Genomic DNA, 57,494 nt, shown 5'->3' on the forward strand with positions numbered 1-57,494 from the left:
GATCCAGCGCATCCACGCCGCGGGGCTCGACTCCTTCGCCGGCGCCGGTGCCGAGTTGCTGCCGGCGCGTCCCCGTAAGGCCATCGCCCCGCTGAAGGAGTCCGGCGAGCGCTGGCTGGAGATCATGGAGGCGGCCCACCAGCTGGGTGTCGAGTCCACCTCCACCATGCTCATGGGCACCGGCGAGACCAACGCCGAGCGGATCGAGCATCTGCGGATGATCCGTGACGTCCAGGACCGTACGGGCGGCTTCCGCGCCTTCATCCCGTACACCTACCAGCCGGAGAACAACCACCTGAAGGGCCAGACGCAGGCCACCCTCTTCGAGTACCTGCGCATGATCGCCCTCGCCCGGCTCTTCTTCGACAATGTCGCGCACATCCAGGGCTCGTGGCTGACCACCGGTAAGGAGATCGGCCAGCTGTCGCTGCACTACGGCGCGGACGACCTCGGCTCGATCATGCTGGAGGAGAACGTGGTCTCCTCGGCCGGCGCCAAGCACCGCTCCAACCGCATGGAGATCATCGACCTGATCCGCAAGGCGGGCCGGGTCCCGGCGCAGCGCGCGACGACGTACGAGCACCTGCTGGTGCACGACGACCCGGCCAACGACCCGGTCGACGACAAGGTCGTCTCGCATCTGTCGTCGACCGCGATCGAGGGCGGCACGGCCCATCCGGAACTGAAGCTGGTCGACGCCAACTGAGCCGCGGATGCTGACACTTCACCGGGTCCGGGGCGTCCGGCCCGGTCATGACGGGGAGCCGATCGCGGGGTACACGGTCCTCGTCGAGGGTGCCCGGCTCGCCGCTCTCGGGCCGTACGAGGAGCTGTCGGCGGCCTACGGCAGCGCGCGGGTCCGGGAGTGGGACGGCGTGCTGACCCCCGGCCGGTACGAGCCCGGGGGCGCCGCGCTGCTGGAGGCCGCCTACCACCCCGACCCGCGCGAGGCCGACGAGCTCGGCAGTGAGCCGCTCACCGGTGAGGCGCTCGCTGCCCTCGACATGACCGAGACCCGCTGGGGCGCCAGTGCCCGCCGGGGCCTTCAGCGTCTGCTGGCCGCCGGGACGACGTCGCTGACCGGGCCGTTCACCCGGCCCGCGGTCCGTACGGCCGTCCAGCGGTCCGGGCTCGCGGAGCCGCCCGGCGGCCGCCCCCGTGCGCTGACCGTCGGCGGCGCGGCCGATTTCGCGGTCTTCGCCGAGGACGGCAGCTGTCTGGCCACCGTCCTCGCCGGCCGTCTGGTGTACCGCCGCCGCTGACGGCGGGCGTGCCGGGCCGTGCCCGGTGCGGCCCCCGGCCCCGGCACGGTGGACAATGGCCGGGTGACCCGAGCATCCCTGGACAAGCAGCCGCACGAAGTCGCCGCGATGTTCGACGACGTGGCGGCGCGGTACGACCTCACCAACGACGTGCTCTCCCTGGGGCAGGCGCGGCTGTGGCGCAAGGAGGTGGAGCGTGCGGTGGCCGCACGGCCCGCCGAGCGGGTGCTCGACCTCGCGGCCGGTACCGGCACCTCCTCGCTGCCGTTCGCCCGGACCGGTGCGTATGTGGTGCCGTGCGACTTCTCCGTCGGCATGCTGGGGGAGGGCAAGAAGCGGCACCCGTGGCTGCCGTTCACGGCCGGTGACGGTACCCGGCTGCCGTTCGCGGACGCGGTGTTCGACGCCGTCACCATCTCCTTCGGGCTGCGCAACATCCAGGACACCGATGCCGCGCTGGCGGAGCTGTACCGGGTCACCAAGCCCGGTGGCCGGGTCGTGATCTGTGAGTTCAGCGAGCCGACCTGGGCGCCGTTCCGGACGGTCTACACCGAGTACCTGATGCGGGCCCTGCCGCCGGTCGCCCGCGCGGTCAGCAGCAACCCGGACGCCTATGTCTATCTCGCCGAGTCCATCCGCACCTGGCCCAACCAGCCCGAACTCGCCGCCCGGCTCCAGGGCGTGGGCTGGACCGAGGTGGCCTGGCGCAATCTGACCGGCGGCGTCGTGGCGCTGCACCGGGGGCGCCGGCCGGCCGAGGGCTGACACCGGCCGCCGACGGCACCGAGTGCAGAGTGCAGAACGGGCGCTGCGGAGCAATTCCGCAGCGCCCTTTCCCATTTGGCAGGGCCTCACAGATCCAGCCGGTGGCAGTACGCCGTGCGCTGCCCGTTCGGCGTGATGACCGTCTCCGCGCGCCGCATCCCCAGCCGCCGGGTCACCGCGAGCGACCGCTCGTTCGCGGCGGCCACCATCGCCACCACGTGCCGGACCCCGGCCGCCCGTACGGACTCCAGCGCGGCCTGCGCGGCAGTGGTGGCGTAGCCCTTGCCCCAGTACGCGCGGCCGAGCCGCCAGCCGATCTCGATCTCGCCGGCCGGGCCCCAGTCGTGCGGCCAGGGCTGGGCGCCGGTGAAGCCGATGACCGCGCCGTCCGCCGGGTCCACCAGGGTGTACAGGCAGAAGCCCAGCTCCGCGTGGTGCCGGCGCTGACGGGCGGTGAGCTCGTCGTACTCCGAGAGCTCGGCGGGGGCGCCGCCATGGAACTCCATGACGTCGGGGTGGTGGAAGGCCTGGTGCCAGTGTCTGGCGTCCTCCTCGGTGGGCACGCGCAGTTCGACGGCGGGCAGCGGTGTGTGCGCAGACTTCATGGGACAACCCTTCAGGTTCTGATCACCAAGGCCCCCATAGACTGCACATGCCCAGTGCCGGTCGGCACCCAGATATCCAGATATCGACTTCCGGGAGACAGCGCCGTGACCGAGTCCGCGTCCGTGACCGATTCCGTGACCCCCGCCCGATCGGAGCACAGCGCGGATGTGATCGTCGTCGGTGCCGGGCCGGCCGGCTCGGCCACCGCCTATCACCTCGCCAAGTCCGGCCTGGATGTGCTCCTTTTGGAGAAGACCGCCTTCCCGCGCGAGAAGGTCTGCGGCGACGGGCTGACCCCGCGCGCCACCAAGCAGCTGGTCGCGATGGGCATCGACATCTCCGAGGAAGCGGGCTGGCTGCGCAACAAGGGCCTGCGGATCATCGGCGGCGGCTCCCGGCTCCAGCTCGACTGGCCGGAGCTGGCCTCGTACCCGGACTACGGCCTGGTCCGTAAGCGCGACGACTTCGACGAGCAGCTGGCCCGTCAGGCGCAGAAGGCCGGGGCGCGGCTGTACGAGCGCTGCAACGTGGGCGCGCCGATCGTCAACGAGCTGACCGGCCACATCACCGGCGTGCACGCCAAGCTCGGCGAGGCCGGGTCTGATTCCAAAGACACGACCCCCGTCACCTTCCACGCCCCGCTCGTGGTCGCCGCCGACGGCAACTCCACCCGGCTCTCGCTGGCCATGGGCCTGCACCGGCGCGAGGACCGCCCCATGGGCGTGGCCGTCCGTACGTACTTCACCTCGCCCCGCCATGACGACGACTACCTGGAGTCCTGGCTGGAGCTGTGGGACCGCCGCGGCGCCCAGGACCGGCTGCTGCCGGGCTACGGCTGGATCTTCGGCATGGGCGACGGGACGAGCAACGTCGGCCTCGGCATCCTCAACTCCAGCTCCGCGTTCAAGGAGCTGGACTGGCGCGAGATCCTCAAGGCGTGGTGCGCCTCGATGCCCGCCGACTGGGGCTACACGCCGGAGAACATGACCGGCCCGATCCGCGGCGCCGCGCTCCCCATGGCCTTCAACCGCCAGCCGCACTACACCAGGGGCCTGCTGCTGGTCGGTGACGCGGGCGGGCTGGTCAACCCGTTCAACGGCGAGGGCATCGCCTACGCCATGGAGTCCGGTGCGATCGCCGCCGAGGTCATCGTGCAGGCGCACGCCCGTGCCACGTACGCGCAGCGCGAACTGGCCCTCGCGCGCTACCCGAAGATCCTCAAGGACACCTACGGCGGCTACTACTCGCTGGGCCGCGCCTTCGTGAAGCTCATCGGCAACCCCAAGGTCATGAAGATCGCCACCCAGCGCGGTCTGACCCACCCGCTGCTGATGCGCTTCACCCTCAAGATGCTCGCCAACCTCACCGACCCCACGGGCGGCGACGCGATGGACCGCATCATCAACGGGCTGAGCAAGGTCGCCCCGAAGGCCTGACACCGGGGGCCGGCCACCGGACGGGAGGTCCGGGGCCGGCCCGGCCGAACGCGCCTGGCGGCCCGTCGGTGCATCCGGCGGGCCGCCGCTGGCGAGCCGTGATGCCGGGGCCCGGTGACCGGTCCGTCAGCCGGCGGGGGCGTGGGCCGGTGCGGGGAGGCGGCGGGCCGGGTCCGGGGACGGCAGGTGGCGGGCCGGGGCAGTCAGCCGCTCGGCGCCCGGTGGGACGGGTACCGCCGCGAAGATCGCGTTCTGCTGCTCCTGGAGCTCCCGCACCCTGGCGGGCGGGGTGCCCGGCAGCCGCTGCTCCTCGTACAGCTTGTGCGTCTCCAGCTGCGCCGCCTTGCTCTCGGGGGTGTGGAACTGGACCTCGAAGAGCTGGCCGGAGCGGGGCGCGCGCCAGACGGAGTTGATCGCCTTGTAGCCGGCGGGCCGGTTCCACGTGTTGGCCCAGCGGGTGGAGTCGTTGCCCCAGGTGGACAGTAGCCCGGCCGCGGTGTGAACACCCTGGCTGTAGGTGCCGGCCGGCCACTGGAGGGTGAAGCGGACCGCGTCATTAATCGTGCGCAGCGCCGCGTCCACGGTCTGCCCCGGTGTCTCCCGCAGCCGGGTGGCGACCTTGCGCTTGAGCGAGTCCGGCGACTTCAGCCGCTGGTCGAAGCCGACCAGCTCGGCATGGCTGATCCGGGCAGCCGCCCGGACCTCGGGGCTGATGGTGCGCTCGGCCCGCCGGGCGCGGGCGACGAAGCCGTCCACCTTCTTGTTCTCGGCGGCCGTCAGATGCAGCCCGTCCCGGTGCCAGCCGCCGTCCAGGACGGCGGGGCCGGCGGGCCCGGCAACGAGCGGTGCGGCGGACGGGGCGGCGGTCGCGGTGTGGACGGCGCCCAGGCCGAGCGCGGTCGCCAGGGCGGCGGCCGTCGCGGCCCGGCTGACAAAGCGGCGGGGGTGGGTGCGATGCGTGTTCATCGAAGCGCGGTTCCCTCTCTCTGCGGATGCCGGACGACGCATAAGCGGCATCCACGGCATATGGCGAGAGGTGCAACGGCGCGCACCGCGCATCGGTGGCTCCACGGGGCGGCCTTCGGCCCGTACCTGGCTTGATCACGGCGCCGGGCGGCGCGAATCATCCGTCGGACGACGGGTGGCGGGACGGCCCGGCGACTGCGCGCACGCACAAGGACCGCCCCTCCCGAGCGGCGGGAGGGACGGTCCTTGTGGGGTGATCGCGCGCGCGGTGGTCCTAGAGGACGCGCACCGCACCGGTCGGCATGTCGTAGTCGAGCGGGCGCTCGACGATGCCGGTGCTCGGGTTCTGGGCGCCGATGAACTTGCCGCCGCCGACGTAGACGCCGACGTGGTAGGCGCTGCCCGCGCTGCCCCAATACAGGATGTCGCCGACCTGGAGGTTGTCCAGGCCGACCTGGGTGCCCTGGGTGGACTGGTCCTGCGAGACCCGCGGCAGGTCGATGCCGATCTGGTTGAACGCGGCCTGCGTCAGACCGGAGCAGTCGTACGACGAGGGGCCGCTGGAGCCCAGCACGTAGGCCTTGCCGAGCTGCGCCTTCAGGAAGGAGACGAGGGTGGCCGTGCTGCCGGTGGCGCTGGACGACGACGGGGCGGACAGCGTCGAACGCTCGGAGGAGCGCGAGGCACGGGCCTCGGCGGCCTCCTTGGCCTTGCGGGCCTCCTCGGCCTTCTTCTTCGCCGCGGCCTTGGCCTTCTTCACGGCCTCGGCCTTGTGCTTCTCCGCGGCCTTGGCGGCGTGCGAGAAGGCGCTGTCCTGGAGCGCCTGACGCTCGTAGTTGAACGCGACCTGCTCGGCCGTGTCGGCGCTCCTGGCGGCGCTGGTGGCCAGCGCCGTCGTGATCGTCGGCATCTCCTGGGTTTCGGAGACGGGCTTCTCGGCGGCGTTGGCCGGCACGGTGGCGCCGGTCACCGCGAGGGTGAGGAAGCCACCGGTCACGCCCGCGCGCAGCGCCCGCGAGGGTGCGGAAGGACGGCGGGGCTTCCGGTGGCTGGGTATGAGTGCGTTCGGGGACATGGCAACAACGGCTATCAGGCGTCGCAGGTTGCTGCCAAGAAAGGTGCAGTGCGCCACACTTGACGCGTACGCGACGAACAAAACGGACTTTTGTCCGCCCCTCGCCTCCGCGACGGGATGTCCGAATTTCGCGATCATGTTCCTACGCATGGCATTTGCTGCTCCACGCGGGCTCGGCGGGCGCCTACCACTTCCGCATCCGCCACGCCAAGGCTTCCCGGGCGTCAAGCACTTAGTGCTGGAAATAGCGTGGGATAGGTCACTCTTGAGTGTCCGTTATGTTCCCGTGATCTGTCGTCGGCCGGTCGCTCGTGAACGGAAGCACGTACCGACGATCACGACCGGGTCACGAACGGGCCGGATCTCCGGGCCTGCCGCATATAGCAGTTGGCCGCGTCCAGCACCAATTTGCTTGCGGCGGCAACCACTTGATATTGGCAACCCCGCACTGACCAGCGGTAACACCAAGGAATGTCACCTCTCGTGATCACTCGCGCGCTTCGCGTATGAAGATCACCGCTCATCCGACTTCATGATCCTTCGCCGGGTGGTGGAGATCACAAAGGCGTTGTTCATCCCCGTGTCGCAGATCACAGACCAGCGGGCATAAGATGCAGGCGGCTCGGGCTTGTGAACTGCCTCACATAGGCACGATCTCCATGGGGCAGCCGGAGGGCCCGGGCGGACCGCCATCCAGTCATCGTCGACTGAAGGGAGCGAGGACGGTGAACGCTTACGCGCCCATCCTCGTACTGGGAGCCCTCGGGGCAGGCTTTGCGATCTTCTCCGTCGTGATGGCCACCCTCATCGGGCCCAGGCGTTACAACCGGGCCAAGCTCGAGGCCTACGAGTGCGGCATCGAGCCGACGCCGCAGCCGTCCGGCGGTGGTCGCTTCCCGATCAAGTACTACCTGACGGCGATGCTCTTCATCGTCTTCGACATCGAGATCGTCTTCCTCTATCCCTGGGCCGTCACCTTCGACGCCCTGGGGCTTTTCGGGCTCGTCGAGATGCTCCTCTTCGCGCTCACCGTCTTCGTCGCCTACGCCTATGTCTGGCGTCGTGGCGGCCTGGAATGGGACTAGGGGTCACACATGGGACTTGAAGAGAAGCTGCCGAGCGGCTTTTTGCTGACCACTGTCGAGCAGGCCGCGGGCTGGGTGCGGAAATCCTCGGTCTTCCCCGCGACCTTCGGGCTGGCCTGCTGCGCCATCGAGATGATGACCACCGGCGCCGGGCGCTACGACCTCGCCCGCTTCGGCATGGAGGTCTTCCGCGGCTCGCCGCGACAGGCGGATCTGATGATCGTGGCCGGCCGGGTCAGCCAGAAGATGGCGCCCGTGCTGCGGCAGGTCTATGACCAGATGCCGAACCCGAAGTGGGTGATTTCCATGGGGGTTTGCGCCTCGTCAGGCGGAATGTTCAATAACTACGCGATTGTGCAGGGCGTCGACCACATTGTTCCCGTTGACATTTATCTGCCGGGTTGCCCGCCGCGTCCCGAGATGCTGATGGACGCCATTCTCAAGCTCCACCAGAAGATCCAGGACACCAAGCTCGGGGTCCATCAGGAGCAGGCCGCCCGTGAGGCGGAGGAAGCGGCACTCAAGGCGCTGCCGCTGATCGAGATGAAGGGGCTGCTGCGGTGAGTGAGCAGACGAACCCCGAGCGTTCCGGCGACGGACCGGACGAGGCGGTGCCCGCGCAGCGCGAGGACACCGGTGAGGCGATCGCCACCCGCCGCGGGATGTTCGGCGCCAACAACGGCGGGGACACCACCGGCTACGGCGGCCTCGTCCGCACGGTCCGGCTGCCCGGCGCGGCCCAGCGGCCGTACGGCGGACCGCGTGGGGCGGGTGGGGGCACCTCCCGCTCGAGCGGAGCCGAGAGTGGGGGAGGCTACGGGGAGTTCGACGAGATCGCCGACGAGCTGGAGGGCGCCCTCGACGAGCAGGGGCTGGTCCCCGAGAACGTCATCGAGAAGACCGTCGTGGACCGCGACGAGCTGACCTTCCACATCGAGCGCGGCCGGCTGCCGGCCGTCGCCAGGATCCTGCGGGACGACCCGGCGCTGCGCTTCGAGCTGTGCACGGGGGTGAGCGGAGTGCACTTCCCTGGCGACAAGGGCCGTGAGCTGCACGCCGTCTACCACCTGCGCTCGATCACCCACAACCGGCTGATCCGGCTGGAGGTCTCCGCCCCGGACGCCGACCCGCATGTGCCCTCGCTCGTGGAGGTCTATCCGACCAACGACTGGCACGAGCGGGAGACCTACGACTTCTTCGGAATCGTCTTCGACGGCCACCCGGCGCTGACCCGGATCATGATGCCGGACGACTGGCAGGGCTTCCCGCAGCGCAAGGACTACCCGCTCGGCGGCATCCCCGTCGAGTACAAGGGCGCCCAGATTCCGGCTCCCGACCAGCGGAGGTCGTACAGCTGATGACTACTGCACCGCACTCCCACTCCTCGTCCGGCCACCGCACCGCGAGCGACTTCGACACCGAGGAGTCGCTGGGCCGCGAGACCACCGAGGGGACCGTCTACAACGTCTCCGGCGGCGACTGGGACGAGATCGCCGCGGCCGCCGTGAAGGCCGACGACGAGCGGATCATCGTCAACATGGGGCCGCAGCACCCGTCCACCCACGGGGTGCTCCGGCTGATCCTGGAGATCGACGGCGAGACCGTCACCGAGGCCCGCTGCGGGATCGGCTATCTGCACACCGGGATCGAGAAGAACCTCGAATTCCGGACCTGGACGCAGGGCACCACCTTCGTGACGCGGATGGACTACCTGACGCCCTTCTTCAACGAGACGGCCTACTGCCTGGCCGTGGAGAAGCTGCTCGGCATCACCGGCGACATCCCCGACCGGGCCTCGGTGATCCGCGTCCTGCTGATGGAGCTCAACCGGATGTCCTCCCACCTCGTGGCCATCGCCACCGGCGGGATGGAACTGGGCGCCACCACGATCATGATCTACGGCTTCCGCGACCGTGAGCTGATCCTCGACCTCTACGAGCTGATCACCGGCCTGCGGATGAACCACGCCTACATCCGGCCCGGCGGCCTCGCCCAGGACCTGCCGCCGGGCGCGGTCGACCAGGTGCGTGAGTTCGTCAAGAAGATGCGGAAGAACATCGGCGAGTACGACAAGCTCGCCACCGGCAACCCGGTCTTCAAGGGCCGGATGGAGGGCATCGGCTATCTCGACCTGGCCGGCTGTATGGCCACCGGCGCCACCGGGCCCATCGTGCGCGCCGCCGGGCTGCCGCACGATCTGCGCAAGACCCAGCCGTACTGCGGCTACGAGGACTACGACTTCGAGGTGCCTACCGCCGACACCTGCGACTCCTACGGCCGGTTCCTGATCCGGCTGGAGGAGATGCGCCAGTCGCTGCGGATCGTCGAGCAGTGCCTGGACCGGCTGGCACCCGGCCCGGTGATGGTCGCGGACAAGAAGATCGCCTGGCCCGCCCAACTGGCCCTCGGCCCGGACGGTCTGGGCAACTCCCTCGACCACATCAAGAAGATCATGGGCACCTCGATGGAGGCCCTGATCCACCACTTCAAGCTGGTGACCGAGGGCTTCCGGGTCCCGCCGGGCCAGACCTACGCGGCCGTCGAGTCACCCAAGGGCGAGCTGGGCGTGCATGCCGTCAGCGACGGCGGCACCCGCCCCTACCGGGTGCACTTCCGCGACCCCTCCTTCACCAACCTTCAGGCCATGGCGGCGATGTGCGAGGGCGGCCAGGTCGCCGACGTCATCGTCGCCGTCGCGTCCATCGACCCCGTGATGGGAGGCGTCGACCGGTGAACGCCACTCCGGCAAACCAGGACGTGCAGCTGGGGATGCCCGCGCTCCCCGCCCCCGATTTCCCGGCGGACGTACGGGCCCGGCTGGAGACGGATGCCAAGGAGGTGATCGCCCGCTACCCCGGCTCGCGGTCGGCGCTGCTGCCGCTGCTGCACCTCGTACAGGCCGAGGAAGGGCACGTCACCCGTACCGGCATCCGCTTCTGTGCCGAGATGCTCGATCTCACCACCGCCGAGGTCACCGCCGTCTCGACCTTCTACTCCATGTACCGCCGCAAGGCGAGCGGGGACTACCAGGTCGGGGTCTGCACCAACACGCTGTGCGCGGTGATGGGCGGCGACGCCATCTTCGAGGAGCTCAAGGAGCACCTCGGCGTCGGCAACGGCGAGACCACCGAGGACGGCGCGGTCACCCTCGAACACATCGAGTGCAACGCGGCCTGCGACTTCGCGCCGGTCGTGATGGTCAACTGGGAGTTCTTCGACAACCAGACGCCGGAGACCGCCCGGCGGCTGGTCGACGACCTGCGGGCCGGCCGGACCGTCGAGCCCACCCGTGGTGCGCCGCTGTGCTCGTTCAAGGAGACGGCGCGGATGCTCGCCGGCTTCCCGGACGAGCGGCCGGGCGCCGTGGAGGCCACCGGCGGCGCGGGCCCCGCCTCGCTGATCGGGCTGCGGCTGGCCAAGGGCGAGGCCGCTCCGGGCCGCGGCGCCGACCATGTCGTCGCCCCGCGGACCACCACCGACGGCGCGCCCTCCGACGAACCGCCGTCCGGCCACCCCGCGGACGAGGCGCCCTCGGGCCACCCCAGCTCCCACGACGCACCGCAGCAGACGTCGGCCTCCGATGAGCAGCACCCGGCCGGCCCCACAGCAGAGGAGGGGGAGTGATGACGGTGGCTGCCGAACACGGCGGTGCCTCCCGGCGCGAGACCGGCGGGGACCACCCCGAGAAGCTTCTGACGCCCGTCCTGTCCGCCTTCTGGGACCAGTCCGCGTCCTGGACGCTGGAGACCTACCGCCGGCACGAGGGCTACGAGGGCCTGCGCAAGGCGCTGGCGATGCCCCCGGACGACGTCATCGCCTACGTCAAGGACTCCGGGCTGCGCGGCCGCGGCGGCGCGGGCTTCCCGACCGGGATGAAGTGGCAGTTCATCCCGCAGGGCGACGGCAAGCCGCACTATCTCGTGGTTAACGCCGATGAGTCCGAGCCCGGGACCTGCAAGGACATCCCGCTGCTCTTCGCCAACCCGCACTCCCTCATCGAGGGGATCGTGATCGCCTGTCATGCGATCCGGTCGAACCACGCGTTCATCTATCTGCGCGGCGAGGTCGTGCCCGTCCTGCGGCGGCTGCACGAGGCGGTGCGCGAGGCCTATGCGGCGGGCTACCTCGGGAAGAACATCCTGGGCTCGGGCCTCGACCTGGACGTGATCGTGCACGCGGGCGCGGGCGCGTACATCTGCGGTGAGGAGACCGCGCTGCTGGACTCCCTGGAGGGCCGTCGCGGACAGCCCCGGCTGCGTCCTCCCTTCCCGGCGGTGGCGGGCCTGTACGCCTGCCCCACTGTCGTGAACAACGTCGAGTCGATCGCCTCGGTTCCCGCGATCATGAACCGGGGCAAGGACTGGTTCCGGTCGATGGGCAGCGAGAAGTCCCCGGGCTTCACGCTCTACTCGCTCAGCGGCCATGTGGCCAACCCGGGCCAGTACGAGGCCCCGTTGGGCATCACCCTGCGCCAGCTGCTGGACATGAGCGGCGGGATGCGCCGCGGCCACCGGCTGAAGTTCCGGACGCCGGGCGGCTCGTCGACGCCGATGTTCACCGACGAGCACCTCGATGTCCCCCTCGACTACGAGGGCGTCGGCGCGGCCGGCTCGATGCTCGGCACCAAGGCGCTCCAGTGCTTCGACGAGACCACCTGTGTGGTCCGGGCGGTCACCCGCTGGACCGAGTTCTACGCGCACGAGTCCTGCGGCAAGTGCACGCCCTGCCGTGAAGGGACCTACTGGCTGGTGCAGTTGCTGCGCGACATCGAGGCGGGCAAGGGGCGGCCCGGCGACCTCGACAAGATCGACGACATCGCCGACAACATCAACGGCAAGTCGTTCTGCGCCCTCGGCGACGGCGCCGCCTCGCCGATCTTCTCCTCGCTCAAGTACTTCCGCGAGGAGTACGAGCAGCACCTCAACGGCAACGGCTGCCCCTTCGACCCGGCCAGGTCGACGCTCTGGGCCGACAACGACGCTCACCTGGGGGTGAAGGCATGACCGTCACGACCACGGGGTCGGACAGCGGCTCCGCCGCCCGTCCCTCGGGGGGCGGCGAGGCAGCGATCCCGCCGGAGGACCTCGTCACCCTGACGATCGACGGCATCGAGATCTCCGTCCCCAAGGGGACGCTGGTCATCCGCGCCGCCGAGCTCCTCGGCATCGAGATCCCGCGCTTCTGCGACCATCCGCTGCTGGACCCGGCGGGCGCCTGCCGGCAGTGCATCGTGGAGGTCGAGGGCCAGCGCAAGCCGATGGCCTCCTGCACCATCACCTGCACCGACGGCATGGTGGTCAAGTCGCAGCTCACCTCCCCGGTGGCCGAGAAGGCCCAGCGCGGGGTGATGGAGCTGCTGCTGATCAACCACCCGCTGGACTGCCCGGTCTGCGACAAGGGCGGCGAGTGCCCGCTCCAGAACCAGGCGATGCAGGTCGGCGACCCGGAGTCGCGCTTCGAGGGCAGGAAGCGCACCTTCCAGAAGCCGGTGCCGATCTCCACGCAGGTGCTGCTGGACCGTGAGCGCTGTGTGCTGTGCGCGCGCTGTACCCGCTTCAGCAACCAGATCGCCGGCGACCCGATGATCGAACTCGTCGAGCGCGGCGCCCTCCAGCAGGTCGGCACCGGAGAGGGCGACCCCTTCCAGTCGTACTTCTCCGGCAACACCATCCAGATCTGCCCGGTCGGCGCGCTCACCTCCGCCGCGTACCGCTTCCGCTCCCGCCCGTTCGACCTGGTCTCCTCGCCGTCGGTGTGCGAGCACTGCGCGGGCGGCTGCGCGACGCGTACGGACCACCGGCGCGGCAAGGTCATGCGGCGGCTGGCGGCCGACGACCCCGAGGTCAACGAGGAGTGGATCTGCGACAAGGGGCGGTTCGCCTTCCGGTACGCGCAGCAGCGCGACCGGCTGGAGCACCCCCTCGTGCGCAACCCGGAGTCCGGCGAGCTGGAGCCGGCGAGCTGGCCCGCGGCACTGGAGGCGGCGGCCCGCGGGCTGGCCGCGGCCAAGGGGCGCACCGGCGTACTGACCGGCGGCCGGCTGACCGTCGAGGACGCCTACGCCTACGCCAAGTTCGCCCGGATCGCGCTGGGCACCAACGACATCGATTTCCGGGCCCGGGTGCACAGCGCCGAGGAGGCCGACTTCCTGGCGTCCCGGGTCGCGGGCCGCGGCCGTGACCTGGATGGCGGGGGCGTCACGTACACCGCGCTGGAGAAGGCACCGGCCGTGCTGCTGGCCGGTATCGAGACCGAGGAGGAGGCCCCGGGTGTCTTCCTGCGGCTGCGCAAGGCGCACCGCAGGAGCGGACAGCGCACCTACGGGCTGGCCTCCTACGCCTCGCGCGGGCTGATCAAGGCCGGTGGCACGCTGCTGCCGTCCGCACCCGGTACCGAGACCGAGTGGCTGGACGCGCTCGCGGGCGGGGTCGGCCTGGAGGGCGAGGGCCGTACCGCGGCCGAGGCGCTGCGGGCCGAGGGGTCGGTGATCGTCGTCGGTGAGCGGCTGGCGGCGGCGCCCGGCGCGCTGACCGCCGCGCTCCGCGTGGCGTCGGCCACCGGGGCCCGCCTGGTGTGGATCCCGCGGCGGGCCGGTGAGCGCGGCGCCGTTGAGGCGGGGGCGCTGCCCGGGCTGCTGCCGGGTGGCCGGCCGGCCACCGATCCGCGGGCCCGCGACGAGGTCGCCGCCGCCTGGGGCGTGGCCGCGCTGCCGCACCGGCACGGCCGGGACACCGGCCAGATCATCGAGGCCGCGGCGACCGGCGAGCTCAGTGCGCTGCTGGTGGCCGGCGTCGAGGTCGCCGACCTGCCGGACCCCGCCCGCGCGCTGGCCGCGCTGGACGAGGTCGGCTTCCTGGTCAGTCTGGAGCTGCGGCCCTCGCGGGTCACCGAACGGGCGGACGTGGTCTTCCCGGTCGCCGCCGTGGTGGAGAAGGCCGGCACCTTCCTCAACTGGGAGGGCCGGGCCCGGCTGTTCGAGGCCGCGCTCAAACCGGACCAGATGACCCGTCGGCATCTGCTGCCGGACTCCCGGGTGCTGCACATGCTCGCCGACGCCCTCGATGTGCATCTGGCGCTGCCGGACATCCGTTCCGTACGCCGCGAACTGGACCGGCTCGGCGGCTGGGACGGGCCGTACGCGGGTGAGCCCGCGGAGACCGGGCAGCCGCTGCCCCGCCCCGACAGCGGGGAGGCCGTCCTCGCCGGCCACCGGCTCCTGCTGGACCAGGGGCGGCTCCAGGAAGGCGACCCGGCGCTGGCCGGCACCCGGCACGCCCCGGTCGCCCGGCTGTCGGAGACCACCGCCCAGGAGACCGGCGTCAAGGACGGGGATCTGCTGGCGGTCACCGGGCCGGCCGGCGCGGTCCGGCTGCCGCTCCAGGTCACGCCGATGCCCGACCGGGTGGTGTGGCTGCCGCTCAACTCCACGGGCGGTGGGGTCGCCGCCGATACCGGGGCCCGCCCCGGTGACCTGGTGAAGATCTCCGCCGCCCCGGGCACCCCGGAGCCGGCCGAGGAGGTGGACGCATGATCCAGCAGTTCGGTCAACTGGCCGCCGGGGGCACTGCGCTGGCCCAGGAAGACCTGTCGATGTTCGGCCACGATCCGTGGTGGCTGGTGCTCATCAAGGCGGTCTTCTGCTTCGCGTTCCTGATGCTGACGGTGCTGTTCTCGATCGTCTGGGAACGCAAGGTCGTCGCCTGGATGCAGCTGCGTATCGGCCCCAACCGGCACGGCCCCTGGGGGATGCTCCAGTCCCTCGCCGACGGCATCAAGCTGATGCTGAAGGAGGACCTGGTCGTCAAGCGGGCCGACAAGGTGGTCTATCTCCTCGCGCCGGTCGTGGCGGCCATCCCGGCCTTCATGGCGATCGCGGTGATCCCCTTCGGGCCCGCGGGCAACGAGATCTCGATCTTCGGTGTCCGTACCCCGATGCAGCTGACGGACCTGCCGATCGGCATCCTCTACATCCTGGCCACGGCCTCGGTCGGCATCTACGGCATCGTGCTGGCGGGCTGGTCCTCCGGCTCGACCTATCCGCTGCTCGGCGGGCTGCGCTCGTGCGCGCAGATGATCTCGTACGAGATCGCGATGGGGATGTCGTTCGCGGCGGTGTTCCTGTACTCCGGGTCGATGTCGACGTCGACCATCGTGGAGTCGCAGCAGAACCGCTGGTACATCCTGCTGCTGCCGGTGTCGTTCATCATCTACATCGTCGCGATGGTGGGCGAGACCAACCGCGCGCCGTTCGACATGCCGGAGTCCGAGGGCGACCTCGTCGGCGGCTTCAACACCGAGTACTCGTCGATCAAGTTCGCGATGTTCATGCTCGCCGAGTACATCAACATGGTGACCGTCTCGGCCGTCGCGATCACCCTCTTCCTGGGTGGCTGGCGGGCCCCCTGGCCGATCTCCACCTTCTGGGAAGGCGCGAACCACGGCTGGTGGCCGCTGCTCTGGTTCACCCTCAAGGTGCAGCTGCTGCTGTTCTTCTTCATCTGGCTGCGCGGCACCCTTCCGCGGGTGCGCTACGACCAGTTCATGAAGCTGGGCTGGAAGGTCCTGATCCCGGTCTCGCTGGTCTGGCTGATGCTGGTCGCCACCGTCCGGGCGCTGAAGAACGAGGGCTACGACTTCTCCCAGATCGTGCTGTATGTCGCCGGCGGCGCCGTCCTGCTGCTGCTGATCTCGCTGCTCGTGGACTTCTTCCGGCGCGGTGAGGTGGCGGAGGAGACGGACGGCGACGGGGCCTTCGACCCGATGGCGGGCGGCTATCCCGTGCCGCCGCTGCCCGGACAGAGCCTGCCGCCGGTGCCGCGCCGCAGGCCGCGCCGGGAGCGGGAGCTGATTGTCAGTGGCGGGGCGGACGCTGTCAGTGACGGAATCGGAAACGACGGAAAGGGGGGCGACGGTGCCTGAGTTCCAGAACCCCGTGGCCGGCTTCGGCGTGACCTTCAAGGCCATGTTCAAGAAGCGGCTGACCGAGCAGTATCCGGAGGAGAAGAAGCCGACGGCGCCGCGTTTCCACGGCCGCCACCAGCTCAACCGCCATCCGGACGGGCTGGAGAAGTGCATCGGCTGCGAGCTGTGCGCCTGGGCCTGCCCGGCGGACGCGATCTATGTCGAGGGCGCGGACAACACCGACGAGGAGCGCTACTCCCCGGGCGAGCGCTACGGCCGCGTCTACCAGATCAACTATCTGCGCTGCATCCTGTGCGGCCTGTGCGTGGAGGCCTGCCCGACCCGCGCACTGACCATGACGAATGAGTACGAACTCGCCGACAGCTCCCGGGAATCGCTCATCTACACCAAGGAAGAGCTGCTCGCGGGCCTGGAGGAGACCATGGTCGACAGCCCGCATGCGATCTACCCCGGCATGACGGAGAAGGACTACTACCAGGGCCTGGTGACCCGGGCCGCGCCGGGGACCGTCCGCCAGGTCGCGACCTCCAAGGGAGAGAAGGCCGACGACGACCCGCAGGCGAAGGGGGCGCACGCATGACCGGCCTCGCCGCCGCGGCCTCCATGACCTCCACGGGGGAGGCCGTGCAGTTCTGGATCCTGGGCAGTGTCGCCGTCATCGGCGCGCTGTGCACGATCCTGATGAAGCGCGCCGTGCACAGCGCGCTGTCGCTCGCCGGGACCATGATCGTCCTGGCGGTCTTCTACCTCGCCAACGGCGCCTACTTCCTCGGCGTCGTCCAGATCGTTGTCTATACGGGCGCGATCATGATGCTGTTCCTGTTCGTCGTCATGCTCGTCGGTGTCACCGCAGCGGACTCCCTCAAGGAGACGCTCAAGGGCCAGCGCTGGCTCGCGGCCGGTGCCGGCCTCGGCTTCGGCATCCTGCTGATCGCCGGGATCGGCAACGCCTCGCTGAAGGAGTTCAACGGCCTGGGCGAGGCCAACGCCGGCGGCAATGTGCAGGGCCTGGCGGCGCTCATCTTCACCAAGTACGTCTTCGCCTTCGAAGCCACCGGCGCGCTGCTGATCACGGCGGCGGTCGGCGCGATGGTGCTCACCCACCGGGAGCGCACGGAGCGGGCGAAGACGCAGCGCGAGCAGTCCGAGGCCCGCGTCCGCGAGGGCAAGCAGGTACCGCCGCTGCCCGCCCCCGGCGTCTACGCCCGGCACAACGCCGTCGACATTCCCGGGCTGCTGCCCGACGGCACGGTGTCCGAGCTCAGCGTCAACCCGACGCTGCGGGGGCGTGGTCAGATCCGCGACGTTTCCGGAGCGTCGCTCGCCGAGCTGAAGGCTCTGGAGCGGCGCTCCGAGGACTGGCTGGGCCGGGGCTCCGAGGACGAGCCCGGCCCGTCGTCGTCCGGTGGCGCGCCGTCGACGGAGCACAAGGAGGGGGCCAAGAAATGAACCCGGTCAACTACCTCTATCTCGCCGCCCTGTTGTTCACCGTCGGCGCGGCCGGGGTGCTGATCAGGCGGAACGCCATCGTGGTGTTCATGTGCATCGAGCTGATGCTCAATGCCTGCAATCTCGCCTTCGTCACCTTCTCGCGGATGCACGGGAATCTGGACGGCCAGATCATCGCCTTCTTCACGATGGTCGTCGCCGCGGCCGAGGTCGTGGTCGGTCTGGCGATCATCGTGTCGATCTTCCGCACCCGTCATACGGCCTCGGTCGACGACGCCAGCCTGATGAAGCTGTAAGGGGTCGCACAAAGTGGAGAACTTGATCGCGCTGCTCATCGCGGCACCGCTGGTCGGTGCGGCCCTGCTGTTGTGCGGCGGAAAACGGCTCGACCGCACCGGCCAGCTGATCGGCACGCTGTTCTCGGTGGCGTCGTTCGCCCTCGGGATGGTGCTCTTCGCCGACATGCTCGGCAGGGGCGCCGAGGACCGTGCCCTGCATCAGCATCTGTTCAGCTGGATCCCGGTCGGCGGCTTCCAGGCCGACGTCGCGTTCCAGCTGGACCAGCTGTCCATGACGTTCGTCCTGCTGATCACCGGTGTCGGCTCGCTGATCCACATCTATTCGATCGGCTATATGGAGCACGACGAGCGGCGCCGCCGCTTCTTCGGCTACCTCAATCTCTTCCTCGCGGCGATGCTGCTGCTCGTCCTCGCCGACAACTACCTTCTGCTGTACGTCGGCTGGGAGGGTGTCGGCCTCGCCTCGTACCTGCTCATCGGGTTCTGGCAGCACAAGCCGAGCGCGGCCACCGCCGCCAAGAAGGCGTTCCTGGTCAACCGCGTCGGCGATATGGGCCTGTCCATCGCGATCATGCTGATGTTCACGACGTTCGGGACCTTCGCCTTCGGTCCGGTGCTCGCCGCCACCGGCGATACCTCCGAGGGCAAGCTGACCGCCCTCGGGCTGTTGCTGCTGCTGGCCGCCTGCGGCAAGTCGGCGCAGGTACCGCTCCAGTCCTGGCTCGGTGACGCGATGGAGGGCCCGACCCCGGTCTCGGCCCTGATCCACGCGGCCACGATGGTCACCGCCGGGGTGTATCTGATCACCCGCTCCGGGGCGATCTTCAATGCCGCCCCGACCGCCCAGCTGGCGGTCGTCGTGGTCGGTGCGGTCACGCTCCTCTTCGGTGCGATCGTCGGTTGCGCCAAGGACGACATCAAGAAGGCGCTGGCCGGTTCGACGATGTCGCAGATCGGCTACATGATCCTGGCCGCCGGCCTCGGCCCGATCGGCTACGCCTTCGCGATCATGCACCTGGTCACCCACGGCTTCTTCAAGGCGGGCCTCTTCCTCGGCGCCGGTTCCGTGATGCACGGCATGAACGACGAGGTGGACATGCGTCGTTACGGCGGTCTGCGGAAGTACATGCCGGTCACCTTCGTCACCTTCGGCCTCGGCTATCTGGCGATCATCGGCTTCCCCGGTCTGTCCGGCTTCTTCTCCAAGGACAAGATCATCGAGGCGGCGTTCGCCAAGGGCGGCACCGAGGGCTGGATCCTCGGTGGTGCGGCCCTGCTGGGCGCCGCGATCACCGCGTTCTACATGACGCGGGTGATGCTGATGACGTTCTTCGGCGAGAAGCGCTGGGACCCCAGCGAGGTGCATCCGCACGAGTCGCCGAAGGTCATGACGCTCCCGATGATCGTGCTGGCCATCGGATCGGTCTTCGCGGGCGGGCTGTTCAGCGTCAACGAGGTCTTTGTGAAGTGGCTGGAGCCGGTCACCTCGTTCGCCCACGGCCACTCCCCGGTCAGCGCCACCACGGTCACCGCCGCGACGATCGTGGTGCTGCTCATCGGCGTCGGCATCGCCTGGCTGATGTACGGCCGCAAGCCCGTGCCGGCGCTGGCCCCGCGCGGCTCGCTGCTGACCCGGGCCGCCCGCCGGGATCTGCTCCAGGACGACTTCAACGACCTCGTGTTCGTGCGCGGCGGTGGGGAGCTCACCGGCACCCTCGTCACGCTCGACCGCACCCTCGTGGACGGCGCGGTCAACGGCACGGCGGCGTCGATGGGCGGACTCTCCGGCCTGCTGCGCCGGTTGCAGACCGGCTTCGTCCGTTCGTACGCGGTCCAGATGCTGGGCGGCGCCGCCGTTCTCGTCGCCGCGACCCTGCTGATGAGGGGTGTCTGAGCCATGTCGTTTCCCCTGCTGACGGCGGTGGCCGCGGTACCGGCGATCGGAGCGATCGCCACCGCCGCGCTGCCCGCCGCCAAGCGCACCGCGGCCAAATGGCTCGCGCTGCTGTTCTCGCTGATCACCTTCGCGCTGGCGCTGGTCGTCGCGTTCCGCTTCGACCCGGGTGCGAAGGGCCCGTTCCAGCTCACCGAGTCGCATGCCTGGATCAGCGACTTCGGCGTCCGCTACGAACTCGGCGTGGACGGCATCGCGGTCGCCCTGATCGCGCTGACCACCCTGCTGATCCCCTTCATCATCCTGGCGGGCTGGCATGACGCCGACCCCCTGGAAGAGGCCACGCCCAACCGGCGCTGGCGGCCCACCCAGGGCTTCTTCGCGCTGATCCTGGCGGTCGAGGCGATGGTGGTGCTCTCCTTCGAGGCCACCGATGTCTTCCTCTTCTACATCTTCTTCGAAGCCATGCTGATCCCGATGTACTTCCTCATCGGCGGCTTCGGGGACCGGGCGGGCGGGGACGGCGAGGAGGAGGCCGCGGGCCGGCGCTCGTACGCCGCGGTGAAGTTCCTGCTCTACAACCTCGCCGGCGGACTGATCATGCTGGCCGCGGTGATCGGGCTGTACGCCGTCACCGCCGACCAGCTCGGCGCCGGCACCTTCTCGCTCCAGCAGATCGTCGAGGCCCGGGCGGCCGGCAAGCTCGACATCGGTACCGGCACCGAGCGGCTGCTCTTCCTCGGCTTCTTCTTCGCGTTCGCGGTGAAGGCGCCGCTGTGGCCGCTGCACACCTGGCTGCCGGGCGCCATGGGCGAGTCCACCGCACCGGTCGCGGTGCTGATCACCGCGGTGGTCGACAAGGTCGGCACGTTCGCGATGCTCCGCTTCTGCCTCCAGCTCTTCCCGGAGGCCAGCAGCTGGGCGACGCCCGTCATCCTGGTGCTCGCGCTGATCAGCGTGCTCTACGGGGCGCTGCTGGCGGTCGCCCAGCGGGACATCAAGCGGCTGATCGCCTATGCCTCGATCTCCCACTTCGGCTTCATCATCCTGGGCATCTTCGCGATGACGACCCAGGGCCAGAGCGGTGCCACGCTCTACATGGTCAACCACGGCATCTCGACCGCGGCGCTGATGCTGGTGGCCGGCTTCCTGATCAGCCGCCGCGGCTCCCGGCTCATCGCGGACTACGGCGGCGTCCAGAAGGTCGCCCCGGTCCTCGCCGGCACCTTCCTCATCGGCGGTCTGGCCACCCTGTCGCTGCCGGGTCTGGCGCCGTTCGTCAGCGAATTCCTGGTCCTGGTCGGCACGTTCAGCCGCTATCCGGTGATCGGCATCATCGCCACCCTGGGCATCGTCCTCGCCGCGCTGTACGTCCTCGTGCTCTACCAGCGGACGATGACCGGGCCGGTGAAGGCCGAGGTGCGCAGCCTGCCCGATCTGCGGGTGCGGGAGCTGGTCGTGGTGGCGCCGCTGGTCGCGCTGCTGCTCTTCCTCGGGGTCTATCCGAAGCCGCTCACCGACCTCGTGAATCCGGCGGTCGGCCACACCCTGTCCGTCGTGGACAAGAAGGACCCCAAGCCCACTGTGCAGGTGGACGCCGGGCCCGGTGGAGGCCGGGCCGGCCAGGCCGTGCAGGATCAAGACCGGGAGGCCGCGAAGTGAGTTCCGTGGCAAGTGTCCACAGCCTGTGGGCGGTGGCGCACGGCGCACCGGGCAAGATCCCGGCGCCGCACATCGAATACGCCCAGCTGTCGCCGACGCTGATCGTCCTGGGCGCGGCGGTGGCCGGCATCGTCATCGAGGCGTTCGTGCCGCGCCGGCACCGCTACTACTCCCAGCTGCTGCTGACCGTGGTGGCGCTGGCCGCCGCGTTCGCCGCGGTGATCGGTCTGGCGGCCGGCGGCTTCGGCTCGGCCAAGGCGCATATCGCCGCCATGGGCGCCCTCGCGGTCGACGGGCCCGCACTGTTCCTCCAGGGCACCATCCTGCTGGTGTCCCTGGTCGCGGTCTTCACCTTCGCCGAGCGGCGGCTCGATCCGGCGGCGCACGGCAAGCACGTGGACTCCTTCGCCGCGCAGCCCGCGGCAGTCCCCGGCGGTGCCGCCGAACAGGCCGCGGTCAAGGCGGGGTTCACCACCACCGAGGTCTTCCCGATCGCGCTCTTCGCGGTCGGCGGCATGCTGGTCTTCCCGGCGGCCAATGACCTGCTGACCCTCTTCATCGCGCTGGAGGTCTTCTCCCTCCCGCTGTACATCCTGTGTGCGCTGGCCCGCCGCCAGCGGCTGCTGTCGCAGGAGGCCGCGGTGAAGTACTTCCTCCTCGGCGCCTTCTCGTCCGCCTTCCTGCTGTTCGGCGTGGCCTTGCTGTACGGCTACGCGGGCACGGTCACCTACGCCGGGATCGCCGAGGTGATCTCGGACGGTGCCAAGCAGATCGATCCGGCGCTGGCCGGCACGATGGGCAATGACGCACTGCTGCTGATCGGCGCCGCGCTGGTGCTGATGGGGCTGCTGTTCAAGGTCGGTGCGGTCCCGTTCCACATGTGGACCCCGGACGTCTACCAGGGCGCCCCGACCCCGGTCACCGGCTTCATGGCGGCCGCCACCAAGGTCGCGGCGTTCGGTGCGCTGCTGCGGCTGCTGTATGTCGTGCTGCCGGGCATGCGCTGGGACTGGCAGCCGGTGATGTGGGGCGTCGCGATCATCACGATGCTGGGCGGCGCGATCGTCGCCATCACCCAGACCGACATCAAGCGGCTGCTGGCCTACTCCTCCATCGCGCACGCCGGCTTCATCCTCGCCGGTGTCATCGCCACCAGCGAGGAGGGCATCTCTTCGGTGCTCTTCTACCTCGGCGCCTACTCCTTCGTGACCCTCGGCGCCTTCGCCGTCGTCACCCTGGTGCGGGACGCCGGCGGGGAGGCCACCCAGCTGTCCAAGTGGGCCGGGCTCGGCCGGCGTTCGCCGCTGGTGGCCGCGGTCTTCGCGGTCTTCCTGCTGGCCTTCGCGGGCATCCCGTTGACCTCCGGGTTCGCCGGAAAGTTCGCGGTCTTCAAGGCGGCGGCGCAGAGCGGCGCGGGCTGGCTGGTGGTGGTCGGTGTGCTCTCGTCGGCCATCGCCGCGTTCTTCTACATCCGCGTCATCGTGCTGATGTTCTTCCACGAGCCCAAGGCGGACGGCCCGACCGTCGCGGTGCCCAGCCCGCTGACGACCACGGCCATCGCCATCGGCGTCGCGGTCACCCTGGTGCTCGGCCTGGCGCCGCAGTACTTCCTCGATCTGGCCGGCCAGGCCGGGGTCTTCGTGCGCTGACCACGGGCGGCGCGGCACGGCAACGGCCGCCGCCCGGAGCCCTCGGGGGGTTCCGGGCGGCGGCCGTCCGCGTGGCGGGGTGGTCAGCTCGTGGGCATCCCGCTCGGCATCTCCGGCATGTCGGGGATCTTCACGCTGTCGTCGGCGGACTTCGTGTACTTCTCGGTGGGGCCGTTCTTCCAGTCGACGGTCAGGGTCTTGCCGTCCGCACCGGGCTTGAGGGTGCCCATGGTGCGGGTGGTGTCCCCGTCCGTGCACTTGAGCGCGGTCATGGTCATCCCGGCCATCTCCTGGACCTTGCCCAGACAGGCGGCCTTGTGGCCGTTGCTGAACGCGACGGTGCCCTTGGAGACCACCAGGATCTTCGGGCCGGACTTCCAGGACCCCTCGAACGCGGCGGGGTCCGCGGGCTTGTCCGGAGTCGACGGCGCGTGGTCCGGCGACTTGCTCGGCGTGCTGTCCTTGCCGTTGTCGTTGCCGCCGCTGCTTCCGCAACCGCTGAGCAGCATCGCGGCGATGGCTGCCGCCCCGGCGATCTGCGCTGCCTTGCGCACGTACGTCTCCTCCGTTGTGGGACCAGGAAACGTGAGGCTAGCAGCGGCCCGGCAGCCGTCCGAGCCGTCGCCCGGATTGCGGCGGCGCCGGTACGGAGTTGGTGTGCGGCTGTGACGTGGGAGCGCCCGTGCGGCGGCGGGGCGGGATCTCCGCGGCCGGCCGCCGCCTTCGAGGGTGATCCGCCGGACGGACCGGCCCGCGCCGCGCCGGCCCGTCCGTAGCGGTCAGCCCGTGGGCAGGATGCGGCCGGTGACCTCGCCCAGTCCGATGCGGGCGCCGTCGGGGCCGGGCGCCCAAGCGGTGAGGGTGACCTCGTCGCCGTCCTGGAGGTAGGGGCCCTTGCCCTGGGTGAGTTCCAGCAGGCAGCCGAGCTGGTCGGGGTCGGGGCCGGAGACGGTGCCGGAGGCGAACAGATCGCCGGTGCGCAGCGAGGCGCCGTTGACGGTCATATGGGCGAGCTGCTGGGCGGCCGTCCAGTACATGGTGGAGAACGGCGGCCGGGAGACCGTCTCGCCGTTGATGCGCACCTCGATACGGATGTCGATGCCGCCCGGCTCCGCACCCGCGTCATCGAGGTAGGGCAGCAGCGGGAAGTCCCGGGCGGGCGGCGCCGTACGGGCCTCGTCGAGGGCGTCGAGCGGGGTGACCCAGGCGGAGACGGAGGTGGCGAAGGACTTGCCGAGGAACGGGCCGAGCGGCACGTACTCCCAGGCCTGGATGTCGCGCGCCGACCAGTCGTTGAGGAGGCAGACGCCGAAGACATGGTCGCGGAAGGCGCCCAGTGCGACGGGTTCGTGCAGCGTGGAGGGCGCCCCGACGACGAAGCCGACCTCGGCCTCGATGTCGAGACGGAGGGACGGGCCGAAGGTGGGCGCCTCGTCCGCGGGGGCCTTGCGCTGGCCCCGGGGCCGGACGACCGGGGTGCCGGTGACGACCACGGTGCCCGCCCGGCCGTGGTAACCGATCGGCAGATGCTTCCAGTTGGGGGTCAGCGCCGCGTCGTTCGGGCGGAAGATCCGGCCGACGTTGGTGGCGTGGTGTTCGCTGGCGTAGAAGTCGACATAGTCGGCGACCTCGAAGGGGAGGTGCAGCGTGACCCCGTCCAGCGGATGGAACAGCGGCGCCACTTCGTCGCGGTGCGCGGGGTCGGTCACGGCGCTGTGGACGGCCGCGCGGATCTGCCGCCAGACGGGACGGCCGGCGGCCAGCAGCGGGTTGAGGGTTGGCGCCGCGAGCAGTTCGGCGTGCGGGTGGATGGCGGCGGGCAGCGCGCTCGGCAGGGCGCTCAGATCGAGGACGCTGTCGCCGTAGCGGACGCCGAGGCGGCGCCGGTCGGGCGCGTCGGCGGTGCTGAAGACGCCATAGGGGAGGTTGTGCGGGCCGAAGGGATCGCCTTCCGCCAGGTCGAACGGGCTCTGCTCGGGCATGGACAGCTCCTCGCGTGCGTCGTCGCCGGTGGGCGGCCGGGGCCGGGTGGCCGCGGGCCGTGGGGCCGTCGATCAGATTACGGCCGGGCGGTGATCAGCGGGGCGGTACCGGGGCGCGCGGGCGCGGAGGCGTACGCAGACGCCGGGCGGTGGCGCGGTGCGCCGCGCCCCACGCATCGGTCATGTCCGGAAAAGTCTTGCCGCGCTGCGCAATTCCGGCCTAACTTCCTTCCCTGACCGGCGGGAGGACGGGGCCACCGGGCGGGAGGGGCGGACCGGCGGGTGACGGGGCGGTTGCTCCCCTCGCCGAAGAGGCGGCCGGGCGGCCGTTCTTCACGCGAGGGAGGGACCGAAGTGAGCACTCCGGTAGCGGTCATCGGGGCCGGTCCGTACGGGCTGTCGACGGCCGCGCATCTACGGGCGTACGGCTTGCCGGTGCGGGTCTTCGGGCAGCCGATGCAGAGCTGGCGCGCGGGGATGCCCACGGGCATGCTGCTCACCTCACCCCCCGCGGCCTCCGCCATCGGCGTCCCGCAGCCCGGCCACACCCTCGGCGACTTCTGCGCGGCGACGGGGGAGGGGCCCTATACGGCGGACCGGGACCTCGTCCCCGTGGAGACCTTCGTCCGGTACGGGCAGTGGGTGCAGCAGCGGCTGGTCCCCGGGCTGGAGCAGGTCCGGGTGGTCTCGGTCGACCGGCGGGCGGACGGCTTCGAGCTGAAGCTGGACAGCGGTGAGCAGGTCGGCGCGCGGGCGGTGGTCGTCGCCACCGGCCTGACCGGACTGGCGCATCTGCCGCCGGAACTGGCCGCCGCGCTTCCGGACGGCCCGTCCGCCACCGGCCCGGTCTCGCACAGCTCGCAGCACCACGAGCTGTCCGCGCTGGCCGGCCGGGACGTGGTCGTGATCGGCGCCGGGCAGTCGGCGCTGGAGAGCGCGGTGCTGCTCACCGAGGCGGGCGCGGCGGCCGTACGGGTGGTGGCGCGCGGTCCTGGCGCGGTGGGCTTCGGCGCGCCGCCGGACCACCGGCCGCGGCGGCGCCCGCCGGCGCCGTTCGGCAGCGCCTGGTCGCGGTATGCGCCGGCGTATTACGCCGGTGTCTTCCGCCGGCTGCCGGTGCCCGCCCGGCGGTATCTGGGGAGCCGGGTGCCCGTCCCACGGGGGGCGTGGTGGCTGCGGGAGCGCTTCACCGACCGGGTGCGGGTGACGCAGGGGCGGCGGATCGTACGGGCCACGGTCCGCGACGGCCGCCCCGTACTGGCGCTGCGCGGCGCCGACGGGCAGGGCGGGGAGGTCGTCGCCGACCATGTGCTGGCCGCGACCGGCTACCGGATGGATCTGGCGGCGCTGGACTTCCTGGGTCCGGGGCTGCGCACCGGGATCGTGGTGCGGGCCGGCGGTCCGCTGCTGGACGGCGGCTTCGGCTCGTCCGTGCCGGGGCTGTATTTCACCGGGCTGCCGGCGGCCGCCTCCTTCGGGCCCGCGATGCGCTTTGTGTGCGGTACGGAGTTCGCCTCGCCGCGGCTGGCCAGGGCGGTGGTGCGGGCGTACGGGTGAGACGGGGGCGCGCATCGGCCCGGCACCTGGCGGTGACCCCGGGGCGCCCGGTGTCCCGTATGCCGTGTGCTTGCCCCGCCCGGCCATGACGGCCGGTGCTGCTGGGCGGGGTGCGTCGGCGCGGAAGTCGTCCTGCGCCACGGTGATTTCGCACGGTGCGGTGACCGGTGCGTCCGTCCCGGGGGCGGGTCGGTGACCGGGGCGGGGTTTTCCGGCCATGGCCGGTCCGCGGGGCCTTGCCCGCGCGGAAGCGGACCGGGGATGCTGGCGGTTGCCGGTCCCGCTCTTCCCGTTCGCCGGTCCCGCTCCTCCGCGTCGCAGCGCGTCAACAGATGATCAGGAACATCCCGGCCGAGGGGTCGCCGTGCTTCCCGGGCGGTTCGGGGGGCGGGCGCTCACGGTGATCGAACTGCGACCGGATACGCTGGCCAATGGTGGAGACAGCGACAGATCGACATTCAGTTTGATCGTCAGCAGACAGGAGTACCCCTCGTGACCGTCGTCGGGCCCTTCGGGCTGAGCGTGCGGGACCAGGCTCTTGAGGCCGATGTCCAGGCCGGGTTGGCGGCTGTCGAGGAGGGCCTGCTGGAGGCCACCAAGAGCGACGTGCCGTTCATCACCGAATCCGCGCAGCATCTCGTGCGCGCGGGCGGCAAGCGGTTCCGGCCGCTGCTGGTGATGCTGGCCGCCCAATTCGGTGACCCCTACAGCCCGGGTGTGGTGCCCTCCGCCGTCGTCGTGGAGCTCACGCACCTGGCGACGCTCTACCACGACGACGTGATGGACGAGGCCGATGTGCGCCGCGGGGTGGCCAGCGCCAACGCCCGCTGGGGCAACTCCGTCGCCGTGCTGACCGGCGACTTCCTGTTTGCCCGCGCCTCGCACATCCTCGCCGACCTCGGGCCCGAGGCGGTCCGGATCCAGGCCGAGGCGTTCGAGCGCCTGGTGACCGGCCAGATCCTGGAGACCGCGGGCCCGCGCGACGGCCGGGACCCCATCGACCACTACCTGGACGTGCTCGCGGGCAAGACCGGCTCGCTGGTCGCCGTCGCCTGCCGCTTCGGCGCGATGATGTCGGGTGCCGAGGAGTCGACGGTCAACATCCTCACCCAGTACGGCGAGCGGCTCGGGACGGCCTTCCAGCTGGCCGACGACGTGCTGGACATCGCCAGCGACTCGCACGAATCGGGTAAGACGCCCGGTACGGACCTGCGTGAGGGCATTCCGACGCTGCCGGTGCTGCGGCTGCGGGCGCGGGCCGAAAGCGCCGACGGCACCCCCGAGGACCGCGCGCTGTGCGAGCTGCTGGCCGGCGACCTCACCGACGACGCCCGGCACGCCGAGGCGCTGGCCGGTCTGCGCGCCCACCCGGCGCTCGAAGAGGCCCGTCGCGACACCGTGCGCTCTGCGCAGGAGGCCCGCGCGATGCTGGCGCCGCTGCCCTCGTGCATGGCCAAGTCGGCCCTTGAGGGGCTCTGCGACGCGGTGGTGCACCGAGCGGGCTGAGGCATTCCGCCCCGCCTGTCCCTGCGGCCTCCCGCCGCGCCTGTCCCTGAGGCATGCCGCGGCGCCCGCGCCTGCGTCATGCGTCCCGGCCTGCGGCTCGGCTCCGCATCCCCGAGGACATTTCCCGGTATCCCCTAGGGAGTGCTCCACCTCCTGTGGTACGGCCTACGACCTGAGGTGATCGTGCGTCATACCTCAGCAGTACGAGGAGTTGCTCCCGCGGGCTGACGTTTTGCGCCAGGCGATTTGGTGAGATGGAACCACCTGAGCGCGGCGGGCAGGTCACCATGGGCCCCAGGGGGGAATGCGTGGACAGCGCAGCAGCCGCCGCATACGACGGAGGTAGGGCAGATGCCACGGAACGAACCGACCGAGGTCACCGACGGATGGGGCGGGGAGCGCTCCCCGAAGCGCCGTAAGGCGGTGCGATATGGCGTGCCGGTCGCGGTGGCGGGAGTGTCGGCGGCCATGATCGGGCTGGTCCCGGCGTTCGCCGGCTCCGCTCCGGACCTGCCGAAGATCTCGGCGCAGGACCTGATAGCCAAGGTCGCCAAGTCCGATGTCCAGCAGCTCTCCGGCACGGTCCGGGTCACCACGGACCTCGGCCTGCCGACCCTGCCGGGCGCCGGTGGCGGAGCGGGCGGCTTCGGCGGCGCCCCGGACGGCGGCGCGCAGGGCGGGGACGCGCAGGGTGGCGACGATGCCTCCGCGGCGCCCCAGCAGAAGCTGATGGAGCTGGCGTCCGGTGCGCACACCCTGCGCGTCGCGGCCGACGGCCCCGAGAAGCAGCGGGTGTCCATCGTGGACAAGGCCGCCGAGTACAGCCTCGTCCACAACGGCAAGGACGTCTGGGCGTACGACAGCGGCAGCAACACCGCCGTGCACAGCAGCGACCCCGACGGTGCGTCCGGCAAGCAGCACCGGGCCCCCGGGGGCCTGCCCAAGGACCTGAAGACCGCGACGCCGCAGGACCTCGCGAAGCAGGCCCTGGAGGCGGCCGGTGACACGACCTCGGTCACCGTCGACGGCACCGCCAAGGTCGCCGGACGGGACGCCTACCAGCTGCTGATCAAGCCCAAGCAGGCCGGTTCCACGGTCGGCTCGATCCGGGTCGCGGTGGACGCCGCCAACGGCGTGCCGCTGAAGTTCACCCTGACCCCGAAGAGCGGTGGCGCCGCCGCCGTCGACGTCGGCTTCACCAACGTCGACTTCGCCAAGCCCGCCGCCAGCACGTTCTCCTTCACCCCGCCCAAGGGTGCCAAGGTCGTCAACGGCGACAAGGAGCGCGCCACCGCGCAGCGCGAACACGGCAAGGACGCCCCGTCCCGCAAGCACCTCGCCAAGGAGGTGGACGGGATGGACATCATCGGCAAGGGCTGGACGTCCATCGCCACGATCAAGGGCGACGGCTCCGGTCTGCCCTCCGGCAAGGACATGGACAAGGCCAAGGGCGCGGGCGGCGACGTCGGCAAGTTCCTGGACAGCATCGGCGACAAGGTCAACGGCAAGTTCGGCTCCGGCCAGGTCTTCAGCACCCGTCTGGTCAATGCCCTGGTCACGGACAACGGCACGGTCTATGTCGGCGCCGTCGACAAGCAGACCCTGATCAACGCGGCCAACGCCGCCAAGTAAGGCACCACCGCGGCCTCGCGGGACCGCCGCGCCACCCCTTCGCGGGGGGCGCGGCGCGGCCCGTGGGCCTCGTACGACAGGGGGAACCGATGCCGGCACCGCCCGCCCCGGGGCCCGGCCGGGTGCGCCCGCCCGCTGACGGGGCCGGGCCGCCGCCGGCCGGGGAGCGGGCGATCGAGACCCAGGGGCTGACCAAGGCGTACCGCGGCGGCCGGCTCGCCGTCGACGGCCTCGATCTGGCCGTACCGCGCGGCAGCGTCTTCGGCTTCCTCGGCCCCAACGGCTGCGGCAAGACCACCACCATCCGGATGCTGATGGGCCTGATCGAGCCGACCGCCGGCCGCGCCCGGGTGCTCGGGCAGCCGATGCCCGCCGCGGGCCGCCGGGTGCTGCCCCGGGTCGGCGCGCTCATAGAAGGCCCGGCGCTCTACGGCTTCCTCAGTGGGCGGGACAACCTCCGCCGCTTCGACGCCGCCGACCCGGCCGCCGATCCCCGGACCCGCGAGGCGCGGGTCGGCCGGGCGCTGGAACGGGTGGGCCTGGCCGCGGCGGCCGGCAAGAAGGCGCGCGCCTACTCCCTCGGCATGAAGCAGCGCCTCGGCCTGGCCGCGGCCCTGCTCCAGCCCCGTGAGCTGCTGGTGCTCGACGAGCCCACCAACGGCCTGGATCCCCAGGGCATGCGGGAGATCCGTGCCCTGGTCCGCGAGCTGGCGGCGGACGGCACGACCGTCTTTCTCTCCTCCCATCTCCTCGACGAGATCGAGCAGGTCTGCACCCATGCCGCGGTGATGGCCCGCGGCCGGCTGCTCACCCAGGGCACGGTCGCCGACCTCTCCGCCACGGTCCTCGGCCCGCACGGCCACGCCCGGCTCACGGTCACCACGCCCGACACCGCGGACGCGGCCCGGGTGCTGAAGGAGTGCGGGGTGACCGGGGTGGAGGTCACCGACGACCGGGTGACGGGCGAACTCCCGCCCCCGGACGCCCCGCTGGACGGGGCGCAGGACGCGGCGCCGCGGGAGATCGCCGAGCTCAACGCCGCGCTGGTGCACGCCGGTGTGCGGGTCCGCGGCTTCGGCACGGCGCGCGCCTCGCTGGAGGATGTCTTCGTGGCGCTGACCGGGGAGGGCTTCGATGTCGCAGGCTGAGGCGGTGGCGCGGACGCCCCGGCCGCTGTGGTCGCTGGGGCTGCTGCGCAGCGAGATCGTCATGACGTTCCGGCGCTGGCGCACCCTCGCGCTGCTGGCGGTGCTCGCGGGCGTACCGGTCCTGGTCGGTGTCGCCGTCCGGATCGAGACCGGTGGTGGCGGGCCGGACGGCGGTGGCGGCGAGGGCGGCCCGGCCTTCCTCTCCCAGGTCACCCACAACGGCCTGTTCCTGGTCTTCGCCTCGCTCGCGGTGACCCTGCCGTTCTTCCTGCCGATGTCCGTCGGCGTGATAGCGGGCGACTCCCTCGCCGGCGAGGCCCATGGCGGGACGCTGCGCTATCTCCTGGTCGCCCCCGCGGGCCGTCTCCGTCTGCTGCTGGTCAAATACGCCACGACCCTGACGTTCTGTCTGGTGAGCACCCTGGTGGTGGCGCTGTCCGCCCTGGCGACCGGCGCGCTGCTCTTCCCTTTGGGCGAAGTCACCCTGCTCTCGGGCACCTCCGTGTCCTTCGGCGAGGGCCTGTTGCGGGCCCTGGCCATCGCGGTCGCGGTGGCGGTGTCCCTGACCGGGGTGGCGGCCATCGGCCTGTTCGTCTCGACGCTCACCACCAGCGGCATAGCGGCCATGGCGACCACGGTCGGCCTGCTGATCACCGTGCAGATACTGGACACCCTCCCGCAGCTGCACGCCCTCCAGCCCTACCTCTTCCCGCACTACTGGCTGTCCTTCGCGGATCTGCTCCGCGACCCCGTCTACTGGGACCAGCTGGAGAAGAACCTCGGCCTCCAGGCGCTGTACGCCGTGGTGTTCGGCTCGGCGGCCTGGGCGCGCTTCACCACCCGGGACATCACTGCGTGAGGCGGGGAGGCCGCGGTGTCCCCGGCTGCTCCGCGGCGGCCTGCGCCGTTGCCGCCGGGGGCGCTTCGGTGGCCGCTTCCGGGGGAGGTGCCGCCGCGGCCGCCTGCGCCGCGGCCTCGGCCAGCGCCGCCCGCGCCCGCCCCGCGGTCCGCAGCGCGTCCCAGGTCAGCACCGCCAGCGCCAGCCACACCAGCGCGAACCCGGCCCAGCGCTCCGGCGGCATCGTCTCGTGGAAGACCGTGAGCCCCAGCAGGAACTGGAAGGTCGGCGCCAGGTACTGGAGCATCCCGATCATCGTCAGCGGCAGCCGCACCGCCGAGGCGCCGAAGCAGATCAGCGGCACCGCCGTCGCGACCCCGCAGGCCGACAGCAGCAGCGCCTGGCCCACCCCGGTGGTGAAACTGGCCTCGCCGCGCAGGCCGAGGAAGACCAGAAAGCCCAGCGCGGGCAGCAGCTGGAGGGCCGTCTCGGCGCTGAAGCCCTCGATCCCGTCGAGCTTGATGCCCTTCTTGACCAGGCCGTACGTCGCGAACGAGAAGGCCAGCGCGAGCGCGATCCAGGGCATCCGGCCGTAGGCGACGGTCATCACCACGACGGCCAGCGCGCCGATGCCCACCGCCGTCCACTGGAGCGGACGCAGCCGTTCGCGCAGCACCAGGACGCCGAAGGCGATGCTGACCAGCGGATTGATGAAGTAGCCGAGCGATGCCTCCAGGACGTGCCCGGAGTTGACCGCCCAGATGTAGAGGAACCAGTTCGCCGAGATCACCAGGGCGCTGACCAGGATCAGCCCCAGCCTGCGGGGCTGCCGCAGCAGCGGGCCGATCCAGGACCAGCGGCGGAGCACGGCCAGCAGGACGACGGCGACCGGCAGCGACCACACCATGCGATGGGCCAGGATCTCGGAGGGCGCGGCGTCGTCCAGCAGACGCCAGTAGAGCGGCAGCAGGCCCCACATGGTGTAGGCGGCGATGCCGTAGGCGAGTCCGGTGCGCTGATCGCTTCGAGGCTGCAAGGGGACCCTCCTGGTGGTGCCGTGACGCCCTGGTGAACGTAGCGCCGCCCGGACCGCCTGTCATGCCCGTCTTGCCATACGGTCATGACGGTCCACGAGCGGCGCTCCGGGGCAGCCCCTGCGGCCCCTCCAGCCCCTTCAGCGCCTCCGCGATCGCCTCGGCGAGCGGTGTGGTCGGCCGGCCGATGAGCCGGGACAGCTCCCCGGGTGTCGCGGCCAGCTCGCCGCGGGCGATCCCGGTGTCCGCGTCGGCGACCAGCTGGGCGCCCAGCGCCGGTACGCCCGCCTCCACCAGCAGCGCCGCATACTGCTCCGGCGGCAGATCGCGGTACGCGATGCGCCGGCCGGTCTGCCGCGAGACCTCGGCCGCGTACTCGGTCATCGTCCAGGCGGTGTCGCCGCTCAGCTCGTACACCGTGTTCTCGTGGCCGCTGCCGGTGAGCACGACGGCGGCCGCCTCGGCGTAATCCCGGCGCGCGGCGGTGGCCACCCGGCCGCCGTCCGCGCTGCCCACGACGGCGCCGGTCTTGAGGGTGCCGGCGAGCGCGCCCGTGTAGTTCTCGTGGTACCAGCCGTTGCGCAGCAGGCAATACGGCACCCCGGACGCGAGCAGCGCCTGCTCGGTGGCGAGGTGCTCCTCGGCGATCGAGAACGTGGCCGTCGGCCCGCCCAGCACGCTGGTGTACGCCAGCAGCCCGACGCCCGCCTCCCGCGCGGCGTCGATCACGGTGCGGTGCTGGGTGAGGCGCTGCCCCGCCTCGTTCCCGGAGATGAACAGCACCCGGTCACCGGCCGCGAAGGCGCCCTGGAGGGTTTCGGGGCGGCTGTAGTCCGCGGTCTTGATCTCCACCCCGCGGGCCGCGAGGCCGGTGGCCTTGGACCGGTCGCGGGCGAGGGCGACGATCTCGCCCGGGGTGGTGCGCCGGAGCAGTTCCTCGATGACGAGCCGGCCGAGTGCCCCGGTGGCGCCGGTGACGACGAAGCTCATGAGTACCCCCTGTGGGCGTCGCTGGCTTGAGGACCCGACCGTACGCCTGCGCTAAACGATCGTCTATGACGGGTGTACGGATAGCTGGTACGGGATCCCCTTCAGCATCGCCCGGCGGCGCGGCACCGGCACGGCGCGGGGGAGGGGCGACCTGGCGCGAGCCGGCCTGGCGCGAGCACGGCGCATAACGAACGGGTGCCTCCGGGAGCGTGGTGTAACGCTCCCGGAGGCACCCGTGCGGCACCGGTCGGTCAGCCGACGACCGTCCAGGTGTCGTTGCCGGTCAGCAGGGTGGCGAGGTCGCCCTTGCCCTTCTGTTCGATGGCGGCGTCCAGCTGGTCGGACATCAGGGTGTCGTAGACCGGCCGGTCGACGCTGCGCAGCACACCGATGGGGGTGTGGTGGAGGGTGTCGGCGTCGGCGAGCCGGGAGAGCGCGAAGGCCGTCGTGGGCGAGGGGTTGTGGGCGTCGTGCACCAGCACCCCGCCCGTGCCCTCCTCCCGGACGTCGATGACCTTGAGGTCGCCGGTGGCCGGGTCGCGGACCACGCCCTTGGAGCCGAAGCCGTCGGGGGCCAGCGCGCCGAAGCGGATCGGCTGCCCGTGCTCCAGCCGGATCACGGCCTCCTCGGCCTGCTCCTTGTCCTTGAGGACCTCGAAGGCGCCGTCGTTGAAGATGTTGCAGTTCTGGTAGATCTCCACCAGCGCCGTGCCGGGGTGGGCGGCGGCCTCGCGCAGCACCGAGGTGAGGTGCTTGCGGTCGGAGTCGACGGTGCGGGCCACGAAGGACGCCTCGGCGCCGAGCGCCAGCGAGACCGGGTTGAACGGCGCGTCCAGCGATCCCATCGGCGTCGACTTGGTGATCTTGCCGACCTCGGAGGTGGGGCTGTACTGGCCCTTGGTCAGACCGTAGATCCGGTTGTTGAACAGCAGGATCTTGAGGTTGACGTTGCGCCGCAGGGCGTGGATGAGGTGGTTGCCGCCGATGGACAGCGCATCGCCGTCGCCCGTGACGACCCAGACGGACAGATCGCGCCGCGAGGAGGCCAGGCCGGTGGCGATGGCCGGGGCGCGGCCGTGGATGGAGTGCATCCCGTAGGTGTTCATGTAGTACGGGAAGCGGGAGGAGCAGCCGATGCCGGAGACGAAGACGATGTTCTCCTTCGCCAGGCCGAGCTCGGGCATGAAGCCCTGCACGGCGGCGAGGACGGCGTAGTCACCGCAGCCGGGGCACCAGCGCACTTCCTGATCGGACTTGAAGTCCTTCATGGACTGCTTGGCGTCGGCCTTGGGCACCAGGGAGAGCGCCTCGATCTGCGAGGGCCTCTCCGAGATCGCCTCAGTCATTGATGGCCTCCTTAAAGACCTCCGCGAGCTGCTCGGCCTTGAACGGCATTCCGCTGACCTGGGTGTGCGACTGCACGTCGACGAGGTACCTGGCGCGCAGCAGAGTGGCGAGCTGTCCGAGGTTCATCTCCGGCACGATCACCTTCTCGTAACGCGCCAGGACCTCGCCGAGATTCCGCGGGAAGGGGTTGAGATGGCGCAGATGGGCCTGCGCGATACGGTCTCCCGCGCGCCGGACGCGCCGGACCGCCGCGGTGATCGGTCCGTACGTCGAACCCCAGCCCAGGGCAAGGGTCCGGGCGCCCTGGCCGCTCTCGTCGGCCGGGTCGTCGACCTCGAGGTCGGGCACCTCGACGCCGTCCACCTTCGCCTGGCGGGTGCGCACCATGAAGTCGTGGTTGGCGGGGTCGTAGGAGATGTTGCCGGTGCCGTCCTGCTTCTCGATGCCGCCGATGCGGTGCTCCAGGCCCGGTGTGCCCGGCACGGCCCAGGGGCGGGCCAGCGTCCGCTCGTCGCGCTTGTACGGCCAGAAGACCTCGGTGCCGTCCGCCAGCTGGTGGTTGGTGCCGGAGGCGAACTGGACCCGCAGATCGGGGAGTTCCTCGATGTCGGGGATCCGCCACGGCTCGGAGCCGTTGGCCAGATAGCCGTCGGAGAGCAGGAAGACCGGGGTGCGGTAGGTCAGCGCGATACGGGCCGCGTCCAGCGCCGCGTCGAAGCAGTCGGCGGGCGTCTTCGGCGCCACGATCGGCACCGGTGCCTCGCCGTTGCGCCCGTACATCGCCTGGAGCAGGTCGGCCTGCTCGGTCTTCGTCGGCAGACCGGTGGAGGGCCCGCCGCGCTGGATGTCCACGATCAGCAGCGGCAGCTCCAGGGAGACCGCGAGACCGATGGTCTCCGACTTCAGCGCCACACCGGGGCCGGAGGTGGTGGTCACCGCCAGTGCGCCGCCGAAGGCCGCGCCCAGCGCCGCGCCGATACCGGCGATCTCGTCCTCCGCCTGGAACGTCCGCACACCGAAGTTCTTGTGCTTGGACAGCTCGTGCAGGATGTCGGAGGCCGGGGTGATGGGGTACGAGCCCAGATACAGCGGCAGATCCGCCTGCCGGCCCGCCGCGATCAGCCCGTAGGACAGCGCGAGGTTCCCGGAGATATTGCGGTAGGTGCCGGTGGGGAAGTCCTTGGTCGCCGGTGCGACCTCGTAGGAGACGGCGAAGTCCTCGGTCGTCTCGCCGAAGTTCCAGCCCGCCCGGAACGCGGTGACGTTCGCCTCCGCGATGTCCGGCTTCTTGGCGAACTTCGCCCGCAGGAACTTCTCGGTGCCCTCGGTCGGCCGGTGGTACATCCACGACAGCAGGCCCAGCGCGAACATGTTCTTGCTGCGCTCGGCCTCCTTGCGGGAGAGCCCGAACTCCTTGAGCGCCTCGATCGTCAGTGTGGTCAGCGGCACCGGGTGGACGTTGTAGGCCTCCAGCGAGCCGTCCTCCAGCGGGCTGGTGGCATAGCCGACCTTCGCCATCGGGCGCTTGGTGAACTCATCGGTGTTGACGATGATGTCCGCGCCCCGCGGGACGTCGGCGATGTTCGCCTTCAGCGCGGCGGGGTTCATCGCGACCAGCACATTCGGTGCGTCACCCGGCGTGAGGATGTCGTGGTCGGCGAAGTGCAGCTGGAAGCTGGAGACGCCCGGCAGGGTCCCGGCAGGGGCCCGGATCTCGGCGGGGAAGTTGGGCAGCGTCGACAGGTCGTTGCCGAATGACGCCGTCTCGGAGGTGAACCGGTCGCCGGTGAGCTGCATACCGTCACCGGAGTCACCGGCGAACCGGATGATCACCCGGTCCAGACGTCGGACTTCTTTGCCATCGCCCCCGTTGCCGGAAGCGCGTTGTTCCCCGACAAGCGCTGCGTCGGTCTGCTCGGCTGGGCTACTGACCTGGCTGGTCACTGCTTCGGACCTCCCTCGAGGGGTGCGGCGTCCCCGCCGGAGGCAGGGCTCGGGACGTGTCGTACCGACCGGTTGTCCCATAACCATCGTACGTGGGTAAGGGTGGCCTTCCTTGGGTCGATCGCATGGTGGACGTCAACATGAGACAGCGATCTGGTGCGTTTTGTCATGAAATCACCGCCCCCGTGACCCCGTTCTTCATGACGCTCCGGACTCCTCCATTGGTTCTACGCCCAAAGCCCTGGACCTGGGCGGAAAACACCGCAGCCAGCTCATCTGACAGAGTGTCAGATCCTCAGGAGTTCAGATAGGTGAGCACGGCAAGCACTCTGCGGTGATCCCCGTCACTCTGCGCCAGGCCCAGTTTCGAAAAGATATTGCTGACGTGTTTCTCGACCGCACCGTCGCTGACCACCAGCTGCCGGGCGACCGCGGAGTTCGTCCGGCCCTCGGCCATCAGCCCCAGCACCTCCCGCTCCCGGGGTGTCAGATGGGCCAGCACATCCTGCTTACGACTGCGGCCCAGCAGCTGGGCGACCACCTCCGGGTCCAGCGCGGTCCCGCCCCCGGCGACCCGGACCACCGCGTCGACGAACTCCCGCACCTCGGCCACCCGGTCCTTGAGCAGATAGCCGATACCCCGGCTCGAACCGGCCAGCAGCTCCGTCGCGTACTGCTCCTCGACGTACTGCGAGAGGACCAGCACCCCGAGGCCCGGGTGGTCCCGGCGCAGCCGGATCGCGGCCCGCACGCCCTCGTCGGTGTGCGTCGGCGGCATCCGTACGTCCGCCACCACCACATCCGGCGGTGCGCCCTCGTCCGCCAGCTCCCCGATCACCTTGATCAGCGCCTCGGCGTCCCCCACACCGGCCACGACCTCGTGTCCCCGGTCGGTGAGCAGCCTGGTCAGCCCCTCCCGGAGCAGCACCGAATCCTCGGCGATGACCACCCGCACCTTGTCCTCCACGGCTCAGATCCCCCCTGCGTCATCCCGCCCCGTCCCTGCCGGCCCCCAGCATCCCAGCATCCGGACGGAGGCGGGGCCGGGAAGGGGGTCCGGGGCGCAGACAGGGGTTCGGAGGCGCGGACAGGGGGTTGCGGGCGCCGGGTGTGGGGGTGGGGCGGGGCCCCGGCGGGGCTGTCGCGGTGGTGCTGACCCGGCGGGGTTGTCCCGGCGGCGCGCTCAATGTCGTGCGGGGGCCATTCGCCGGCGCCGCCCGGCGGTCCTCCGCCGATGCCGTTCGGTGGTTATCTGCCAGTGCCGTCCGGTGGTCATCCGCGCCACGGCAGCTCGGCGGTGATGCAGGTCGGGCCGCCGGGCGGGGAGTCGACTATCAGCAGGCCGTCGACCGCATCCAGCCGTTCGGCGAGGCCGGCCAGGCCGGTGCCGCTCTCCGTGTGTGCGCCGCCCTGCCCGTTGTCCGTGACCAGCACCATGAGCCGGTCCGCGGTGTGCCAGACATCGAGCGTGGCGTTGGTGGCCCGGGCGTGCTTGGAGACGTTCTGGAGCAGCTCGGAGGCGGTGAAGTAGGCGATGCCCTCAATCGCCGCGGCCGGCCGGCGGTCCACATCCACCGTCACTGTCACCGGAACCGCGCACCGCGCGGACAGTGCCGACAGCGCCGGGCCAAGACCCCGGTCGGTGAGGATCGCCGGATGGATGCCGCGGGCCAGGTCGCGCAGCTCCTGGAGCGCGGTCTTCACCTCGCCGTGCGCCTCGTCCACCATCTTGGCCGCGGCCTCCGGGTCCTCCGCCAGCTTCTCCCTGGCCAGGCCCAGGTCCATGGCGAGGGCCACCAGCCGGGCCTGTGCGCCGTCGTGCAGATCGCGCTCGATGCGGCGCAGGTCGGCCGCCGCGGTGTCCACCACCACCCCACGGTCCGACTCCAGCTGCGACACCCGGGTGGCGAGCACGGAGGGCCCGAGCAGGCCGTCCACCATGACCCGGTCGACCTGCGTCAGCCCGTGGATCACCCACGGCCCGGCCAGGACCAGCAGCAGCCCGAACCCGCAGGTCAACCCGATCTCGGTCGGGGCGTCGAAATAGACGCCGTGGCCGGAGCCGTCATCCCACATCAGCGCGCTCGGCTGGTCGAGATAGGCGGGGAACGTCCACCGCCACAGCGGGTAGCTCAGCAGCACCCAGCCGACGGACCAGAACGTCAGCGAGAAGACGAAGGAGAAGATCGCCCACGGCATGTGCAGCAGGGCGTAGACGACGTGCCGCCAGGACGCCCCGCTCTTCAGCACGGCCCCGACCCACCCCATCAGGCCCGGCTTGGAGGCCCGGGGCGGCTCCGGATCGGCGACCTCCAGCCCCAGGAGGGCGCGGGCCCGCGCCCGCTCCAGAGCGCCCAGCCCACGGCTGCCGGCCAGGCCGCCCGCCAGCACCGGGATACCCAGGAACGTCACCAGCAGACCGGCGCCCAGCGCGAGCACCGTTATCGCGTACGTGAACATCAGGACGGACATCGGGAGGCTGAGGAAGAGATAGAGGAACTCCCGCCAGGTGCGCCCGGAGAACGGGGCGCGCAGCCCCACAGGTACCCGGGAGCCGCGAAGATGCGGTGCGTATGAGGTATCCATCGTCTCGTTGTCCGTTCTGCCGGGCGCGGCCATGCCTGTCGGCGCCGCTGTCTGCTCCGCCGCTCGGTGCGGCTTTTTCCGCCATGACAAGCGTCCGCGACCGGCACTTCCCGCACCATGAGGGTTCTCGCAGTCTTCGCCGGGGGTTATCCCCACCCTCGGACCTGCGGTCGACCACAACCGGCCGCACCGGCCCACCGCGCGCCGCCCCACCGCCGCGGGCCGTGGCCCACCGCCCCACCGCGCCGCCCCACCCCGCCGGGCCGTCGCGCCCTCAGACCACCGCCCCGCCACGCCGGCGCCCGGCCCCGGCCCTGTCCCCGGCCCCGGCACCAGCCCCGTCCTCCGTCCGCTCCCGCCACGGCAGCTCCGCCGTCACCCGCGTGGGCCCGCCCACCGGCGAATCCAGCACGAACAGCCCGTCCACCGACCCCAGCCGCTCGGCGAGCCCGGCCATCCCGCTGCCGCCGTCCAGCCGCGCCCCGCCCTTCCCGTCGTCCGACACCTGGATCAGCAGCCGTCCGCCCGCCCGTCGCCCGCCACCGCCCCTGTCCGAGGCCCCTGCGGACCCGCCCTCCGGGACCCGCCACACCTCGACGGACGCCTGCCGCGCCGCACTGTGCTTGGAGATGTTCTGAAGCAGCTCGGAGACGGTGAAATAGACGATGCCCTCGATGGCGGCCGCGGGCCGCTCGGACAGGTCCACGGTCGTCGTGACCGGCACCGTGCAGCGCCCGGCCAGCGAGGTCAGTGCGGGCCGCAGCCCCCGGTCGGTGAGGATCGCCGGATGGATGCCCCGGGCCAGGTCCCGCAGCTCCTGGAGCGCCAGCTTCACCTCGCCGTGCGCCTCGTCCACCATCGCCGCCACGCTCTCGTCGGCCCGGCCCTCCAGCAGCTTCTCCTTCGCCAGGCCGAGCCCCATGGCGAGCGCCACCAGCCGGGCCTGTGCGCCGTCGTGCAGATCCCGTTCGATGCGCCGCAGGTCGGCGGCCGCGGTGTCGGTGACCGTCACCCGGTCCGTCTCCAGTTCGGCGATCCGCCGCTCCAGTTCGTCGGACGGGGAGAGGAGCCCGCGCACCATCGCCCGGTCCACATTGGTCAGCCAGCGCGCCACCCAGGGCAGCGCCGGCCACCCCAGGAAGAACAGGACGAAGACGACCAGGAACGTGAGGAGCGCCCACGGCAGCCGGATGAACGTGAACAGCGCATGCCGCCAGGCGACCGGATCCTTCAGACTCGCCCACAACCACGGCAGGACCCCGGGCTGCCGCGCCCGCAGCGGACTCGGCTCCTCGACCCGCACCCCCAGCAACGCCCGTGCCCGGGCCCGTTCAAGCCTCCCGTATTGCCGGCACGCCTGTAGCCCCGTGGCCAGCAGCGGCAGGGAGATCACGATGAGGGACAGCCCGATCCCCGTTACCACCCACACCGTCAGCACCGCGAACGCCGCGATGCCCAAAGGGAAGTTGGCCAGCAGATAGGCGATCTCCCGCCACGTCGGGCCGCTGAGCGGCGCTCTGGGCGGCGGTGGTGAGGTGCCGTCAAGGGCGTCCTCGGCAGCACTGGGGCGGGAACTCTCCGTCATGCGCCCCAGATTGCCCGGTGGCCGCCCGGGGTGCCATGGGGTAGCTGGGTGGACCGGGGTGGGGTTTGCCCCCTTCCGCTCCTCGCGTCGAGCGTCCCGGCGCAGGTCAAGGTGGGTGTGCCGGGCCGGGGCGCGGTGCCTGTCCCGATATCGGCGTGGTGGACACGGCGCGCCGACGGGACCGTAAGGTGTGGCGATGCACAACGGGAGGGGCGAGGTGCCATGGCGCGGGGTTACGACGGCCAGTTGCTGAAGCCGGATGACGTCGCGGACCGGCCGGAGTCCGCCACACGGGACCTCGCCGACGCGGTGGCCTCCCCTCTTGAGGTCCGCGGCTGGGGATGGGGCGAGCGGAGCCGGGCCTGGACGGCGGTGACGGCGAGTGTGCTGCTCGCGGCGGTCACCGGGGCCTGCGCGGGCAGCTGGTACGGGAACGGGGACGCGGCCCTCTGGCTGGGTGCCGCCGCCGTCCTTGTCACCGTCGCGGGTGCGGCCGTCGGCGCGCTCGCCGCGCGGCACGGGCAGCACGCCCCGGGAGCCGCCCTGTTGCTGCTCGGCGGGGTGCTCGGCGTGGCCGCGGCCTGGCAGGCGACCCCGGACGGCGCCGCCCGGCTCGCCGCCGTCGGACTCACCGTGGCGGCCGTGCTCGCGCTCCTCGGGCTCTGTACGGGGCTGGGGCGCGGCGGCCTGACCGGTGCCGCGTCGCTCGCGCTCGCGGTGGGCGCCTGGGAGCTGGGCCTGGCGCTGACCACCCCCGCACGTACGGGAGTTGTGCTCGGTTTCGTCTCTGTCCTGGTTCTGGGCCAGCTGCCGCGCCTCGCACTACGGGGCGCCGGTCTGACCCGGCTCGACGATCTGCGCTCCGGCGGTACGCCGGTCAGCCGGCACCAGGTGGCGGGCGCGCTGGGCGCCACCCACCGGGAGCTGGCCCCGGCCACCACGGTCGCGGCGGCCTCGGCCGGAGCGGCCGGGGTGCTCGAGGTGCAGACACCCGGCCTCTGGACCGTGCTCGCCGCGCTGCTGCTGTGCATCGTGCTGTGCTCACGGGCCCGGGCGTATCCGCTGGCGGTGGAGGTCGTCGCGCTGCTGGCGGCCGGTCTGGCGGTCGGCGTACGGCTGGTGCTGCTCTGGGCCGCCGAAGGCGGGGCGGCGGCGCCCGCGCTGGTCGTGCTGGGCCTGCTGGCGGTGCTGCCGGCCGCGCTGCTCGCGGTGCGGATCCCGGAGCCCTCGCTCGCCCGGCTGCGGCGGTGGCTGGACCATGCCGAGTCGGTGACCGTAGTGGCGCTGATCCCGGTCACCCTCGGGGCTTTCGGGCTCTACGGCCTGCTGTTCGGCGCATCCTGACCGGGAGAGGCGGTGGAGGGGACATGTCATCGGCGGAGCGCAACCCGGAGCAAGAGGGATCGGGAGCGGACGGGGGAGGGGGTGTGGACGCGGTGCAGGCGATGAATCCGGCTCCTGGGGCCTCTACGGCAAGGGAGTTGAGCGCGGCGGGAAATACGGGCGAGAGCGGCGAGTGGGGTATGACGGGCGAGGCGGGAGCGATGACTGAGCCGGGGGCGATGAGCGGGTCGGGCGGCGGTCCGGCGGGGCAGGGGTCCGCCCCGGGGGCGCCGGGAACGCCGGGGGTTCCAGGGGCGCCCGCGGGCATGCCCGGGGCCGGTCCGATGCCGCTGAGCACGTCGATGCCTCCGGGTGGGGCGACGGGGCACGCCGAGCCTATGTCTTCTCCGGCGATGCCTACGGCTGGGCTGACGTCGCCGGCCGCTCCGGCGATGTATTCGGCCGGGATGACGCCGTCGGCCGCTCCGGCGATGCCCTCCGCTCCGGTCCAGCCGTCCGGCCCGGCCGCGACGTCGCCCGGCCCCTCGTCACCCACCCCGCCGGCTTCCGCGCACCCCGCACCAGGAGGACCCGCACCAGGAGGACCCGCACCAGGAGGACCCGCACCAGGAGCGCCCGCCCCTGGAGCACCGGCCCCCGGAGCCCCCGCCCCCGCGCCCGCTCCCGGTCGCTACGGCCGGGCCGGGCTGCCGGCCCGGACGCCGCTCTCGGTGCCCCTGCTGCCGCCGGAGCTGGCCGACGGGCAGCCCCGGCCACGTCGCGGCGACCCCGCGGCCCGGCGTGCGGGCCGCGCGCTGCGCCGGGTCTTCGCCTCGTCCCCGGCCGCCGAAACGGCCGCGGTCACGCAGGCCGCGCACGCCATCCAGCAGCCCGTGGCCACGGGCCGGCAGATCGCCGTGTCCAGCATCCGGGGCGGCGCCGGCAAGTCCACCCTCGCCGCCCTGCTCGCGCTCACCTACGCGCACTACCGCTCCGACCCGGTGCTCGCCGTCGAGGCCGATCCGGCGCTCGGCACGCTGCCGCACCGGCTCGGCGCCCGCGAGGTGCGGTGGTCGGGCAGCGATCTGGCGCAGATCGTCGAGCCGTCGATGCTGATCACGGATCTGACCGGCTATCTCCTCCCGTTCGCGGGCGGCGGCTGGCTGCTGCCCGGGAGCCAGGGCGCCATCGGCACCCGGCTGGACCTCGACACCTACCGCGTGGTGATGACCTCACTGCGCCGGCACTTCGCGGCCACCGTCGTGGACTGCGAGACGCTGCCCGCCGAAGTGGCGCGCACCGCGCTGGTGACCACCCAGGCGCGAGTGGTGGCGACCCCGGCGACCCCGGAGGGCGTGGCCGCCACCCGCGCCGTACTGGACTGGGTCGGCGGGCTGCACTCCGGCCTGCTGCCCACCACGGTCGTCGTGCTCACCCACACCTCACCCGACAGCGGCGTCGACGTCCGCCGGGCCGCCGAACACCTCGGTGCCGGGGGTGCGGCGGTGCTGCCGCTGCCCTACGACAGGCATCTGGCGGCCGGCGGCGCCATCCGTACGGAGCTGCTCGGCGAACGCACGAGGGAGGCGGCGGCGCGGATCGCGGCCGAAGTGATGGACCGTGCGGTCTCGCGGGAACCGGGCCGGCGGCAGCAGCAACGGCAGACGACGGTCCACCGGCCGGGACAGCCACCGGTGTACGTCCCCGGACAGGCGACGGTCCCCGAGGAGCCCCAGCAGCCACAGCGCTCCCAGGGGCACCCCGGTCCCCAAGACCGAGCTCAGCCCCAGGCCGGTCCGCAGCCACAGACGCAGCCCCAGGCCGGCCCGCAGTCGCAGTCGCAGCCCCAGGCCGGACCGCATGCCCAGCCCGGTCCGCATGCCCAGCCCGGCCCGCACGTCCAGGCCGGCCCGCAGTCGCAACCGCACGCCGTTCCCCAGCCCCAGGCCGGTCCGCACGCCCAGCCCCCACACCAGCCCCAACCGGCTCCCCCGTACTACCCGCCCCAGGCCACGCCCCCGGCGCCCGCCCCGCACCAGCCCCCGCCCCACCCCCAGGCACAGGCCGCCCCTACCCAGCTGCCTTCCCAGCCGCCTTCCCCGCCCCCGTCCCCGTCGCAGCCGCCGTCTCAGCCCCTGCCGACGATGCCGGTGGCGCCCCAGCAGGCCGCCGGCCCGGAATCCACCGGCGCCCCCACCGCTCCGGACCTGCGCAGCCCGTTCGACGGAGGCCCGGTCCCGGGAGGGCCGGTCCACGGATGACGCCCGGCCCTCCCCGGACCGTCTCCGCCCCACCTTCCGCCCCATCCTCCGTCCGGTCCGTGAGACAGGTTCTGAGACAACCGGGCCCTCTGTCTACGCTGCCGGCCACCCAGGAAGGGCGAAGTGGGGACAACCCCACCGGCCGCGATGATGCGGCTGCTCACCGGGGCCGGGGCAGGGCCTAGACTCCGGTCCGTACAGATCGTCGAAGTCGTTGAACAATCACAGTCAGGGAGCGAGGGGCGGACGTGCCGGACGCGACCGTACGCACCACCGTCGCCGCGGACTACTTCCAGGGCTACTCGGTCGTCGGGCTCATCGCCGTGATCGGTGTGCTCTTCGTCGCCGTGGCCTTCGGTGCCGGGCGGCTGCTGCGGCCCGTGGTACCGACGCCGGAGAAACTGCTGACGTATGAGTGCGGTGTGGATCCGGTCGGTGAGGGCTGGGCGCACACCCAGGTCCGCTACTACGTCTACGCCTTCCTCTACGTCATCTTCGCCGTTGACTCGATCTTCCTGTTCCCCTGGGCAACGATCTTCGCCGCCCCCGGTTTCGGCGGCGTGACGCTGGTGGAGATGTTCATCTTCCTCGGCTTCCTCACCGTCGGCCTGCTCTACGCATGGAAGAAGGGCGTCCTGGAATGGACGTGACCCCCGCCTCCAACGGCGCCGCGGCCGCGGGCGCCGCCCCCGAGTTCCTGCCGGAGCCGCGGCGCCTGGGCACCCTCGCGCGGCTCGCGCCCGAACCGATGAAGGTGGTCCTCAACTGGGGCCGCCGCTACAGCCTCTGGGTCTTCAACTTCGGCCTGGCCTGCTGTGCCATCGAGTTCATCGCCGCGTCCATGGCGCGCCACGACTTCATCCGGCTCGGCGTGATCCCGTTCGCGCCCGGCCCCCGCCAGGCCGACCTGATGGTCGTCTCCGGCACCGTCACCGACAAGATGGCGCCCGCGGTGAAGCGGCTCTACGAGCAGATGCCGGAGCCGAAGTACGTCATCTCCTTCGGGGCCTGCTCCAACTGCGGTGGCCCCTACTGGGACTCGTACTCCGTCACCAAGGGCGTCGACCAGATCATTCCGGTGGATGTGTACGTCCCGGGCTGCCCGCCGCGTCCGGAGGCGCTGCTCCAGGGCATCCTCAAGCTCCAGGAGAAGATCGCGCGCGAATCGCTGGGGGAGCGGTACGCGAAGGGCGGCGCCGCCCGGCCCTCGGCGGCCGCGCTGCGCAGCGGCCTCGTCACTCCGCCCGCGCCGCAGCCGGCGGATGCGCCGAAGCCGGCGGGGGAGGAGCCCCGATGACCGAGCAGCCCGAGCAGCAGCCGGAAACCGCCGAGCAGCAGCCGGAGACCCCCGAGCAGCCCCCGGCCGAGCCCGTCGTGGGCTGGCTGCCCGGCCCGGCGAGCGAGATCTTCGGCCCCGGGGCCACCGCGGAGCTGGCGTACGAGCTGCTGACCGTCGACGTCCCCGTGGACGGCTGGCTCACCGCGCTGACCGCCGCCCGCGACACCCTGGGGTGCAGCTTCTTCGACTGGCTGAGCGCCGTCGACGAGCCCGGCACCGGCTTCCGGATCTGTGCCCACCTCGCGGAGGTGGCGCACCCCGGTACCGTCCACCGGCTGATCGTGCGGACGACCGTGCCGCACGACGCGGCCGCGCTGCCCACTGCCGTCGGTGTGTACGCGGGCGCGGGCTGGCACGAGCGGGAGACCCACGAGATGTTCGGGGTCGACTTCACCGGCCACCCGCACCTCGTACCGCTGCTGCTCCCGGAGAACTTCGAAGGGCACCCGCTGCGCAAGGACTTCGTGCTGGCGGCGCGGGTCGCCAAGGCGTGGCCCGGCGCCAAGGAGCCGGGCGAGTCCGAGCACGGCGGGCCCAAGCGGCGCCAGATGCTGCCCCCGGGCGTCCCGGACCCGAACGAGTGGGGCCCGCTGAAGGGCCAGTTGCCGCCCGCACCCGCACGTCCGGCGCGGGGTGCGCGGGCGGCCGGCGGCGCCGCGGGCGAGCGTCCGGCACGGCGTACCCGTACGGCGGCCGCGGGTTCGGCCGGCCAGCAGGCGGCGGCCGAGGGGACCGGAACCCCGGCGGCCCCGGCCGGTGCCGAACGGCCCGAGCGCCCGGCCCGCCGTACCCGTTCGGTGAGCGAGGGTTCGGCCGGCCAGCAGCGAGCGGCGGCGGAGACCGCTGCGGCGGAGACGGCGGAGACCGCGGCGGCCCCGGCCGCCGGAAGCCCGGCGAAGGACGCCCCGGCAAAGGAGACACCGGCCAAGGACGTCCCGGCCCAGGACACGTCGACGAAGGACACCCCGGCCAAGGACGCCCCGGCTCAGGACGCCCCGACCCCCACAACTCCCGAGAAGCCCGCGCCCCCGCGCTCCTCCGACGCCCCCTGGCACCACGCCCGCCCGGCCTTCGACGAGCCGGAGCGGACGGCGGAGCCCGGGCAGAAGCCCGAGCCGGAAGCGAAGCCCCAACCGGAGAAGCCGGAAGCGGAGCCCGCCCCGGAGCCGACGGCCCCCCAGGAGCCGAAACCCACGTCCCCCCAGGACCAGCCCCCCACCCCCCAGGACCCGGCAGGAGGCGACACCCCATGAGCGACGCTCTCGACATCGCGCTGCGCCTGCTCGCCGTCTTCGCCGTCTTTCTGGTCTTTCCCCTGGTCATCGGGCAGACCGAGCACAAGGTCATGGCCCATATGCAGGGCCGGCTCGGACCGATGTACGCGGGCGGGTTCCACGGCTGGGCGCAGCTCGTCGCCGACGGTGTGAAGTTCGCGCAGAAGGAAGACATCGTGCCGGCCGGTGCCGACCGGCGGATCTTCCAGCTCGCGCCCGCCGTCGCGCTGCTGCCGTACCTCCTGGTCCTGGTCGCCATCCCGATAGGCCCGCACAACGCCGTGGGCCAGGCCCTGGACGCGGGGATCTTCTTCGTCCTCGCCGTCATGGGCGTCGGGGTGCTCGGCTCGCTGATGGCGGGCTGGGCCTCGGCGAACAAGTTCTCGCTGCTCGGCGGTCTGCGGACGGCCGCGCAGCTGCTGGCGTACGAGCTGCCGATGCTGCTCGCCGCGGCCTCCGTCGCGATGGCGGCCGGCACGCTCTCGCTGCCCGGCATCATCGAGGCGTTCCACTGGTGGTGGGTGCCGTGGCAGATCGTCGGCGGCGTGGTCTTCTTCACCGCCGGGCTCGCCGAGCTCCAGCGGCCGCCGTTCGACATGCCGGTCGCCGACTCGGAGATCATCTTCGGTGCGTACACCGAGTACACCGGACTGCGCTTCGCCCTCTTCCTCCTCGCCGAGTACGCGGGCATCGTCGTTCTCTGCGCGCTGACCTCCGTGCTCTTCCTGGGCGGCTGGCACGGCCCGTTCGGCGCCGACGGCCTGGGCTGGCTGTGGACGCTGCTGAAGACCGTGATCCTCGCCTTCGGCGTCATCTGGCTGCGGGTGACCTATCCGCGGCTGCGCGAGGACCAGTTGCAGAAGCTCGCCTGGACGGTCCTCATCCCGCTCGCCCTCGCCCAGATCGCCCTCACCGGCGTCGTCAAGGTGGTGATCTCGTCATGAGCTTCCCCGGTTCCGGCCTCGCCAAGGGGCTGGCCGTCACCCTGCGGACGATGACGAAACGATCGGTCACCGCGCAATACCCGGACGTCCAGCCCGACCTCCCGCCCCGTACCCGCGGCGTCATCGGGCTGTTCGAGGAGAACTGCACGGTCTGCATGCTGTGCGCCCGTGAGTGCCCGGACTGGTGCATCTACATCGACTCCCACAAGGAGACGGTGCCGCCGGCCGCCCCCGGAGGCCGCGAGCGCAGCCGCAATGTGCTGGACCGCTTCGCGATCGACTTCGCGCTGTGCATGTACTGCGGTATCTGCATCGAGGTCTGCCCCTTCGACGCGCTCTTCTGGTCGCCGGAGTTCGAGTACGCCGAGACGGACATCCGTGAGCTGACCCATGAGCGCGACAAGCTCCGCGAGTGGATGTGGACGGTGCCCGAGCCCCCGGCGCTCGACCCGGCGGCCGAGGAGCCCAAGGAACTCGCCGCCGCCCACAAGGCCGCGGACAAGCTCGCCGCCCAGCAGCAGGTCGAGGCCGAGGCTCAGGCCGAAGCCGCGGCCCAGGGTGAGGACCAGGACCGACCGGACGCCCCAGGGGAGGGACAGTGACGCTCGCCGCCACCGCAGCCGGCCAGGGCTTCCTCTCGCCCACGGGCGTCGAGGTCGCCTTCGTCCTCGTCGGCATCGCCACCCTCGGCGCGGCCGTCATCACCGTCACCACCAGGCAGCTGGTGCACGCCGCCCTCTGGCTGGTCGTCGCCCTCGGCGGGATCGCCGTCGAATACCTCCTGCTCACGGCCGAGTTCATCGCCTGGGTGCAGGTACTGATCTACGTCGGTTCGGTCGTGGTCCTGCTGCTCTTCGGGCTGATGCTCACCAAGGCGCCCATCGGCCGCTCCCCGGACGCCGATTCGGGCAACCGCTGGGCCGCGCTCGCGGTGGCCCTCGCCTCGGCCGCCGCCCTGGTCTGGGTCGTCGTGGACGCCTTCCGCGCCACCTGGATCAGCTTCGAGGGCGCCGCCCAGGGCTCCACCGAAGCCTCCGGGCGCAGCCTCTTCCAGTACTGGGTGCTGCCCTTCGAGGCGCTGTCCGTGCTGCTGCTCGCCGCGCTCGTCGGGGCGATCGTGCTGTCCCGCAGGACGGGGGAGGGCAGGGCCGCGGCGGCGGACCTCAAGACCGGCGCCTCCCGCGATCCCGCCCCGCGAGAGGAGCAGCGCTGATGCATCTTGTCTACCCGGCCGTCCTCGCCGTCCTCCTCTTCTGCACCGGGCTGTACGGCGTGCTCGCGCGCCGCAACGCGATCCTGGTGCTGATGTCGGTCGAGCTGATGCTCAACGCCGTCAACCTCAACCTCGTCGCCTTCGACGTCTGGCTGCGCGACACCCTGCACACCGGCCAGGCGCTCACCCTCTTCACCATCGCCATCGCCGCCGCCGAGATCGGCATCGGGCTGGCGATCGTGCTGCTCGTCTACCGCAACCGCGGCAGCTCCGACATCGACCGGCTCCGTGACCTCGCCGAGCAGGCGGGCGCCGGGGACGGGGAGCCGCAGCCGGACACCACGGCGGAGGCCGCCGCGTGACCCTCACGACCACTGCCGTTCTCGTTCCTCTCCTGCCCTTCCTCGGGGCCGCCGCCGGTCTTCTGCTGGGCCGCCGGGCGCCCGGCTTCGTGCGGCCGCTGGCCGTGCTGCCGACGCTGGCCGCCGCCGTGCTCACGGTGCTCGTCGCCGTCGGGCAGGGCACCGGCCCGGCCACCGACGTCGCCACCGAGCTCACGCCGACCGGCTCGATCCCCATCGACCTGGCCCTGCACCTCGACGGCTTCGCCGTGCTGATCGCTGTGGTGGTCGGTGTCGTGGCGACCTGTGTGCAGATCTACTCCACCGGCTATCTGCGCGACGATCCGCGCTACCCCTCCTACGCCGCGCTGGTCTCGCTCTTTACCTCCGCGATGCTGCTGGTCGTCTACACCGGCGACCTGATGCTGCTGCTGGTCGGCTGGGAAGTCATGGGCATCTGCTCCTACTTCCTCGTCGGCCACTACTGGGAGACCGAGGCCGCCCGCGCCGCCTCCCTCAAGGCCTTCCTCGTCACCAAGCTCGGCGATGTCCCCTTCCTCTTCGGCATCTTCGCGCTGGCCGCCGACGCCGGAACCTTCCGCATCACCGGCATCCTCGGCACCGTCGCCAGCGGCGGCCTGGACCATCCGACGCTGATCGCGCTGCTGCTGCTCGCCGGTGTCGCGGGCAAGTCGGCGCAGTTCCCGCTGCACACCTGGCTCCCGGACGCGATGGCCGGCCCGACGCCCGTCTCGGCGCTGATCCACGCCGCGACGATGGTGGCGGCCGGTATCTATGTCGTGGCCCGGCTCCTCCCCGTCTTCGCCGCCTCCGCGGCCGCGCTGGTGGTGATGGCCGTCATGGCCGCGGTCACCATGGTCGGCTCCGGTCTGGCCGCACTGGCCCAGGACGACATCAAGCGCGTCCTGGCCTATTCGACGGTCGGGCAGCTCGGCTACATGCTCGGCGCGCTGGCCGTCGGCGACCGCGGCGCCGCCGTCTTCCACCTCATCTCGCACGGTGCGTTCAAGGCCCTCCTCTTCCTCGGCGCGGGCGTGATCATCCACGCCGCGGGCACCAACTCGCTGGCCGCCATGTCCCGGATGAGCGGCCTGGCCCGGCGCATCCCGGACGCCTACTGGACCGTCACCGTCGCGCTGCTCGCGCTCGCCGCGATCCCCCCGTTCGCCGGCTTCTTCTCCAAGGAAGCCGTCCTGGGCGCCGCCGAGCACGCCGCCACCGGTGCGGCGCACGGCATCCCCGGCGCGGCCGGCTGGACCGTCCTGGTCTCCGGACTGCTCACCGCCCTCCTCACCGCGGCCTACGCCACCCGCCTGTGGCTGCTGACCTTCAAGGGCTCCGGCGTCGAGGCCCCCGACCACGGCCCGCAGCCGGTCGTCATGAACGCCGTGCTGTGGGTGCTCTTCCTCCCGACCGTCGCGCTCGGCCTCGCCGCCCCCCTCCTGCCCGACTGGTTCGACGGGCGTTCGCTCGCGCCGACCCTGACCACCTCCGTCCTGGGCACCGGTGTCGCCCTCGTCGGCGGCCTGGTCACCTACGCGGCCTGGCGCCACACCACCGCCCTGGCCGCCCGCACCCCCCTCGGCGCGGTCGTCACCGACCCGGACGCCTCGCCCGGGCTCGCCGAGGAGACGGCCATCGCCACCCACGCCCCGGTCTACGGCAGCATCGCCGGCGCCCCGGACCCGGCCGACCCCGGCCGCCTCCTCCTCGGCCCGCTCCAGCCCCATGCCGCCGTCGGCTTCCACCTCGACGCCGTCTACTCCGTGCTGTTCGTCCGGCCCGTACGCGCCGCCGCCACGCTCGTCCGCTTCCTGGACCGCGAGGTCGTCGACACCTACGTCAGCGGCGCCGCCGCCACCCCCCGGTGGCTGGGCGCCGCCGTCCGCCGCGCCCAGACCGGGAACGTGCAGACCTACCTCGGCGCACTGCTCGCGGGCTCGCTCGTCCTGGCCGTCGCCGCCGTCCTCGTCGCCACGGGCACGGGGGCCTGACCGTGCTGCCAACCCTCGGGGGCCGGCCCCCGCACCCCCGGCCGACACCCTTCGTGGCCTGCCTCGCCGGAGCCGAACCCCGCAGGAGGGCCTGACCCGTGAATCACACCGCTATGCAGCTTCTCCTCGCGGCCGTCGTCGTCCTCCCCCTCGTCGGCGCGCTCGCCGCCCTGCTCCCCGCCCCGCCCGGCCTGCGCGGCAAGAACCCCGACCAGGCCGTACTGCGCCACGGCGTGACCGTCACCGGTGTCGTGCTCGCCGCCGCGATCGCGCTGACGGCCGGCTTCGACCACGAACACCCGGCCCGTATGCAGGCCACCACCGACATCAGCTGGATCCCGGCGCTCGACATCCGCATCCACCTCGGCGTCGACGGCATCTCGCTCCCCCTCGTCGTCCTGACCGCGCTGCTGACCTTCCTCTGCGCGCTCTACAGCTACTTCCACATGCCAACGGGCCCGTCTCCCAAGGCATTTGTGGCCCTGCTGCTCACTCTTGAGGCCGGCACCCTCGCCACCTTCGCCGTCCTCGACCTGATGCTCTTCTTCCTCGCCTTCGAGATGGTCCTCATCCCGATGTACTTCCTCATCGCCCGCTGGGGCGGGGCGGGAAAGCAGGCGGCGGCCTGGAAGTTCATCCTCTACACGCTGCTCGGCTCCGTCGTGATGCTGCTCGGCCTCCTCCTCATCGGCGTGAAATCCGGCACCTTCGACATGGTGGCACTCGCCACTGACAACGGCCCGAATGCCCAGCTCAGCCACACCGTTCAACTGCTGGCGGTGCTCGCCGTCGGCATCGGACTGGCCGTCAAGTCCCCGATGTGGCCGCTGCACAGCTGGCTGCCCGACGCGCACACCGCCGCCCCCACCGTCGGCTCGGTGCTGCTGGCCGGCGTGCTGCTGAAGATGGGCACCTACGGCTTCGTACGGATCGCGCTGCCCATCACCCCCGAGGGCATGCAGACCTTCGCGCCGTACCTCGCCGCGCTGGCCGCCATCGGCATCATCTACGGCTCGCTCGCCTGCCTCGCCCTCGTACGCAAGGGCGCCAAGGGCGACCTCAAGCGTCTGATCGCCTACAGCTCCGTCGGCCACATGGGCTTCGTCCTGCTCGGCATCGCCAGCATGACCCCCACCGGCGTCAACGGCGCGCTGTTCGCCAACATCGCGCACGGCCTGATCACCGGCCTGCTCTTCTTCCTGGTCGGCGCCCTCAAGGACCGCACCGGAACCACCGACCTCGACGCCCTGGCCGGGACCACCGGCGCCGCCCTCTACGGCAAGGCACCCCGCTTCGGCGGCCTGCTCGCCTTCGGCGCCGTCGCCTCCCTGGGCCTCCCCGGACTCGCCGGGTTCTGGGGCGAGATGCTGGCCATGTTCGGCGCCTTCCAGCCGGCCGCCGGCCTCAGCCGCCCCGCCTTCCTGACGTTCATGGTGCTGGCCGGCCTCGGCACCCTGCTGACCGCCGCCTATCTGCTGCTCGTCGTCCGCCGCGTCTGCATGGGCGGCACCCCGCACCTCGCCCCGACCGCCCCGCTCGGCACCGCCGACCCGGCCGGCGAGGACCCGTCCGGACAGCCCGCACCGGCCCCCGCCGTCCCCGACATCGCGCGCTACGAATACGCGGCCTGGTCCCCCCTCGCCGTCCTCACCGTCCTTGCCGGACTGTGGCCCGCGGCCCTCCTCGGCCTCACCGACCCGGCCGTCCAGCAGCTCCTCGGAGGCGGTAAGTGATGAGCTCGATCACGCCCCTGGTCCAGTCCGTCGACTGGCTCGCCCTCGCGCCGCCCACGCTCACCGCGGCCGTCGCCCTGGTGGTGCTCGTTGCCGACCTCTTCCTCCCGGCGGCCCGGAAGCCGCTGCTGGGCTGGATCGCCACGGCGGGCCTCGCGGTGTCCGCGCTCCTCCTGCTGCCCCTCCTGGGCGGCGGCCGCCGCACCTTCTGCCTGCCCGCCCACCCCGACGTGTGCAGCTATGTGGCCGACCCGTTCACCCTGGTCATCCAGTTCCTGGTGCTCGGCGGGGCGCTGCTGACCGCCCTGCTGTCCATCGACCTCATCAAGGACCAGGACCTGCCCACCGGGGAGTACTGGTTCCTGCTGCTCTCCTCGGCGGCCGGCGCCGCCCTGCTGCCCGCCTCCCGGGACCTGGCCACCCTCGTCATCGCCCTCGAAGTGGCCTCGCTGCCCGCCTTCGCCCTCGTCGGGCTGCGGCGCGGCGACCGGCTCTCCTCCGAGGCGGCGCTGAAGTTCTTCCTGTCCTCGGTGGCCGCCACCGCCGTGATGCTGCTCGGCGTGAGCTTCCTGTACGCGGCCACCGGCAGCCTGCACCTCTCCCGGGTGGCGCACGCCCTCACCGCGCTGCCCGACCCGCGGCTGGCCACGCTGGCGAGCGCCGGCGTCGCGCTCACCCTGGTCGGCTTCGCCTTCAAGACGGCCGCCGCCCCGTTCCACTTCTGGGTGCCGGACACCTACGTCGGCGCGCCGCTGCCCATCGCCGGCTATCTCTCCGTGGTCGGCAAGGCCGTCGGCTTCTCCGGCCTGATCCTCGTGACCGTCCAGGGCTTCCCGTCGTACGCGGACGTCTGGGGCCCGGCGCTGGCCGTCCTCGCCGCCCTGACCATGACCGTCGGCAATGTCGCGGCCGTCCGTCAGAACCCCCGCCGCGCGCACAGCGCCGTACGCCTGCTCGCCTGGTCGTCGGTCGGCCAGGCCGGCTACCTCCTGGTGCCGATCGCGGCGGCCGGCTACATCAGCGACCCGGCGCACGCCATCGGCTCCACCGTCGCCTACGCCCTGATGTACGCGGCCGTGAACCTCGGCGCCTTCGCCGTCGCCGCCCTGGTGGCCCGTACGAGCCCCGCCAACCGCATCACCGACTACCGGGGCCTGTACGCCCGCCGTCCGCTGGCCGCGCTCGCCCTGGGCTTCTTCCTGCTGTGCCTGGCCGGTCTGCCGCCGGGCATCATCGGCCTGTTTGCCAAGGTCACGGTCTTCTCGGTGGCCGTCGACGCGGGCCTGGCCTGGCTCGCGGTAATCATGGCGATCAATGTCGTGATCGCGCTCTACTACTACCTGAAGTGGACCACGATCCTCTTCCGGGGAGCCGAGGCCGCCGAAGCCGTACCCGGGACCGCCCCGGCGGAGCAGCGGCCGCCCCGCGCCGGGATCCCGGCCCCCCTCGCCACCGCCATCGCCCTGGCCACCGTCCTGGGCATCGCCCTCTCCGGCGCCCCGCAGCTCGTCCTGCGCTTCGCGTCCGGGGCGCTGCTCTAACCGGCAGGCCCGCTCGCTCCGGAGCAGGCTCCGACGGCCCGGAGCGGCCCCCAGGCATCCCGTACGGCGGCGGGCCCCACCGGGCGCGGCTTGGGGCCCCGCCCGGCCCGCCGCGCGCGCACCGGGGAACCAGGCTCGTTCATCTCGCGTTGACCAGTGAGTAAGGATCCACTGGACAGTGGAGAAACGAGCACAGGGTTCCCCTGCCGCACCGCTTGGAGGGCGTACCGTGCACCGCCGGCACAACGGGCTCAGGACCGCCGTACTCCTCGGGGGACTGTCCGCCCTCATCATCGTCATCGGCAGCCTGTTCGGCCGTACGGGCCTGATCATCGCCGTCGTCGTCGCCCTGGGCACCAACGCCTACGCGTACTGGAACAGCGACAAACTCGCCCTGCGGGCCATGCGCGCCCGCCCGGTCAGCGAGTTCGAGGCCCCCCGGCTCTACCGCATGGTCCGCGAGCTCTCCACGACGGCCCGCCGGCCCATGCCGCGCCTGTACATCTCCCCGACCCAGGCGCCCAACGCTTTCGCCACCGGCCGCAACCCCCGCAACGCCGCGGTCTGCTGCACCGACGGCATCCTCCAGCTGCTCGACGAGCGCGAGCTGCGCGGCGTCCTCGGCCATGAGCTCAGCCATGTCTACAACCGCGACATCCTCATCTCCTCGGTCGCGGGCGCGCTCGCCTCCGTCGTGATGTTCCTCGTCAACTTCGCCTGGCTGATTCCCATAGGCCGCTCCGACGACGACGAGGGCCCCGGCCTCCTGGGCATGCTGCTGATCATGATCCTGGGGCCGGTCGCGGCCGGGCTCATTCAGCTCGCCGTCAGCCGCTCCCGTGAGTACCAGGCGGACGCCTCGGGCGCCCAGCTCACGGGCGACCCGCTGGCCCTGGCCTCCGCCCTGCGCAAGCTGGAGGCGGGCACTCAGCAGCTTCCGCTCCCGCCCGAGCCGCGGCTGGAGACCGCCGGCCACATGATGATCGCCAATCCGTTCCGGGCGGGCGAGGGCATGACCCGGCTGTTCTCCACCCACCCCCCGATGCGCGAGCGCATCGCCCGTCTGGAGCGGATGGCGGGCCATCGCCCCTGACGGACCAGGGCCCGCGGGGGAGCGGTGGCCGCCGCCTGCCACCCGCCGCATGATGAACGCAACGCAACGCTTCACCCGGCCCAGGGCGTCTTGCCCGGCAGTGACGTTCTCCGCCGTGCCCGTGGAAGGCTGCTGATCATGAAGTTCATCCTCAACATCCTCTGGCTGGTCCTCAGCGGCTTCTGGATGGCGCTCGGCTATGTGCTCGCCGGCATCATCTGCTGCATCCTCATCATCACCATCCCGTTCGGCATCGCGTCCTTCCGGATCGCCGGCTACACCCTGTGGCCCTTCGGCCGGACGACCGTGGTGCGCCATGACGCCGGTGCCGGCTCGGCGATCGGCAATGTCATCTGGATCATCTTCGCGGGCTGGTGGCTGGCCCTGGGGCACATCGTCACCGGCATCGCCCTGTGCGTGACGATCATCGGCATCCCGTTCGGCATCGCCAACTTCAAGCTGATCCCGGTCTCCCTGATGCCGCTGGGCCGCGACATCGTCCCCACGGACGAGCCCTTCGCCACGCGCTGACCGCCCGGCCTTCAGCCCTCACACCCGTACGCCCGAAACACCGGTGGGGCGGCACGCCGAAGCGCGCCGCCCCATCCTTGTGGCACCCGGAATCCGGGCTCCTACCGGTAGTTCACGAACTGGAGCGCGAAGTCCAGGTCCTTGCCCTTCAGCAGCTGCTGCACCGCCTGAAGGTCGTCCCGGCTCTTCGAGCTGACCCGCAGCTCGTCGCCCTGCACCTGCGCCTTGACGCCCTTCGGGCCCTCATCGCGGATGATCTTGGCGACCTTCTTCGCGTTCTCCTGCGAGATCCCCTCCTCGATCGAGGCGAAGATCTTGTACTCCTTGCCCGAGGCCTGCGGCTCGCCGGCGTCCAGCGCCTTCAGGGAGATCCCACGCTTGACCAGCTTGGACTGGAAGATGTCGAGTACCGCCTTCACCCGCTCCTCGGCGTTGGCCCGCATCTCGATCTTCTCGCCCGACCACTCGATCGACGCGCCCACGCCCTTGAAGTCGTAGCGCTGCGAGATCTCCTTGGCGGCCTGGTTGAGGGCGTTGTCGACCTCCTGCCGCTCTACCTTCGAGACGATGTCGAAACTGGAGTCGGCCATGTTGAGTTGGCTCCTCGTACCTAGATCCGTCACGGGTGCGGCCCGTCCCCGGACCGCCTGCCAAGCCTAGCCACCCG

At 71.6% G+C, this 57,494-nt stretch carries 50 protein-coding genes; 37 read left to right on the forward strand and 13 right to left on the reverse strand.

All coding sequences use genetic code 11. The features are described 5' to 3' along the window. From AC3EUV_RS25710 to AC3EUV_RS25720, 3 genes are all read left to right on the forward strand, one after another. Positions 1–706, forward strand: a 706-nt coding sequence (locus AC3EUV_RS25710; RefSeq protein ID WP_435603996.1) for a radical SAM protein, incomplete at its 5' end; no start/stop codon positions are given. A gap of 7 nt (positions 707–713) precedes the next feature. Continuing rightward, positions 714–1,262, forward strand: a complete 549-nt coding sequence (locus AC3EUV_RS25715; protein WP_435603997.1) for a hypothetical protein — start codon at positions 714–716, stop codon at positions 1,260–1,262. Positions 1,263–1,325: 63 nt separating this feature from the next. Next, positions 1,326–2,027, forward strand: coding sequence for a demethylmenaquinone methyltransferase (locus AC3EUV_RS25720; protein ID WP_042156591.1), 702 nt, complete (start codon positions 1,326–1,328; stop codon positions 2,025–2,027). 86 nt (positions 2,028–2,113) lie between these two features. On the opposite strand, the gene AC3EUV_RS25725 is transcribed toward AC3EUV_RS25720, so the two are convergent. Then, positions 2,114–2,632, reverse strand: a complete 519-nt coding sequence (locus AC3EUV_RS25725; protein WP_387240497.1) for a GNAT family N-acetyltransferase — start codon at positions 2,630–2,632, stop codon at positions 2,114–2,116. Between the two features lie 135 nt (positions 2,633–2,767). Here AC3EUV_RS25725 and AC3EUV_RS25730 point away from each other — a divergent pair, with 135 nt between their 5' ends. Further along, complete coding sequence (locus AC3EUV_RS25730) at positions 2,768–4,069, forward strand: geranylgeranyl reductase family protein (RefSeq protein WP_432143905.1); 1,302 nt, start codon at positions 2,768–2,770, stop codon at positions 4,067–4,069. 126 nt (positions 4,070–4,195) lie between these two features. On the opposite strand, the gene AC3EUV_RS25735 is transcribed toward AC3EUV_RS25730, so the two are convergent. Next, a complete protein-coding gene (locus AC3EUV_RS25735) occupies positions 4,196–5,035 on the reverse strand; it encodes an ATP nucleotide 3'-pyrophosphokinase (RefSeq protein WP_432143828.1) in 840 nt (279 codons plus the stop codon). 274 nt (positions 5,036–5,309) lie between these two features. Further along, entirely contained in the window at positions 5,310–6,110 is an 801-nt protein-coding gene (locus tag AC3EUV_RS25740) for a C40 family peptidase (RefSeq protein ID WP_432143829.1), read from the reverse strand. Positions 6,111–6,835: 725 nt separating this feature from the next. On the opposite strand from AC3EUV_RS25740, the gene AC3EUV_RS25745 reads away from it, so the two are divergent. From AC3EUV_RS25745 to nuoN, 14 genes are read left to right on the forward strand one after another with little or no spacing between them, the layout of a single operon-like run. Further along, positions 6,836–7,195, forward strand: coding sequence for an NADH-quinone oxidoreductase subunit A (locus tag AC3EUV_RS25745; protein ID WP_042155734.1), 360 nt, complete (start codon positions 6,836–6,838; stop codon positions 7,193–7,195). Between the two features lie 9 nt (positions 7,196–7,204). Next, positions 7,205–7,759: a NuoB/complex I 20 kDa subunit family protein gene (locus AC3EUV_RS25750; protein ID WP_042155737.1), complete on the forward strand. Its 555-nt coding sequence runs from the start codon at positions 7,205–7,207 to the stop codon at positions 7,757–7,759. After that, positions 7,756–8,553 carry an NADH-quinone oxidoreductase subunit C gene (locus AC3EUV_RS25755; protein WP_432143830.1) on the forward strand — a complete coding sequence of 266 codons (798 nt, stop codon included), beginning with the start codon at positions 7,756–7,758 and terminating at the stop codon, positions 8,551–8,553. Before AC3EUV_RS25750 ends, AC3EUV_RS25755 begins: the two co-directional genes overlap by 4 nt. Continuing rightward, positions 8,553–9,929: an NADH-quinone oxidoreductase subunit D gene (locus AC3EUV_RS25760; RefSeq protein ID WP_432143831.1), complete on the forward strand. Its 1,377-nt coding sequence runs from the start codon at positions 8,553–8,555 to the stop codon at positions 9,927–9,929. The genes AC3EUV_RS25755 and AC3EUV_RS25760 overlap by 1 nt, the downstream gene beginning before the upstream one ends. A gap of 35 nt (positions 9,930–9,964) precedes the next feature. Beyond that, positions 9,965–10,819, forward strand: a complete 855-nt coding sequence (nuoE, locus tag AC3EUV_RS25765) for an NADH-quinone oxidoreductase subunit NuoE (protein ID WP_432143906.1) — start codon at positions 9,965–9,967, stop codon at positions 10,817–10,819. Continuing rightward, positions 10,819–12,198: an NADH-quinone oxidoreductase subunit NuoF gene (gene nuoF, locus AC3EUV_RS25770; RefSeq protein WP_435603998.1), complete on the forward strand. Its 1,380-nt coding sequence runs from the start codon at positions 10,819–10,821 to the stop codon at positions 12,196–12,198. The genes nuoE and nuoF overlap by 1 nt, the downstream gene beginning before the upstream one ends. Continuing rightward, positions 12,195–14,726 carry an NADH-quinone oxidoreductase subunit G gene (locus AC3EUV_RS25775; protein WP_435603999.1) on the forward strand — a complete coding sequence of 844 codons (2,532 nt, stop codon included), beginning with the start codon at positions 12,195–12,197 and terminating at the stop codon, positions 14,724–14,726. Before nuoF ends, AC3EUV_RS25775 begins: the two co-directional genes overlap by 4 nt. After that, entirely contained in the window at positions 14,723–16,114 is a 1,392-nt protein-coding gene (gene nuoH, locus AC3EUV_RS25780) for an NADH-quinone oxidoreductase subunit NuoH (RefSeq protein ID WP_435604000.1), read from the forward strand. The genes AC3EUV_RS25775 and nuoH overlap by 4 nt, the downstream gene beginning before the upstream one ends. Further along, positions 16,107–16,697, forward strand: coding sequence for an NADH-quinone oxidoreductase subunit NuoI (nuoI, locus tag AC3EUV_RS25785; protein ID WP_432143835.1), 591 nt, complete (start codon positions 16,107–16,109; stop codon positions 16,695–16,697). Before nuoH ends, nuoI begins: the two co-directional genes overlap by 8 nt. Continuing rightward, positions 16,694–17,566: an NADH-quinone oxidoreductase subunit J gene (locus AC3EUV_RS25790; RefSeq protein WP_432143836.1), complete on the forward strand. Its 873-nt coding sequence runs from the start codon at positions 16,694–16,696 to the stop codon at positions 17,564–17,566. The genes nuoI and AC3EUV_RS25790 overlap by 4 nt, the downstream gene beginning before the upstream one ends. After that, the gene (gene nuoK / locus AC3EUV_RS25795) at positions 17,563–17,862 is read left to right on the forward strand and encodes an NADH-quinone oxidoreductase subunit NuoK (RefSeq protein ID WP_432143837.1); all 300 of its coding nucleotides are present in this window, start codon (positions 17,563–17,565) and stop codon (positions 17,860–17,862) included. Before AC3EUV_RS25790 ends, nuoK (AC3EUV_RS25795) begins: the two co-directional genes overlap by 4 nt. A gap of 13 nt (positions 17,863–17,875) precedes the next feature. Continuing rightward, positions 17,876–19,759, forward strand: coding sequence for an NADH-quinone oxidoreductase subunit L (nuoL, locus tag AC3EUV_RS25800; RefSeq protein ID WP_432143838.1), 1,884 nt, complete (start codon positions 17,876–17,878; stop codon positions 19,757–19,759). Positions 19,760–19,762: 3 nt separating this feature from the next. After that, on the forward strand, positions 19,763–21,421 hold the full coding sequence (locus AC3EUV_RS25805) for an NADH-quinone oxidoreductase subunit M (protein ID WP_432143839.1): 1,659 nt from the start codon (positions 19,763–19,765) through the stop codon (positions 21,419–21,421). Then, a complete protein-coding gene (gene nuoN / locus AC3EUV_RS25810) occupies positions 21,418–23,070 on the forward strand; it encodes an NADH-quinone oxidoreductase subunit NuoN (protein ID WP_435604001.1) in 1,653 nt (550 codons plus the stop codon). Before AC3EUV_RS25805 ends, nuoN begins: the two co-directional genes overlap by 4 nt. 83 nt (positions 23,071–23,153) lie before the next feature. Here the strand turns inward: nuoN and AC3EUV_RS25815 are convergent, their stop codons facing one another. After that, positions 23,154–23,624, reverse strand: a complete 471-nt coding sequence (locus AC3EUV_RS25815) for a hypothetical protein (RefSeq protein ID WP_432143841.1) — start codon at positions 23,622–23,624, stop codon at positions 23,154–23,156. A gap of 225 nt (positions 23,625–23,849) precedes the next feature. Beyond that, positions 23,850–25,052, reverse strand: a complete 1,203-nt coding sequence (gene fahA, locus AC3EUV_RS25820; protein ID WP_435604002.1) for a fumarylacetoacetase — start codon at positions 25,050–25,052, stop codon at positions 23,850–23,852. A 354-nt stretch (positions 25,053–25,406) separates the two neighbouring features. Here fahA and AC3EUV_RS25825 point away from each other — a divergent pair, with 354 nt between their 5' ends. The 5 genes from AC3EUV_RS25825 to AC3EUV_RS25845 all read left to right on the forward strand — a co-directional run bounded on the left by AC3EUV_RS25825 (position 25,407) and on the right by AC3EUV_RS25845 (position 31,754). Further along, positions 25,407–26,609 (forward strand): FAD-dependent oxidoreductase, encoded by a 1,203-nt coding sequence (locus AC3EUV_RS25825; RefSeq protein WP_432143843.1) that lies wholly within the window; start codon positions 25,407–25,409, stop codon positions 26,607–26,609. Positions 26,610–27,101: 492 nt separating this feature from the next. Further along, positions 27,102–28,115 carry a polyprenyl synthetase family protein gene (locus AC3EUV_RS25830; protein WP_432143844.1) on the forward strand — a complete coding sequence of 338 codons (1,014 nt, stop codon included), beginning with the start codon at positions 27,102–27,104 and terminating at the stop codon, positions 28,113–28,115. A 351-nt stretch (positions 28,116–28,466) separates the two neighbouring features. After that, positions 28,467–29,747, forward strand: coding sequence for a LolA family protein (locus tag AC3EUV_RS25835; RefSeq protein ID WP_432143845.1), 1,281 nt, complete (start codon positions 28,467–28,469; stop codon positions 29,745–29,747). Between the two features lie 89 nt (positions 29,748–29,836). After that, positions 29,837–30,895 carry an ABC transporter ATP-binding protein gene (locus tag AC3EUV_RS25840; protein ID WP_435604003.1) on the forward strand — a complete coding sequence of 353 codons (1,059 nt, stop codon included), beginning with the start codon at positions 29,837–29,839 and terminating at the stop codon, positions 30,893–30,895. After that, positions 30,882–31,754, forward strand: coding sequence for an ABC transporter permease (locus AC3EUV_RS25845; protein WP_435604004.1), 873 nt, complete (start codon positions 30,882–30,884; stop codon positions 31,752–31,754). The genes AC3EUV_RS25840 and AC3EUV_RS25845 overlap by 14 nt, the downstream gene beginning before the upstream one ends. Here the strand turns inward: AC3EUV_RS25845 and rarD are convergent. The 7 genes from rarD to AC3EUV_RS25880 form a co-directional block, all read right to left on the reverse strand. Further along, positions 31,744–32,769 (reverse strand): EamA family transporter RarD, encoded by a 1,026-nt coding sequence (gene rarD, locus AC3EUV_RS25850; protein ID WP_435604005.1) that lies wholly within the window; start codon positions 32,767–32,769, stop codon positions 31,744–31,746. The genes AC3EUV_RS25845 and rarD overlap by 11 nt on opposite strands. Positions 32,770–32,851: 82 nt before the next feature. Continuing rightward, positions 32,852–33,757, reverse strand: a complete 906-nt coding sequence (locus AC3EUV_RS25855) for an SDR family oxidoreductase (protein ID WP_432143849.1) — start codon at positions 33,755–33,757, stop codon at positions 32,852–32,854. A 251-nt stretch (positions 33,758–34,008) separates the two neighbouring features. Continuing rightward, on the reverse strand, positions 34,009–35,103 hold the full coding sequence (locus AC3EUV_RS25860) for a 2-oxoacid:ferredoxin oxidoreductase subunit beta (RefSeq protein WP_432143850.1): 1,095 nt from the start codon (positions 35,101–35,103) through the stop codon (positions 34,009–34,011). Next, positions 35,096–37,048, reverse strand: a complete 1,953-nt coding sequence (locus tag AC3EUV_RS25865; RefSeq protein WP_432143851.1) for a 2-oxoacid:acceptor oxidoreductase subunit alpha — start codon at positions 37,046–37,048, stop codon at positions 35,096–35,098. Before AC3EUV_RS25865 ends, AC3EUV_RS25860 begins: the two co-directional genes overlap by 8 nt. Positions 37,049–37,343: 295 nt before the next feature. Further along, entirely contained in the window at positions 37,344–38,003 is a 660-nt protein-coding gene (locus tag AC3EUV_RS25870; RefSeq protein WP_387240649.1) for a response regulator transcription factor, read from the reverse strand. A 317-nt stretch (positions 38,004–38,320) separates the two neighbouring features. Beyond that, positions 38,321–39,634: a sensor histidine kinase gene (locus tag AC3EUV_RS25875; protein WP_435604006.1), complete on the reverse strand. Its 1,314-nt coding sequence runs from the start codon at positions 39,632–39,634 to the stop codon at positions 38,321–38,323. Positions 39,635–39,908: 274 nt separating this feature from the next. Further along, positions 39,909–41,219 carry a sensor histidine kinase gene (locus AC3EUV_RS25880; RefSeq protein WP_432143853.1) on the reverse strand — a complete coding sequence of 437 codons (1,311 nt, stop codon included), beginning with the start codon at positions 41,217–41,219 and terminating at the stop codon, positions 39,909–39,911. A gap of 222 nt (positions 41,220–41,441) precedes the next feature. Here AC3EUV_RS25880 and AC3EUV_RS25885 point away from each other — a divergent pair, with 222 nt between their 5' ends. From AC3EUV_RS25885 to AC3EUV_RS25950, 14 genes are all read left to right on the forward strand, one after another. Continuing rightward, complete coding sequence (locus AC3EUV_RS25885; RefSeq protein ID WP_432143854.1) at positions 41,442–42,563, forward strand: ubiquitin family protein; 1,122 nt, start codon at positions 41,442–41,444, stop codon at positions 42,561–42,563. A gap of 710 nt (positions 42,564–43,273) precedes the next feature. Continuing rightward, a complete protein-coding gene (locus tag AC3EUV_RS25890) occupies positions 43,274–44,803 on the forward strand; it encodes a MinD/ParA family ATP-binding protein (protein ID WP_435604007.1) in 1,530 nt (509 codons plus the stop codon). A gap of 248 nt (positions 44,804–45,051) precedes the next feature. Further along, positions 45,052–45,453 (forward strand): NADH-quinone oxidoreductase subunit A, encoded by a 402-nt coding sequence (locus AC3EUV_RS25895; RefSeq protein ID WP_211117368.1) that lies wholly within the window; start codon positions 45,052–45,054, stop codon positions 45,451–45,453. Then, on the forward strand, positions 45,444–46,100 hold the full coding sequence (locus AC3EUV_RS25900; RefSeq protein ID WP_042155791.1) for an NADH-quinone oxidoreductase subunit B: 657 nt from the start codon (positions 45,444–45,446) through the stop codon (positions 46,098–46,100). The genes AC3EUV_RS25895 and AC3EUV_RS25900 overlap by 10 nt, the downstream gene beginning before the upstream one ends. After that, positions 46,097–47,395 (forward strand): NADH-quinone oxidoreductase subunit C, encoded by a 1,299-nt coding sequence (locus tag AC3EUV_RS25905; RefSeq protein WP_432143856.1) that lies wholly within the window; start codon positions 46,097–46,099, stop codon positions 47,393–47,395. Before AC3EUV_RS25900 ends, AC3EUV_RS25905 begins: the two co-directional genes overlap by 4 nt. Next, positions 47,392–48,360, forward strand: a complete 969-nt coding sequence (locus AC3EUV_RS25910; protein ID WP_387240580.1) for a complex I subunit 1/NuoH family protein — start codon at positions 47,392–47,394, stop codon at positions 48,358–48,360. The genes AC3EUV_RS25905 and AC3EUV_RS25910 overlap by 4 nt, the downstream gene beginning before the upstream one ends. Continuing rightward, positions 48,357–48,962, forward strand: a complete 606-nt coding sequence (locus AC3EUV_RS25915; RefSeq protein ID WP_432143857.1) for a NuoI/complex I 23 kDa subunit family protein — start codon at positions 48,357–48,359, stop codon at positions 48,960–48,962. Before AC3EUV_RS25910 ends, AC3EUV_RS25915 begins: the two co-directional genes overlap by 4 nt. Continuing rightward, the gene (locus AC3EUV_RS25920; RefSeq protein WP_435604008.1) at positions 48,959–49,573 is read left to right on the forward strand and encodes an NADH-quinone oxidoreductase subunit J family protein; all 615 of its coding nucleotides are present in this window, start codon (positions 48,959–48,961) and stop codon (positions 49,571–49,573) included. Before AC3EUV_RS25915 ends, AC3EUV_RS25920 begins: the two co-directional genes overlap by 4 nt. Continuing rightward, entirely contained in the window at positions 49,573–49,935 is a 363-nt protein-coding gene (gene nuoK, locus AC3EUV_RS25925) for an NADH-quinone oxidoreductase subunit NuoK (protein ID WP_435604009.1), read from the forward strand. The genes AC3EUV_RS25920 and nuoK (AC3EUV_RS25925) overlap by 1 nt, the downstream gene beginning before the upstream one ends. After that, positions 49,932–51,929, forward strand: coding sequence for an NADH-quinone oxidoreductase subunit 5 family protein (locus AC3EUV_RS25930; protein WP_435604010.1), 1,998 nt, complete (start codon positions 49,932–49,934; stop codon positions 51,927–51,929). Before nuoK (AC3EUV_RS25925) ends, AC3EUV_RS25930 begins: the two co-directional genes overlap by 4 nt. A gap of 113 nt (positions 51,930–52,042) precedes the next feature. Next, positions 52,043–53,662, forward strand: coding sequence for a complex I subunit 4 family protein (locus tag AC3EUV_RS25935; RefSeq protein ID WP_435604021.1), 1,620 nt, complete (start codon positions 52,043–52,045; stop codon positions 53,660–53,662). Next, positions 53,662–55,203, forward strand: coding sequence for an NADH-quinone oxidoreductase subunit N (locus AC3EUV_RS25940; protein WP_432143861.1), 1,542 nt, complete (start codon positions 53,662–53,664; stop codon positions 55,201–55,203). Before AC3EUV_RS25935 ends, AC3EUV_RS25940 begins: the two co-directional genes overlap by 1 nt. 229 nt (positions 55,204–55,432) lie before the next feature. Beyond that, on the forward strand, positions 55,433–56,296 hold the full coding sequence (htpX, locus tag AC3EUV_RS25945) for a zinc metalloprotease HtpX (protein WP_435604011.1): 864 nt from the start codon (positions 55,433–55,435) through the stop codon (positions 56,294–56,296). Between the two features lie 138 nt (positions 56,297–56,434). Continuing rightward, positions 56,435–56,827 (forward strand): YccF domain-containing protein, encoded by a 393-nt coding sequence (locus AC3EUV_RS25950; protein ID WP_432143863.1) that lies wholly within the window; start codon positions 56,435–56,437, stop codon positions 56,825–56,827. 101 nt (positions 56,828–56,928) lie between these two features. Here AC3EUV_RS25950 and AC3EUV_RS25955 read toward each other — a convergent pair whose 3' ends face one another. Then, a complete protein-coding gene (locus tag AC3EUV_RS25955) occupies positions 56,929–57,417 on the reverse strand; it encodes a YajQ family cyclic di-GMP-binding protein (RefSeq protein WP_030262720.1) in 489 nt (162 codons plus the stop codon). Between the last annotated feature and the right edge of the window lie 77 nt (positions 57,418–57,494).

This window comes from Streptomyces sp. bgisy130, from assembly GCF_057708345.1.

Bases quoted from the DNA above. Each gene is read 5' to 3' on its own strand.
- AC3EUV_RS25735 (WP_432143828.1), bottom strand. From the start codon at position 5,035: ATGAACACGCATCGCACCCACCCCCGCCGCTTTGTCAGCCGGGCCGCG.
- AC3EUV_RS25725 (WP_387240497.1), bottom strand. From the start codon at position 2,632: ATGAAGTCTGCGCACACACCGCTGCCCGCCGTCGAACTGCGCGTGCCC.
- AC3EUV_RS25875 (WP_435604006.1), bottom strand. From the start codon at position 39,634: ATGGATACCTCATACGCACCGCATCTTCGCGGCTCCCGGGTACCTGTG.
- AC3EUV_RS25775 (WP_435603999.1), top strand. From the start codon at position 12,195: ATGACCGTCACGACCACGGGGTCGGACAGCGGCTCCGCCGCCCGTCCC.
- nuoK (WP_432143837.1), top strand. From the start codon at position 17,563: ATGAACCCGGTCAACTACCTCTATCTCGCCGCCCTGTTGTTCACCGTC.
- AC3EUV_RS25760 (WP_432143831.1), top strand. From the start codon at position 8,553: ATGACTACTGCACCGCACTCCCACTCCTCGTCCGGCCACCGCACCGCG.
- AC3EUV_RS25790 (WP_432143836.1), top strand. From the start codon at position 16,694: ATGACCGGCCTCGCCGCCGCGGCCTCCATGACCTCCACGGGGGAGGCC.
- nuoE (WP_432143906.1), top strand. From the start codon at position 9,965: ATGCCCGCGCTCCCCGCCCCCGATTTCCCGGCGGACGTACGGGCCCGG.
- AC3EUV_RS25880 (WP_432143853.1), bottom strand. From the start codon at position 41,219: ATGACGGAGAGTTCCCGCCCCAGTGCTGCCGAGGACGCCCTTGACGGC.
- nuoK (WP_435604009.1), top strand. From the start codon at position 49,573: ATGCATCTTGTCTACCCGGCCGTCCTCGCCGTCCTCCTCTTCTGCACC.
- AC3EUV_RS25840 (WP_435604003.1), top strand. From the start codon at position 29,837: ATGCCGGCACCGCCCGCCCCGGGGCCCGGCCGGGTGCGCCCGCCCGCT.
- AC3EUV_RS25940 (WP_432143861.1), top strand. From the start codon at position 53,662: ATGAGCTCGATCACGCCCCTGGTCCAGTCCGTCGACTGGCTCGCCCTC.
- AC3EUV_RS25885 (WP_432143854.1), top strand. From the start codon at position 41,442: ATGGCGCGGGGTTACGACGGCCAGTTGCTGAAGCCGGATGACGTCGCG.
- AC3EUV_RS25835 (WP_432143845.1), top strand. From the start codon at position 28,467: ATGCCACGGAACGAACCGACCGAGGTCACCGACGGATGGGGCGGGGAG.
- AC3EUV_RS25805 (WP_432143839.1), top strand. From the start codon at position 19,763: ATGTCGTTTCCCCTGCTGACGGCGGTGGCCGCGGTACCGGCGATCGGA.
- fahA (WP_435604002.1), bottom strand. From the start codon at position 25,052: ATGCCCGAGCAGAGCCCGTTCGACCTGGCGGAAGGCGATCCCTTCGGC.
- AC3EUV_RS25905 (WP_432143856.1), top strand. From the start codon at position 46,097: ATGACCGAGCAGCCCGAGCAGCAGCCGGAAACCGCCGAGCAGCAGCCG.
- AC3EUV_RS25715 (WP_435603997.1), top strand. From the start codon at position 714: ATGCTGACACTTCACCGGGTCCGGGGCGTCCGGCCCGGTCATGACGGG.
- AC3EUV_RS25915 (WP_432143857.1), top strand. From the start codon at position 48,357: ATGAGCTTCCCCGGTTCCGGCCTCGCCAAGGGGCTGGCCGTCACCCTG.
- AC3EUV_RS25900 (WP_042155791.1), top strand. From the start codon at position 45,444: ATGGACGTGACCCCCGCCTCCAACGGCGCCGCGGCCGCGGGCGCCGCC.
- AC3EUV_RS25740 (WP_432143829.1), bottom strand. From the start codon at position 6,110: ATGTCCCCGAACGCACTCATACCCAGCCACCGGAAGCCCCGCCGTCCT.
- AC3EUV_RS25950 (WP_432143863.1), top strand. From the start codon at position 56,435: ATGAAGTTCATCCTCAACATCCTCTGGCTGGTCCTCAGCGGCTTCTGG.
- nuoF (WP_435603998.1), top strand. From the start codon at position 10,819: ATGACGGTGGCTGCCGAACACGGCGGTGCCTCCCGGCGCGAGACCGGC.
- AC3EUV_RS25860 (WP_432143850.1), bottom strand. From the start codon at position 35,103: ATGACTGAGGCGATCTCGGAGAGGCCCTCGCAGATCGAGGCGCTCTCC.
- AC3EUV_RS25750 (WP_042155737.1), top strand. From the start codon at position 7,205: ATGGGACTTGAAGAGAAGCTGCCGAGCGGCTTTTTGCTGACCACTGTC.
- AC3EUV_RS25855 (WP_432143849.1), bottom strand. From the start codon at position 33,757: ATGAGCTTCGTCGTCACCGGCGCCACCGGGGCACTCGGCCGGCTCGTC.
- AC3EUV_RS25935 (WP_435604021.1), top strand. From the start codon at position 52,043: ATGCAGCTTCTCCTCGCGGCCGTCGTCGTCCTCCCCCTCGTCGGCGCG.
- AC3EUV_RS25910 (WP_387240580.1), top strand. From the start codon at position 47,392: ATGAGCGACGCTCTCGACATCGCGCTGCGCCTGCTCGCCGTCTTCGCC.
- AC3EUV_RS25955 (WP_030262720.1), bottom strand. From the start codon at position 57,417: ATGGCCGACTCCAGTTTCGACATCGTCTCGAAGGTAGAGCGGCAGGAG.
- nuoH (WP_435604000.1), top strand. From the start codon at position 14,723: ATGATCCAGCAGTTCGGTCAACTGGCCGCCGGGGGCACTGCGCTGGCC.
- AC3EUV_RS25845 (WP_435604004.1), top strand. From the start codon at position 30,882: ATGTCGCAGGCTGAGGCGGTGGCGCGGACGCCCCGGCCGCTGTGGTCG.